Source organism: Maridesulfovibrio sp., from assembly GCF_963677005.1.
Taxonomy (GTDB): Bacteria; Desulfobacterota; Desulfovibrionia; order Desulfovibrionales; family Desulfovibrionaceae; genus Maridesulfovibrio.
The window spans coordinates 2,238,872-2,295,732 of the sequence record NZ_OY781616.1 but is presented as its reverse complement, the minus strand read 5'-3'; the positions used below and the strand labels follow the sequence as shown (position 1 = coordinate 2,295,732).

Annotated in this window: 54 protein-coding genes (2 of these 54 running past the window's edge); 7 read left to right on the top strand and 47 right to left on the bottom strand. The window is 53.2% G+C overall.

Features of this window, described 5'->3' with window-relative positions; translation table 11 throughout:
- On the bottom strand, positions 1-1,465 hold the 5' portion of the coding sequence (locus tag ACKU4E_RS10210; RefSeq protein ID WP_320170971.1) for a heavy metal translocating P-type ATPase. The gene continues 1,022 nt to the left of window position 1, outside the view; 1,465 of the gene's 2,487 nt are visible here — the first part of the coding sequence; it begins with the start codon at positions 1,463-1,465; its stop codon lies beyond the left edge, outside the window.
- A 132-nt stretch (positions 1,466-1,597) separates the two neighbouring features.
- Here ACKU4E_RS10210 and pyrR point away from each other — a divergent pair, with 132 nt between their 5' ends.
- The 3 genes from pyrR to ACKU4E_RS10195 are packed head-to-tail and all read left to right on the top strand — an operon-like array spanning position 1,598 to position 3,324.
- Positions 1,598-2,134 carry a bifunctional pyr operon transcriptional regulator/uracil phosphoribosyltransferase PyrR gene (gene pyrR / locus ACKU4E_RS10205; protein WP_320170970.1) on the top strand — a complete coding sequence of 179 codons (537 nt, stop codon included), beginning with the start codon at positions 1,598-1,600 and terminating at the stop codon, positions 2,132-2,134.
- 39 nt (positions 2,135-2,173) lie between these two features.
- Positions 2,174-2,731, top strand: coding sequence for a homoserine kinase (gene thrB / locus ACKU4E_RS10200; RefSeq protein WP_320170969.1), 558 nt, complete (start codon positions 2,174-2,176; stop codon positions 2,729-2,731).
- The gene (locus ACKU4E_RS10195) at positions 2,728-3,324 is read left to right on the top strand and encodes a hypothetical protein (protein WP_320170968.1); all 597 of its coding nucleotides are present in this window, start codon (positions 2,728-2,730) and stop codon (positions 3,322-3,324) included. The genes thrB and ACKU4E_RS10195 overlap by 4 nt, the downstream gene beginning before the upstream one ends.
- Before the next feature lie 12 nt (positions 3,325-3,336).
- Here the strand turns inward: ACKU4E_RS10195 and ACKU4E_RS10190 are convergent, their stop codons facing one another.
- On the bottom strand, positions 3,337-4,188 hold the full coding sequence (locus tag ACKU4E_RS10190; protein ID WP_320170967.1) for a WcbI family polysaccharide biosynthesis putative acetyltransferase: 852 nt from the start codon (positions 4,186-4,188) through the stop codon (positions 3,337-3,339).
- 76 nt (positions 4,189-4,264) lie between these two features.
- Here ACKU4E_RS10190 and cobT point away from each other — a divergent pair, with 76 nt between their 5' ends.
- Together cobT and selD are read left to right on the top strand one after the other, a co-directional pair.
- Complete coding sequence (cobT, locus tag ACKU4E_RS10185; protein WP_320170966.1) at positions 4,265-5,344, top strand: nicotinate-nucleotide--dimethylbenzimidazole phosphoribosyltransferase; 1,080 nt, start codon at positions 4,265-4,267, stop codon at positions 5,342-5,344.
- Between the two features lie 280 nt (positions 5,345-5,624).
- A complete protein-coding gene (selD, locus tag ACKU4E_RS10180; protein WP_320170965.1) occupies positions 5,625-6,665 on the top strand; it encodes a selenide, water dikinase SelD in 1,041 nt (346 codons plus the stop codon).
- A gap of 177 nt (positions 6,666-6,842) precedes the next feature.
- Here the strand turns inward: selD and ACKU4E_RS10175 are convergent, their stop codons facing one another.
- The 24 genes from ACKU4E_RS10175 to ACKU4E_RS10060 form a co-directional block, all read right to left on the bottom strand.
- Complete coding sequence (locus ACKU4E_RS10175) at positions 6,843-7,067, bottom strand: hypothetical protein (protein ID WP_320170964.1); 225 nt, start codon at positions 7,065-7,067, stop codon at positions 6,843-6,845.
- A gap of 189 nt (positions 7,068-7,256) precedes the next feature.
- Positions 7,257-7,532 (bottom strand): helix-hairpin-helix domain-containing protein, encoded by a 276-nt coding sequence (locus ACKU4E_RS10170; RefSeq protein WP_320170963.1) that lies wholly within the window; start codon positions 7,530-7,532, stop codon positions 7,257-7,259.
- Entirely contained in the window at positions 7,519-8,445 is a 927-nt protein-coding gene (hemC, locus tag ACKU4E_RS10165) for a hydroxymethylbilane synthase (protein ID WP_320170962.1), read from the bottom strand. Before hemC ends, ACKU4E_RS10170 begins: the two co-directional genes overlap by 14 nt.
- Before the next feature lie 32 nt (positions 8,446-8,477).
- A complete protein-coding gene (locus ACKU4E_RS10160) occupies positions 8,478-8,723 on the bottom strand; it encodes a zinc ribbon domain-containing protein (protein ID WP_320170961.1) in 246 nt (81 codons plus the stop codon).
- 378 nt (positions 8,724-9,101) lie between these two features.
- Positions 9,102-11,618, bottom strand: a complete 2,517-nt coding sequence (gene lon / locus ACKU4E_RS10155; RefSeq protein ID WP_320170960.1) for an endopeptidase La — start codon at positions 11,616-11,618, stop codon at positions 9,102-9,104.
- A 129-nt stretch (positions 11,619-11,747) separates the two neighbouring features.
- Positions 11,748-12,020: an acylphosphatase gene (locus tag ACKU4E_RS10150; protein ID WP_320170959.1), complete on the bottom strand. Its 273-nt coding sequence runs from the start codon at positions 12,018-12,020 to the stop codon at positions 11,748-11,750.
- A gap of 30 nt (positions 12,021-12,050) precedes the next feature.
- Positions 12,051-12,728, bottom strand: a complete 678-nt coding sequence (gene radC / locus ACKU4E_RS10145; protein ID WP_320170958.1) for a DNA repair protein RadC — start codon at positions 12,726-12,728, stop codon at positions 12,051-12,053.
- A 288-nt stretch (positions 12,729-13,016) separates the two neighbouring features.
- The gene (gene holA, locus ACKU4E_RS10140; RefSeq protein WP_320170957.1) at positions 13,017-14,006 is read right to left on the bottom strand and encodes a DNA polymerase III subunit delta; all 990 of its coding nucleotides are present in this window, start codon (positions 14,004-14,006) and stop codon (positions 13,017-13,019) included.
- A gap of 38 nt (positions 14,007-14,044) precedes the next feature.
- Positions 14,045-14,551, bottom strand: coding sequence for an LPS assembly lipoprotein LptE (lptE, locus tag ACKU4E_RS10135; protein ID WP_320170956.1), 507 nt, complete (start codon positions 14,549-14,551; stop codon positions 14,045-14,047).
- Between the two features lie 214 nt (positions 14,552-14,765).
- Positions 14,766-17,261, bottom strand: a complete 2,496-nt coding sequence (gene leuS / locus ACKU4E_RS10130; protein WP_320170955.1) for a leucine--tRNA ligase — start codon at positions 17,259-17,261, stop codon at positions 14,766-14,768.
- 192 nt (positions 17,262-17,453) lie between these two features.
- On the bottom strand, positions 17,454-17,915 hold the full coding sequence (nusB, locus tag ACKU4E_RS10125) for a transcription antitermination factor NusB (RefSeq protein ID WP_320170954.1): 462 nt from the start codon (positions 17,913-17,915) through the stop codon (positions 17,454-17,456).
- Positions 17,916-18,087: 172 nt separating this feature from the next.
- The gene (gene ribE, locus ACKU4E_RS10120; protein ID WP_320170953.1) at positions 18,088-18,558 is read right to left on the bottom strand and encodes a 6,7-dimethyl-8-ribityllumazine synthase; all 471 of its coding nucleotides are present in this window, start codon (positions 18,556-18,558) and stop codon (positions 18,088-18,090) included.
- Between the two features lie 13 nt (positions 18,559-18,571).
- On the bottom strand, positions 18,572-19,789 hold the full coding sequence (locus tag ACKU4E_RS10115; RefSeq protein ID WP_320170952.1) for a bifunctional 3,4-dihydroxy-2-butanone-4-phosphate synthase/GTP cyclohydrolase II: 1,218 nt from the start codon (positions 19,787-19,789) through the stop codon (positions 18,572-18,574).
- A gap of 356 nt (positions 19,790-20,145) precedes the next feature.
- Positions 20,146-20,802: a riboflavin synthase gene (locus ACKU4E_RS10110; protein WP_320170951.1), complete on the bottom strand. Its 657-nt coding sequence runs from the start codon at positions 20,800-20,802 to the stop codon at positions 20,146-20,148.
- Positions 20,803-20,805: 3 nt separating this feature from the next.
- Positions 20,806-21,906 carry a bifunctional diaminohydroxyphosphoribosylaminopyrimidine deaminase/5-amino-6-(5-phosphoribosylamino)uracil reductase RibD gene (gene ribD / locus ACKU4E_RS10105; protein WP_407944127.1) on the bottom strand — a complete coding sequence of 367 codons (1,101 nt, stop codon included), beginning with the start codon at positions 21,904-21,906 and terminating at the stop codon, positions 20,806-20,808.
- A gap of 16 nt (positions 21,907-21,922) precedes the next feature.
- Positions 21,923-22,378, bottom strand: a complete 456-nt coding sequence (locus ACKU4E_RS10100; protein ID WP_320170949.1) for a cytidine/deoxycytidylate deaminase family protein — start codon at positions 22,376-22,378, stop codon at positions 21,923-21,925.
- 146 nt (positions 22,379-22,524) lie between these two features.
- On the bottom strand, positions 22,525-23,763 hold the full coding sequence (glyA, locus tag ACKU4E_RS10095) for a serine hydroxymethyltransferase (protein WP_320170948.1): 1,239 nt from the start codon (positions 23,761-23,763) through the stop codon (positions 22,525-22,527).
- Between the two features lie 225 nt (positions 23,764-23,988).
- Entirely contained in the window at positions 23,989-25,227 is a 1,239-nt protein-coding gene (gene fabF, locus ACKU4E_RS10090) for a beta-ketoacyl-ACP synthase II (RefSeq protein ID WP_320170947.1), read from the bottom strand.
- A 123-nt stretch (positions 25,228-25,350) separates the two neighbouring features.
- On the bottom strand, positions 25,351-25,581 hold the full coding sequence (locus ACKU4E_RS10085) for an acyl carrier protein (RefSeq protein ID WP_320170946.1): 231 nt from the start codon (positions 25,579-25,581) through the stop codon (positions 25,351-25,353).
- Positions 25,582-25,615: 34 nt separating this feature from the next.
- A complete protein-coding gene (gene fabG, locus ACKU4E_RS10080) occupies positions 25,616-26,359 on the bottom strand; it encodes a 3-oxoacyl-[acyl-carrier-protein] reductase (RefSeq protein ID WP_320170945.1) in 744 nt (247 codons plus the stop codon).
- Positions 26,360-26,545: 186 nt separating this feature from the next.
- On the bottom strand, positions 26,546-27,532 hold the full coding sequence (locus ACKU4E_RS10075; RefSeq protein WP_320170944.1) for a beta-ketoacyl-ACP synthase III: 987 nt from the start codon (positions 27,530-27,532) through the stop codon (positions 26,546-26,548).
- Between the two features lie 90 nt (positions 27,533-27,622).
- Positions 27,623-28,648 carry a phosphate acyltransferase PlsX gene (plsX, locus tag ACKU4E_RS10070; protein ID WP_320170943.1) on the bottom strand — a complete coding sequence of 342 codons (1,026 nt, stop codon included), beginning with the start codon at positions 28,646-28,648 and terminating at the stop codon, positions 27,623-27,625.
- Positions 28,641-28,820, bottom strand: a complete 180-nt coding sequence (gene rpmF, locus ACKU4E_RS10065; protein WP_320170942.1) for a 50S ribosomal protein L32 — start codon at positions 28,818-28,820, stop codon at positions 28,641-28,643. The genes plsX and rpmF overlap by 8 nt, the downstream gene beginning before the upstream one ends.
- Positions 28,821-28,871: 51 nt before the next feature.
- On the bottom strand, positions 28,872-29,390 hold the full coding sequence (locus tag ACKU4E_RS10060) for a DUF177 domain-containing protein (protein ID WP_320170941.1): 519 nt from the start codon (positions 29,388-29,390) through the stop codon (positions 28,872-28,874).
- Positions 29,391-29,573: 183 nt separating this feature from the next.
- On the opposite strand from ACKU4E_RS10060, the gene rpmB reads away from it, so the two are divergent.
- A complete protein-coding gene (rpmB, locus tag ACKU4E_RS10055) occupies positions 29,574-29,780 on the top strand; it encodes a 50S ribosomal protein L28 (RefSeq protein ID WP_320170940.1) in 207 nt (68 codons plus the stop codon).
- 96 nt (positions 29,781-29,876) lie between these two features.
- Here the strand turns inward: rpmB and ACKU4E_RS10050 are convergent, their stop codons facing one another.
- The 4 genes from ACKU4E_RS10050 to ACKU4E_RS10035 form a co-directional block, all read right to left on the bottom strand.
- On the bottom strand, positions 29,877-30,239 hold the full coding sequence (locus ACKU4E_RS10050; RefSeq protein ID WP_320170939.1) for an STAS/SEC14 domain-containing protein: 363 nt from the start codon (positions 30,237-30,239) through the stop codon (positions 29,877-29,879).
- A gap of 198 nt (positions 30,240-30,437) precedes the next feature.
- The gene (locus ACKU4E_RS10045; protein WP_320170938.1) at positions 30,438-32,366 is read right to left on the bottom strand and encodes a TRAP transporter permease; all 1,929 of its coding nucleotides are present in this window, start codon (positions 32,364-32,366) and stop codon (positions 30,438-30,440) included.
- 294 nt (positions 32,367-32,660) lie between these two features.
- Positions 32,661-33,650 (bottom strand): TAXI family TRAP transporter solute-binding subunit, encoded by a 990-nt coding sequence (locus ACKU4E_RS10040; RefSeq protein WP_320170937.1) that lies wholly within the window; start codon positions 33,648-33,650, stop codon positions 32,661-32,663.
- Between the two features lie 639 nt (positions 33,651-34,289).
- Entirely contained in the window at positions 34,290-35,960 is a 1,671-nt protein-coding gene (locus tag ACKU4E_RS10035; protein ID WP_320170936.1) for a gamma-glutamyltransferase family protein, read from the bottom strand.
- 259 nt (positions 35,961-36,219) lie between these two features.
- Between ACKU4E_RS10035 and ACKU4E_RS10030 the strand changes: the two genes are divergently transcribed.
- Positions 36,220-36,897 (top strand): transporter substrate-binding domain-containing protein, encoded by a 678-nt coding sequence (locus ACKU4E_RS10030; RefSeq protein ID WP_320170935.1) that lies wholly within the window; start codon positions 36,220-36,222, stop codon positions 36,895-36,897.
- 180 nt (positions 36,898-37,077) lie between these two features.
- Here the strand turns inward: ACKU4E_RS10030 and gltX are convergent, their stop codons facing one another.
- The 17 genes from gltX to murG form a co-directional block, all read right to left on the bottom strand.
- Complete coding sequence (gene gltX / locus ACKU4E_RS10025) at positions 37,078-38,472, bottom strand: glutamate--tRNA ligase (protein WP_320170934.1); 1,395 nt, start codon at positions 38,470-38,472, stop codon at positions 37,078-37,080.
- 316 nt (positions 38,473-38,788) lie between these two features.
- Complete coding sequence (locus tag ACKU4E_RS10020) at positions 38,789-39,013, bottom strand: NifU family protein (protein WP_320170933.1); 225 nt, start codon at positions 39,011-39,013, stop codon at positions 38,789-38,791.
- A gap of 194 nt (positions 39,014-39,207) precedes the next feature.
- Positions 39,208-40,062 (bottom strand): glycine betaine ABC transporter substrate-binding protein, encoded by an 855-nt coding sequence (locus ACKU4E_RS10015; protein WP_320170932.1) that lies wholly within the window; start codon positions 40,060-40,062, stop codon positions 39,208-39,210.
- 20 nt (positions 40,063-40,082) lie between these two features.
- The gene (locus ACKU4E_RS10010) at positions 40,083-40,925 is read right to left on the bottom strand and encodes a proline/glycine betaine ABC transporter permease (protein WP_320170931.1); all 843 of its coding nucleotides are present in this window, start codon (positions 40,923-40,925) and stop codon (positions 40,083-40,085) included.
- The gene (locus tag ACKU4E_RS10005; RefSeq protein ID WP_320170930.1) at positions 40,922-42,118 is read right to left on the bottom strand and encodes a glycine betaine/L-proline ABC transporter ATP-binding protein; all 1,197 of its coding nucleotides are present in this window, start codon (positions 42,116-42,118) and stop codon (positions 40,922-40,924) included. Before ACKU4E_RS10005 ends, ACKU4E_RS10010 begins: the two co-directional genes overlap by 4 nt.
- A 767-nt stretch (positions 42,119-42,885) precedes the next feature.
- On the bottom strand, positions 42,886-44,289 hold the full coding sequence (locus tag ACKU4E_RS10000) for a sigma-54 dependent transcriptional regulator (protein WP_320170929.1): 1,404 nt from the start codon (positions 44,287-44,289) through the stop codon (positions 42,886-42,888).
- A 3-nt stretch (positions 44,290-44,292) separates the two neighbouring features.
- Positions 44,293-46,038 (bottom strand): ATP-binding protein, encoded by a 1,746-nt coding sequence (locus ACKU4E_RS09995; RefSeq protein WP_320170928.1) that lies wholly within the window; start codon positions 46,036-46,038, stop codon positions 44,293-44,295.
- A gap of 21 nt (positions 46,039-46,059) precedes the next feature.
- Positions 46,060-46,920 (bottom strand): DUF4405 domain-containing protein, encoded by an 861-nt coding sequence (locus tag ACKU4E_RS09990; protein WP_320170927.1) that lies wholly within the window; start codon positions 46,918-46,920, stop codon positions 46,060-46,062.
- Between the two features lie 148 nt (positions 46,921-47,068).
- Positions 47,069-47,569, bottom strand: coding sequence for a periplasmic heavy metal sensor (locus tag ACKU4E_RS09985; RefSeq protein ID WP_320170926.1), 501 nt, complete (start codon positions 47,567-47,569; stop codon positions 47,069-47,071).
- Between the two features lie 405 nt (positions 47,570-47,974).
- Positions 47,975-48,487, bottom strand: coding sequence for a Spy/CpxP family protein refolding chaperone (locus ACKU4E_RS09980; RefSeq protein WP_320170925.1), 513 nt, complete (start codon positions 48,485-48,487; stop codon positions 47,975-47,977).
- Between the two features lie 395 nt (positions 48,488-48,882).
- Entirely contained in the window at positions 48,883-50,574 is a 1,692-nt protein-coding gene (locus ACKU4E_RS09975; RefSeq protein ID WP_320170924.1) for a radical SAM protein, read from the bottom strand.
- Positions 50,575-50,636: 62 nt separating this feature from the next.
- Entirely contained in the window at positions 50,637-51,914 is a 1,278-nt protein-coding gene (gene ftsZ / locus ACKU4E_RS09970; RefSeq protein ID WP_320172632.1) for a cell division protein FtsZ, read from the bottom strand.
- A 94-nt stretch (positions 51,915-52,008) separates the two neighbouring features.
- Positions 52,009-53,238 carry a cell division protein FtsA gene (gene ftsA, locus ACKU4E_RS09965; protein WP_320170923.1) on the bottom strand — a complete coding sequence of 410 codons (1,230 nt, stop codon included), beginning with the start codon at positions 53,236-53,238 and terminating at the stop codon, positions 52,009-52,011.
- 41 nt (positions 53,239-53,279) lie between these two features.
- Positions 53,280-54,146, bottom strand: a complete 867-nt coding sequence (locus tag ACKU4E_RS09960) for an FtsQ-type POTRA domain-containing protein (protein WP_320170922.1) — start codon at positions 54,144-54,146, stop codon at positions 53,280-53,282.
- Positions 54,143-55,015, bottom strand: a complete 873-nt coding sequence (gene murB / locus ACKU4E_RS09955; RefSeq protein WP_320170921.1) for a UDP-N-acetylmuramate dehydrogenase — start codon at positions 55,013-55,015, stop codon at positions 54,143-54,145. The genes ACKU4E_RS09960 and murB overlap by 4 nt, the downstream gene beginning before the upstream one ends.
- Before the next feature lie 3 nt (positions 55,016-55,018).
- Entirely contained in the window at positions 55,019-56,437 is a 1,419-nt protein-coding gene (gene murC / locus ACKU4E_RS09950) for a UDP-N-acetylmuramate--L-alanine ligase (protein WP_320172631.1), read from the bottom strand.
- Between the two features lie 53 nt (positions 56,438-56,490).
- A protein-coding gene (gene murG, locus ACKU4E_RS09945) for an undecaprenyldiphospho-muramoylpentapeptide beta-N-acetylglucosaminyltransferase (protein ID WP_320172630.1) crosses the window boundary here: on the bottom strand, positions 56,491-56,861 show its final stretch. It continues 712 nt past the right edge of the window; 371 of the gene's 1,083 nt are visible here — the last part of the coding sequence; its start codon lies off the right edge, out of view; its stop codon occupies positions 56,491-56,493.

Here is a 56,861-nt window from a genome sequence, read left to right as displayed (position 1 = left end):
GGGCTCCGCGTCCGGTCCCGACCATGATGGCCGTCGGCGTGGCCAGTCCCATGGCGCAGGGGCAGGCAATGACCATGACACTGATGAAAATGCGCAGTGCGAAGGAAAACGGTTCATCGCTCAGGAAAAACCAGCCAAGCGCAGCGACTATGCCTGCGGCCATTACAGCGGGGACAAAATAAAAGCTGACCGTATCGGCAAGGCTTGAAATAGGGGCCTTGGACCCCTGCGCCTCCTGAACCAGTCTGATTATGCGGGAAAGGACCGTGTTTTCTCCTACATTGACCACCCGAACCTTCAGCGCTCCTCCCCCGGTATTGACCGTTCCCCCGGCCACATCATCGCCTTTTGATTTGGATACGGGCATGCTTTCGCCGGTGAGCATGGATTCATCCACCTCAGAGTGCCCCTCGCTTACTTTGCCGTCGGCTGCTATGCGGTCACCGGGGCGTACCAGAATAGTATCTCCGGGACCGATCTCTTCCACCGGGGTCGAAATCTGTTCTCCATCAAGCAGCAGGATGGCCTGGGCCGGAGTAAGGTCCATGAGCTTCTCAATGGCTTCGGATGTGCGGGATTTGGCCCGGGCTTCCTGAAATTTGCCCAGCGAGATAAGAGCGATGATAGTAGCTGCCGATTCGAAATACAGGTCCATGGCCTTGGCCTGCGGGTTGATGCCCAGAAGGATTTCGATCAGATTCCATAGTGAATAGATGAAAGCGGCGGAAGTTCCCACGGCTATAAGGGAATCCATGTTAGGCGCACCGCGCAGCAGGTTGGGAAAGCCGTGCAGATAGAAATCCCGTCCGAACCACAGAACCGGCAGGGTCAGGGCCAGTTGGATCAGAGCGAACCCGGCGGGGGATGTATGCGGGTTAATCACTGCGGGCAGGGGCATTCCGACCATATGACCCATGGTTATGATCAGCAGGGGAACTGTGAAGGCCAGCGCATACAGAAGGTTTCCCTTTTTAACCTCCAGCATCTGCTCGTTAGCGGCCTTGCGGTCATCAAAGGCTTTCTTGGCGTTACCGGAGGTCTGGACTTCCCCGGATTCAAAACCTACATCACTGATTATTTTGCGTATTTCTCTAAGCGATGTTTTGCTTGAATCAAATTTGATAGTTGCGGTTTCCGAGGCCAGACTTACCCCGGCAAGCATGATTCCGTCCTGTGCATTCAGAACCCTTTCCAGGCGCGAAGAGCAGGCCGAGCAGGTCATGCCGGAAATCGGCAGCGTGAGTTCCGACCCCTGCGCTTTTTCCTCGGCCCCGAATCCGGCCATCTGCACCGTGGCGATTATCTCTGCGGTTGTGGTCTTTTCAGGGTCGAATCCGACATTCAGGGTTTCGGCCGCCAGATTTATCGCAGCCTTTTCCACCCCGTCCATATTGCCGATTACTCTCTCCAGACGAGCAGAACAGGCGGAGCAGGTCATGCCGATTATATCGAATTTTGCGTCCATTGGTGTATCCTTGTCTTACGGGAGCTTGCATTGCCCGGTTACATTTTTTATAGCTACTTCCGGCAGGAAGCCTCTGGCGAGATATGAACAGTTTTGAGAATAAGAATCAACCTCTTTTAGGAGCGGTTTGCAATGCAGGAACAGAAGATCATCCTTACGGCAAAGGACATGGCCCGTACGCTGGACCGTCTGGCTTCGGAGATAACCGAGCGCAGGGGGGATGATGAGCATCTTGTTATCATCGGCATTCAGCGTCGCGGCGCCGACCTTGCCCAGCGTTTGAAGGAGATTCTTGATGAACGTCTGGGCAGAAAGATACCTTTGGGTAAACTTGATATCAACCTTTACCGTGACGACTGGACCAACCTTACCCGTCAGCCGAGCATCAACTGCACAGAAATTCCGTTCGATATTGAATCCGCGTCCGTGATTCTTGTGGATGATGTTCTTTTTTCCGGGCGCACGGTACGCGCTGCGCTTGAGGCTGTTCTTGATTTCGGCCGTCCCCGCAGAGTGGAACTGCTGGTGCTGGTCGACCGCGGACATCGGGAACTGCCAATCCGGGCTGATTATGTCGGCAAGGAAGTGAAGACGTTTGAAAATCAGCATGTAAACGTGCTGGTCAGCGAGCGGGACGAGAAAGACAAGGTTGTAATAATCCAGGCATAGCCGGTTAGTACTTCCGGTGCTGACGGAGACGAAATTTATATGGAAGAATGGAATTCTGAATTTTCCGAAGGGTGCTCGGTTATCCTCATAGGCATGGCCGGAGCAGGAAAATCTACCCTTGCGCCGCTTCTGGCCGAAAAGCTTGGGTGGGGGCATATTGATACAGATCTGGTGGTGGAAGCCTATTACGGGCGCCCGTTGCAGGATATTGTCGACCTGCTTGGCGTACCTGATTTCCGCAAGGCTGAAGATTATATCCTTTCCAGTCTGGGCGTGGTCCGCACGGTTGTTTCCACCGGGGGCAGCGTGGTCTACGGCCCTGCGGCCATGGAAAGGATGAAGAGCCTCGGCCCGGTAATATTTTTGCGCATCGACAAGGAAACCTGCCTTGCACGGGTCGGTGGCGGGGTCGGTCGCGGACTGGCCCGGATGCCCGGTCAGACCATAGAAGATTTATTTATGGAACGCATGCCGCTTTATGAAAAGTATGCTGATTTTGTTGTGGATACGGACAGGTTTACTCCGGAGGAATGCGCCGGGCAGGTCCACCGCTGGCTGAAATCAAAAGAAGGGAAAATTCCTGAGGATATGAGATGAAGAAAATGACCAGACAGGCCGTGTTCCGTAAACTGGACGCTCTTTACGACCGCATGGCTTCGGCCTATGCGGAAACCTCCGCCAAGATCGGTCTTTCATGTGAAGGATGTGAAGACAACTGCTGCACCAGTTACTTTCAGCACCATACTTATGTAGAGTGGCTGTACCTCTGGCAGGGACTCGACAAACTGCCCGAAGCCAAACGCAGGGAATACATAGAACGCTCCGAAGATTACGTCCGTAATGCCAAAGCCATGCTTGAAAGCGGAATGCGCCCGAAGATAATGTGTCCCCTGAATGATAACGGACTTTGCGGCGTGTATAAACACCGTCTCATGATCTGTCGCATGCACGGGGTGGTCAATACCCTGCTCCAGCCCAATGGGCGCCGCCTTTCGTTCCCCGGCTGTTTCAAGTGTCAGGAACTGACCTCAGGCATGGAGAATGTCCCGGTCATCGACAGGACCCCACTCTACAGAGAGCTGGTCGGGCTTGAAATGGGACTGCTTGGAAACAAGATACGCACTCTGCCGAAAGTTGATTTCACCCTGGCGGAAATGATTGTAATGGGGCCGCCTGATCTGAACCGTTAGCCGGAGATCTTATCAGTCTGTGCTTCGGCAGGATTCTCTTTCAGCAGCCGCACATAGAAATCCTATGAAATCCGTGATGCCTTCAAGGCGGCATTTGATGTATCGTATTACGTATTCTTCCAATGTAAGATCAGCCCCGTAAACATGATACCTGTCTTCGCGACCGCCGAATTCCAGTCCAAGGTGTTCGGCTACCTGCGGATGAATGGGCAGTTCGAAGTCCGGGAATGTCTGCGGGAACCGGTCGGATGTTTCGCTCTCCAGCCGGGGCAGGCCGATCATTTCAAGGATGCTGTCGGCCGTGTGAATCATAAGTTCGCGGCGCGGATGGTTTACGGTATTGAAGAGTCGTTTCTGCCTGAATAGCGAATGGATAAGGTCCACATATTTGATCGGCGTGAACGTCTCCTTATGTTTTTCGTGGGCTTCGGATTCGGCTGTGAGTTCCTTGAAGTTGTAGATTCTGTCCAGCCTGGTGTTGAGGTAGAGATGAAGAATCTGCGATTCCGTGAGTTCCCGTTCAATGAGGGATTCAAGAAAAATATCCCGATAGTCGAATCCGGGGGTATTGGTCCACAGGGGCCAGTAGGTTTTGAAGAACATGGAAGGAAAAGCTATGGACCGCGCCGAGGATTTCAGCCTTGAACACAGCGAACCTGAACCGAGTGTTCCCCAGTTTTCACCCAGATACTGGTAGAGGAAAAGGTCGCAGCCTGCGAGCAGTTCATCCGGGATAGGTTCCCGCAGGTAGTTGGTGAAGCGTTTTATTTCGTATCGGCTTTTGAAGTCGGGGCTGAGCAGCAGCAGTTCTTCCAGCGGTTCGCCCTGACAATTGGCGTGGATCAGACATGTTTTCTTTTTCATTTCAGCTGTCGGTTTAACATACACGGCCACCGGTTCTCAACACATTCCGGCTGATGGGCCGTTTCGGGATATCTATATGGTTGATTTTACAAGAGAGAATCTGGTCCGTTTCACAAAACGGATTCAGGAAGCGGACAGTGAACTTGAAGTCGCGGCCCGCGCGCATCTGGACAATCTCACCAAGCCGCTGGGCAGCCTTGGCCGGCTTGAGGATCTGGCGGTGAAAATGTTTGTGGCTTCCGGCGGATGCGCACCGCAGGCTGATCCCGCACGCATTTATACTATCGCCGGTGACCATGGGGTGAATGCGGAAAACGTGAGTTTTTTTCCGCAGGAAGTCACCCGGCAGATGGTGGAAAATTTTCTGGCCGGCGGAGCCGGTATAAATGTGCTGGCACAGACGGCCGGGGTGGACCTTGTGGTTGTCGATGCCGGATGCATCGGTGGAGATTTCCCGGAGCACCCGCAGCTTATTCAGCGCAGAATAGGTTGCGGAACCGGAAATATCGCCAAAGGTCCGGCCATGAATGAAGAGGACTGCCTGCGGGCTGTCTTCATGGGAATCGGATTAGCGGACGAGGCGTATGAACAGGGCATAAAAACTCTGGGAACCGGGGAGATGGGGGTTTCAAACACCACGCCGTCCACCGCGCTTTACTGCGCCTATTTCGGCCTTGATCCGGCAGACATAACCGGTCCGGGAGGTGGAATAGACGCCGCCGGAGTCATCCGCAAGACCGGGGTGGTCCGTTCGGCTCTGCAGGCCAATTCCGAGGCTGTAGGGGGCGGTGATCCTCTGAGTATACTGGCCGCATTGGGAGGATATGAAATTGCCGCACTGGCAGGTCTTATCCTCGGCGGGGCGGCAAACCGCCAGATCGTCTGCATCGATGGTTTCATCTCTACCGCCGCGTATGCCGCAGCGTCCCTGATATGTCCGGCTGTGGGCGGATACTGCGTCCTTTCGCATGCTTCTGCGGAGCCGGGCTACGCAAAGGTAGTGGAAGCGCTTGGCCGCAGACCGCTGCTGCATCTCGGCCTTCGATTGGGTGAAGGTTCCGGAGCAGCTCTTTCCGTTTTTATGCTTCGTGCTGCCGCGAATATATACAATCAGATGGCGACATTTTCAGACGCAGGGGTTGCTTCCAGCTGCTGATCAGTCATATTGTAAATTAGACAATGTTTTTTACAGATTGCAAATATGGCTATTGCCTTAGCTACGCAAGACTTTGTATTTTAGTGACTACTTTCAATGCAGTAACTTTAAATTATAAAGGATTCCAAAGGGGATTATCCCCTTTGGCTGCCAGCGGCGAAATCAGTCTATTAAAAGCGCGCAGCACATCAAATTAAGTTTAAAAATTATCAGGCCGTTCCAAGACTCGTCCGTAGTGGGCGAGACCGGATTGCCTGCCCATACCCCCAAGGAGTCAGCCATGCCAAGTGAATTGGTCAAGACTGTGAAAGCTGCCGGTTGAGCTGCCAAGATCGCTCCGGGGGACCTGGAGCAGGTACTGCACGGTCTGGCAGTTGAAGACGAGCGCCTTCTTACCGGTATCGGCGGCAATGAGGATTCCGCCATTGTTTCGTTCCCGGCCGGCAAGGCACTGGTTCAGACTGTGGATTTCTTCACTCCGGTGGTCAACAATCCGTACTGGTTCGGCCAGATTGCCGCTGCCAACTCCCTTTCGGACGTTTACGCCATGGGAGGGGAACCGTGGACCGTGATGAATATCGTCTGTTATCCCATGAAAACCATGGGACCGGAAATACTGCGCGAAATTTTAAAGGGCGGAATGGACAAGACCCGCGAGGCCGGTGCCGTGCTGGCCGGAGGTCACAGCGTTGAGGACGATGAAATCAAGTACGGTCTTTCCGTTACCGGCATGGTCGACCCTGACGGTTTTGCGTCCAACAAGGGCCTTCGCGCGGGAGATCATCTGCTTTTGACCAAGCCGCTGGGAACCGGTGTTCTGGCAACAGCCCTCAAGGCGGATTGGGACGGAGCAGAGAAATTTGAACGTGATGTATACAAATGGGCCTCCCGGCTGAACAAAGGCGGCGGGAAGGTAATCCGTGAACTCGGAATCAAGGGTGCTACGGACATAACCGGATTCGGACTTGGCGGGCATGTGCTTGAAATGGCCGAGGCTTCGGGGGTTGCCGTGGAGTTGTGGCTGGACAGCGTCCCGTTTATGGACGATGTAATTGATCTTGCTTCAATGGGTATGATTCCTGCGGGAAGCTTTGCCAACCGGCAGTACTGCAGCAAACAGGTCCATGCTGCCGGGAGCGCCGATCCGATAATGACCGACCTTGTTTTTGACGCGCAGACTTCAGGCGGGTTGATCCTCGCCGTTTCCGAAGAGCAGCTTGATCAGGCCGTGGATATGCTGCTTGAGCAGGGCGACCTTGCCGCACACGTAGGACAGGTGCTGCCTTACGCCGAAGCGGAGGCGCGGTTGCGTATTCGCTGACAGGGATTAATTGTTCTGCCTGTATTTCAGGAAATGAGCTTTGAAGAAGGAATGCTGTATGACCGGGTACTGCTCGGGGAAATTTCTTCAGGAGCACCAAAGGGAAAACCTTGTTCAAGTTTCCCCTTTGGCTCACGGATGGAAAGCAAAACGTGATGGCAAAACAAATTTACGTATTTATGCGGAACCGTGGCTTGTGGTTACAGCCTGAATGAGCTCCGCATTGGCGTTGTAAATCGGTGAAGATTCAATCCTGACAAGCTCCCGGTGCATGGAAGGGTCTCCATACGCCTTGCGGTGCAGTCTCTTGCGCTGAAGAGTCTTCATGGTGTTGGCGAAGTTTTCATCATCCCTTATAGGCGGGGCCTGTGAAACCTTGGACAGTTCGTTGCCGTTTGTCATTTTATACCTCCTTCCCTGGAAGATAAAATTAATGTTTGCTTGTTGTAGATTCCCGTTTAACTTTCATATCGGAAGTTTTTCAGCGAACTTTATGGTTCTTAATAAAAAGAATGAGTCTGCGGGCAAAAAAAAGGTCTGAATCATTTCAAATGATCCAGACCTTTTTTTGCAAATTTTATAAGACAGTTATCAATCCTGTCTGTCCTTCCAGCTCCACCACTTTTCCAGTTCCGGGTCGCGGTCTTCGGTGTTTACACAGTAGACCACGCATCTGAAGACATACAGCATGCAGCGATCCACATGCTGTCCGGCCAGTTCTTCAAGCCGGGCGTACATTTCTTCCGGGTCCTGATCGCGCATATCATCAAGGGACCGGTAGCCAAGGTCCCACAGGTCTCCGGCAATGGATTTACCCACGCCGGGCAGAGTCCGGAACGATTTCAGGATTTGCTCAGATTTTTTCATAAACCCGGTCGAGGATTTCTCTGGCTCCGGCTTTCAGCACATCCTCAGCAAGACTTTGGCCTATGTCCCAGGCCTCGTCAGCCGGGCCGGTCTTTTCCAGACGTATGGGGCTTGAGCCGTCCACATCAGCGACAAAACCGGTCAGAGTGATGCTTTTACCTTCAAGCCGGGACCATGCAGCAATGGGAACCTGGCAGCCGCCGTCAAGGCCGGTGAGAAATCCGCGTTCGGCATGTACCTGCCGGGCTGTGTTTTCATCGTGGATGAACTGCAGGATGTCCTGTATTTCGGTGTCCTCAATGCGATACTCTATCCCAAGCGCTCCCTGAGCAACTGCAGGCAGGAAGGACGGCGGAGCAAGAACTTCACTCTTGGGTGCGGACAGACCGAGTCTGTTGAGTCCGGCAGTGGCGACCACAATGGCGTCGAATTCACCGTCAAGAAGTTTGCGCACGCGGGTGTCGAGGTTGCCGCGCAGGGATTCGATCTTGAGATCGGGCCGCAGGGTTAGCAGCTGAGACTGACGGCGCAGGCTGCTTGTTCCCACTACTGCCCCGGCAGGCAGATCGCTCAGGGAATCGTATTTAACGGAAAGCAGCGTGTCCGTATCCGCTTCGCGGGGAGGAATTACGCCCACTTCAAGGCCCTCAGGCAGTTCCGTGGGTACGTCCTTCATGCTGTGCACGGCCAGATCGGCCCTCTTTTCCAGCAGGGCTTCTTCTATTTCCTTTACGAAAAGCCCCTTGCCTCCGACTTTGGCCAGAGGAACATCAAGAATCTTGTCCCCTTTGGTCTTGATCTTGAGCAACTGGACATCTATGCCGGGGTATTCTTCACGGAGAAGATCTGAAATATGTTCGGCCTGCCAGAGTGCGAGCTTGCTGCCGCGGGTAGCAATAGTGATTTTTCTCATTGGTCCGTCGTTTGGCTTAATATTTATACTGATTAACCGCAGGAAGCGCAGTTGCCGCCGCTGCATCCGGCACATGAACTGCCTGATGAAGATGATGAGGAAGTTCCTGCATCACCGAAATCGGCAGCGCTTCCGCCGGATTTTATCTTGCATGCAGACATAAGTTTGGCGGTGTTGGCGGATTTGCATTCGGGGCAGGGGGGACACTCGTCGCGATTGAAGACCAGTTCCTCGAATTCCTTGCCGCAGTCAGCACATTTGTATTCGAAAATAGGCATTTATATCCACTCCGTGCTTTTGAAATTATTGTTCGCGAAAGATTGCATAGCCCAAAACTCCGGGCGGGGCAATCTCTGGCCTACATATAAGTCCGGTTGCCTGAATGGCAAGGCGTAAAAAAATACCCATCATCATAGCTCGGCAAATCTTGTGATTCAAGTAGCGGTTTTCAGAGCTTCAGCCTTAAACTGTTAGGGAATCCAAAGGGGATTATCTTCTTTGGCCGCCGGGGGCGAAATCAAGTTATCAAAGGCGCGAAGCGCATCAAATTCAATGTGCTAAATGCGTTTTTGCGGAGTTAAGGAAATAGGCACGTAAAAAAGAAAGCGCGGTAGACCGTTACGGTCTGCCGCGCTGCTGTTGCAATTTCAGGTCGGCTATTTTGCCTTGGCAATGGGCCAGATTTCGTCAATGCGTTCAATCGGGGTAATCTCGATCTTGTTGCGCAGTTCGTCCGGAATGTCCTCAAGGTCTTTGACATTGCGGGCCGGGATAAGTACGCGCTTCATGCCCAGAGAGACGGCTGCGAGGATTTTTTCCTTTATTCCGCCAACCGGCAGAACCCTGCCCCGCAGGGATATTTCCCCGGTCATGGCCAGTTCCGGATCCGCAGGAATTCCGGTAAGCGCCGAAACCAGCGCGGTAACAAGGGTGACACCGGCCGAAGGACCGTCCTTGGGGGTGGCCCCGTCCGGAACATGGATATGGAGGTCCTGCTCCTCGTGGAAGTTCGGGCTGATTCCGTACTCCTCGGCATGCTTGCGGGCAAAGGAGACTGCGGCCTGTGCCGATTCCTTCATAACATCACCCAACTGGCCGGTGAGCAGCTGTTTTCCCTTACCGGGAACAGCTGAAACCTCCACGTGCAGCACTGATCCTCCCACAGGTGTCCAGGCCAGTCCCAATGCGACTCCGGCGGGGAGTTCGTATTCCTTCTCATCTTCGAGGAATTTGGGAATACCAAGGTACTTGTGAAGGTTGTCGCCGGTGACCTCGAACGGTCCCTTTTCACCTTCGGCCTTTTTACGGGCCAGTTTTCGGCAGACCGAACCCACTTCCCGCTCAAGGTTGCGCAGCCCGGCCTCGCGAGTGTATTCCTTGATTATTTTGGAAACGACCTCGTCCGGCATGATCATTTCCTTTTCTTTCAGCCCGTTTTCCGTGCACTGGCGGCCGAGAATGTATTTCTTGGCGATATTTATCTTGTCATGCTCGGTGTAGCCCGGAATCCTGATCACTTCCATACGGTCCAGCAGCGGTCTGGGGATGGAATCCAGCACGTTTGCGGTGCAGATGAACATTACCTTGGAAAGATCGAAGGGAACGTTCAGATAATGATCGGTAAAGGAGTTGTTCTGTTCCGGGTCCAGCACTTCAAGCAGGGCGGATGAAGGATCGCCCCGGAAGTCCGACCCGAGCTTGTCTATTTCGTCAAGCATGATGACCGGGTTGCGGGTTCCGCACTGTTTTATGGCCTGAATGATACGTCCGGGCATCGAGCCTATGTAGGTTCTGCGGTGCCCGCGTATTTCAGCTTCATCGCGCATGCCGCCGAGCGACATGCGGTGGAATTTCCGCTTGAGGCTGCGGGCTATGGACCGTCCGAGCGAGGTTTTACCTACACCCGGAGGGCCTACGAAACAGAGGATAGGTCCTTTCATGGAGGGATTCAGCTTGCGCACGCTCAGGTATTCGAGAATGCGTTCCTTGACCTTTTCAAGGTCGTAGTGATCCTCATCAAGAATTTTCTTGGCCTCGATAATATCAAGCCTGTCGCGGGACTGCTTCGACCACGGCAATTCAATCATCCAGTCCAGATAGGTGCGTATGACCGTTGCTTCGGATGATTCCGGGTGCATGGCTTCAAGGCGGCGGAGCTGTTTTTCCGTTTCCTTGCGCACTTCCTTGGGCATTTTCGCCTTGGCGATGGCGTCACGAAGTTCTTCGGCCTCTTCGGCTTCGTCTGCCGATTCGCCGAGTTCCCGCTTGATGGCCTTGAGCTGTTCCCGCAGGTAGAAATCTTTCTGCGCCTTGTCCATACCTTCTTTGGCCATGGACTGAATCTTGTTCTGCATGGAGGCGACTTCAACTTCCTGCGTGAGCTGGGTGTTGACCAGAGTCAGCCTTTCCACCGGCTTTTCGCATTCAAGGATGGACTGGGCCGCAGCAACCTTCATGCGCAGGTTGGAGGCTATCAGGTCCGCAAGCCTGCCCGGATCGTCAACGTTGTTGAGAACGCTCATGATGTCCGTGGATGAAATGCCGCGCAGAGACAGTATTTTTTCGCTCTGTTCACGCGAAGAGCGTACCAGTGCTTCCTGCGTGGAGTCGAGTTCCTGTATCTGGGGTTCGTCAATGGTTTCTATTTCCGCGATATGAAACGGATCGGAGCTGATGAATCTCTTGACCTTCGCTCTGGAAACGCCCTGTACAAGCACCTTCAGACGGCCATCGGGCATTTTGAGCATGCGCATGACCATGCAGACAGTCCCGGTCTGGTAGAGGTCCTCGTGTTCGGGATTGTCCACGGACTCATCTTTCTGGGTCAGTATCATCACATAGCGGTCGCCGGTCATGGCCGCTTCAACCGCGTGTACCGATTTTTCCCGTCCCACAAACAGCGGCAGAATCATGTAGTTGAAGACCACGATATCACGCACTGCCAGAACAGGCAGAGTATTCGGTATATCCACCTGTCCGTCTTCGGTGATAAGATGGTCGTCCAGCAGGTCTGCGGCGTCATGCAGCACATTGAGCGGGGAAACCGGAGGCTTGTTCAGCCCCTGATCGTTCCCGCTGCTGCTCTCGTTTTTCCTGGCAGCAGGTTTTTCAGCCTTCTGCCTGTTTTTTCTGCTGAGTTTCAGAGCCTTGAGTGGTGATTTCTTTTTCTTCAAGGGAAAAATCCTTTAGGTCAAAGTGGTTTTCTGTTCCGGTATATGAAAAAAACGGTTTTATCCGGCCCCGGTCAATATGGACCGGAACCGGAAATGTTGATATTTATCGGATTAAGACTTTCAACAGTCTTAACGTATTGCAAATTCCTTGTGCTCGGTATCGTAATCGATCCATTCACACTTAAGGTCGCTGACCTGCGAAAGAGGCGGACCTACAAGGAGTCTGGTGCGCATTTCGGCGATCTTTGTTTCATCGCCCTGCAGCAGCACCTCCTTCTTGCCGTTATCCAGGTTGCGGACCCAGCCTGCCAGTCCCAGAGACGCAGCCTGATCGTTCACCCATGCATTGAAAAAAACTCCCTGAACCTTGCCGGTAACAACACAATGATAGCTTCTGATCATGGGAACCTCCTTGAAGTTTTGAGGCGTTCATTACAAGCGTCCCTTTTCCCTGAAGCTGTAGAAACCGTCCACAGTCACAATAACGTGATCCAGAAGGCGGATACCCATGTCCTGGCACAGCGTGGCGATATCCATTGTTATCATCATATCCTCCTGCGAAGGAGCCGGGTTTCCTCCCGGATGGTTGTGGGCCACGGCAATTCCGGAGGCATTGTGTCGCAGGGCCAATGCCACTACTTCCCTTGGGTATACTGCAGTTTTGTCCACTGTACCTTCTGACATCCTGCTCCAGTATATCACTTTGTTGCCGTTGTTGACCAGTGCAATCCAGAATTCTTCCCTGCTCAGGTTCCCGATGCGGGCCATGGCAGCTTTCCTGATTGCTTCCGGGTCGGAAAGAGTTTCTCCAGCCCGGACCGGTTCCTCGGCCATTCTGGTCCAGAATTCACGCAGCAGCGTGAAAAAGGCCAAAACCCCCGGACCTATTCCGTCCATTTCCTCAAGCTGTGACTGCGGTGCCCTGAAAACTCCGCCCAATGAACCGAATCTGGCGAGCAGATCCTTGGCAATCGGCTTTGTATCCCGACGCAGAAGCGTCTGACCGAGCAGCAACTCAAGTATTTCATAGTCAGCCATTGCCGACGCGTCCTTGCAGAGGCGCTCCTTCAGGCGTTGGCGATGACCGTGGAAATGAGGCTTATCCTTCATAATAAATAGTAAGTCCGCTTTGGCAAGTAGTACAGTTCCGGAACCTTTTTCGGCTGCGTAAAATTTAATCCCGCCCACTTGTCCTCACGGACAGTGTCTGGAAGAAATAAACATTATGTCTCGGCAAGGCAATATGGAGTTACATGAATCAGTGCTTTTTTAGATAAAAAAACATGGTTTTCATGTAAAAAGGCTGCTTTTTCATAAAAAGTACGTTTTGAAACAGGGGATGCTCGGAGTGTCCGGGGCAGGGCCGGCGGAGACATTCAATAAGCTATGCAGAATAGTTCAGGACCGGCGTCTGGCTCTTCCTGCCGGAGCGAAAAGGGAGGTAAGGGAGGCCACAAGGAGTTCCAGAGCCTGTTCAGGACGGCGCTGACCGGTCTTGATGCCGAGTTCCGCTTCAAGGACCATGTCGAACATCCTTGCTATCCGTGCGGGTCCGAGCCTGCGCGCAAGCTCCTGTTTCTGCCTTTTAACAAACGGGGGGAGCCTTACGGCGGATTCCTCGCCATGGAGAATCATCCACAGGGCACGGGCTTCTCTGGTCAGCGAGGCGGTCAGCATGAAGATCATGGAATCCTTTTCGCTGTGATTGGTCAGCACCCGGCGCCAGATTTCCACCGGGTCTCCTCCTTCGGACATGGAGCGCATGAACTGGAAAAAATCCATCTCGTCACTGTGCACGACAAGGTCCACGTGTTCCATGCTCAGTTTACGTTCCGGTCCGGCAGCAAGGTCCAGTTTGTCCAACTCAAGTCTGGCGGCACGGGCGTCCTTTGGAAGGGCTTTGGCAAGAGCCTGCAACACTTGCTTATCAACTGCGATTCCGTTCTCGACTGCCCATTTGCCAACAAATCCGGAAATGGTTTTTTCATCCAGACCGGCGGACTGCCAGGTCCATTTTTTCTTATCCGCAAATTTCCAGCATTTTCGTTTTTTGAGCACTGCCGGAACCGGCGGTCCCTTGCGTTCCCATTTGCCTTCCAGGCACATGATGAGGAACGAGGAGCCGGCTAGGGCGGCAATGGTCTTGTCCAGACTGTCCCAGACTGCGGCCTTGAGCGAATGGGCTCTTCGCAGGATGATGATCTTGTCGGAACCGAAAAGGGTCTGCAGGGTCAGGTCGCCCCAGAACTGCCGGGGAAATTCCTCGTCAGCCCAGTAAACCTTTTTTTCATAGTCCTGTGCATGGAATTGTTCCTGCAGTTCCTTTATGCGGGCGTGCAGAAGCTCCGCATCAGGGCAGATCAGAAACATGTATCCGGGTCTGGACATAATTTTCCGGTTTTTATCCGTGTGTGCTGGATGCCCAGCTAATATGCCTGGGACATCCTGTCCACGAGTTTGCGGACCAGAAGTTCAGTGACAAGCTCGTTGGCGGCGTCTTCCTGACCGGAATAGTAGGACTCGGTCACTTCTACCGGACCGGAATTCCAGATCATGGTCCCGTCGGCGGCATCAGTCACTTTCATCTGGACCTTGAGGCTCTTGTCGTATTTGAGGGTGGCATCGTTGTCGCCGAGGATGCGGCTGCCTGATGAGATGCTGATGATTTTGATGCTTATCAGCGCTTCGGCCTTGGAGCGGTCTGCCCATACAAGCTGCCCGCGTCTGATGATTTCATCATGCAGCATGGAGCGTATTTTGGGTTCCAGCCAGCGTTCCAGTGTCGGGTTTTCAACCTTGGCAACTGCGATTTCGTGGAACTTTTCTCCCAATCTGTTCGGCGCGGAGGCAGAGTTGTGATAGCCGCAGGCAGTGATGCAGAAAAGCAGGCAAAGCAAAAATAACAGTCTTTTGATGTAAGCAGTCATGACCATTGTTGATATCCTCACTGGTTGCGGGTCCGTATCAGTTCTGTCTGTTCCGGGAGAACTTCTTGGGTCCGGTTCCGAAAAGCGGTGCCGTTCCGGACTTTATTTTATTCTCCCGTGTCCGGAGTACTATTCTCTGGACACGGGAGACTATTTATTTCTTCCGGCCGTTCGGGGAGCACTTAATCCCGCCCCGTGCAGCCTTAACTGATCCGGTTGATCAGTTTGCGACAATGTTGATCAGCTTGCCGGGAACAACGATTACTTTTCTGACGATTTTTCCTTCGATATGCTTGGTAACATTTTCATGGGAAAGTGCTGTCTTTTCGATTTCTTCCTTGCCTGCCGCAGCCGGAACGGAAAGCTTGCCGCGCATTTTACCGTTGACCTGAATGATGATCAGCAGTTCGTCCGTGACCATTGCGGATTCATCGAACTCCGGCCATGGAACTTCGGCGATGCAGCCCTTGTATCCGAGAGCGGACCAGAGTTCCTCGCAGATGTGCGGGGCAATGGGCGAAAGAACGGTAAGTACGGTACTGAAAGCCGAGGACATGGCGAATTTTCCTTCTTCGGATTCGATGAGCTTGTCCTTGAGGGAGTATATTTCATTGACCAGTTCCATTGTGGCGGCGATCACCGTGTTGAACTGGAACTTGTTTTCCATGTCGCGGCTGGCGCGTTTTACTGTTTCGTGTTCCTTGAGGCGCAGTTTTTTGGCCTCTGCGGGCAGTTCGGCTGCCGGTTTGGCGCATGCGCCTACAGGAGCGAGGCTGCCGTCGAGTTCTTCGGCAAGTCTCCATATTCTGTTCAGGAAGCGGAATGCCCCTTCAATACCCTGATCGGACCACTCAAGGTCCTTTTCAGGCGGGGAGGCGAAAAGAATGAAGAGTCTGGTGGCATCTGCCCCGTATCTTCCGATCATGGCGTTGGGATCGACCACGTTGCCTTTGGACTTGGACATCTTGGAGCCTTCCTTGAGCACCATTCCCTGAGTGAGCAGGTTCTTGAACGGCTCGCCTACTTTGGTGTAGCCTTCATCGCGCAGCAGTTTGGTAAAGAAGCGTGCGTAGAGCAGGTGCAGGATGGCATGCTCGATTCCGCCGATGTACTGGTCCACAGGGCTCCAGTATTCAAGAGATTTGCTGTCAAAGGGGGCGTCCTCGTTGCGTGCCGAGGTAAAACGCATGAAATACCATGAAGATTCCACGAAGGTATCCATAGTGTCGGTTTCACGATGGGCGGGCTTGCCGCACTTTGGACAGGGCACGTTCATGAACGATTCCATCTGCGGAAGCGGGGAACGTCCGTCCTCGTTCATGACAGCGTCTTCGGGCAGAACTACCGGAAGGTCTTTTTCCGGTACAGGAACGATTCCGCACTCGTCGCAATAGATCACCGGGATGGGAGCACCCCAGAAACGCTGGCGGGAGATGTTCCAGTCGCGCAGACGGTAATTGATGGCCTTTTTGCCTTTTCCAGATTTGCCGAGAAATTCGACAATGGCAGATTTTGCATCTTCGTTAGGCATATTGTCGAATTCGCCGGAATTGACCAGAAATCCGGGGTCGGTATAAGCCTCGGTCATTGCGGACGCATCCAGAGTCACGTCTTTGGGCTGGATGACCACCTGCTTGGGCAGTCCGTACTTGGTTGCGAATTCGAAGTCGCGCTGGTCATGTGCGGGAACGGCCATTACAGCGCCGGTTCCGTAGCCCATGAGCACGAAGTTTGCCACGTAAATGGGCATTTTGGCCCCGGTAAGGGGGTTGGTGCAGTAAGCACCGGTAAAGATGCCTTCTTTTTCGAGGTCATCGGCAGCGCGCTGGAAACGGTCCATGTTGGTGACCTTGTGCACAAACTGGCGAACAGATTCGGCTTCGGCGTATCCCTCGATGAGTTTTTCCACCATGGGATGTTCTGCGGCCAGAGACATGAAGGTCGCGCCGAAAAGGGTGTCCGGACGGGTGGTGAAAACGCTTATGGTTTCATCGGAGCCGTCAACTTCAAAGTCGAGTTCCGCACCGATGGATTTGCCGATCCAGTTGCGCTGCATGGTGATAACCCTTTCGGGCCAGTCGCCTTCAAGCTCGTTCAGGCTTTCGAGCAGCTCTTCGGCATAGGCGGTGATGCGCAGGAACCACTGGGACAGTTCTTTCTGCTGCACCTGAGTGTCGCAACGCCAGCACAGGCCGTCTTCCACCTGTTCGTTTGCCAGAACCGTATGACAGGTTTCACACCAGTTGACCGGTGATTTTTTTCTGTAAAGGAGTCCCTTTTCGAGAAATTTCAGGAAAAATTTCTGTTCCCATTCATAGTAGCTGGGATGGCAGGTAGCCAGCTCGCGGCGCCAGTCGTACGAATAGCCGAGACGCTTGAGCTGGGTGCGCATGTCGTCAATATTGGCGTAGGTCCATTCGGCCGGATGGGTCTTGTTTTTTATGGCCGCGTTTTCTGCAGGAAGACCGAAAGCGTCCCAGCCCATGGGGTGAAGCACGTTGAAGCCTTTCATCCTTTTGTAGCGAGCAACAACATCACCGATGGAATAGTTGCGCACGTGGCCCATATGGATTTTTCCGGACGGGTAGGGGAACATTTCCAGCACATAATATTTGGGCCGGGACTCGTCCGCCTCCACATTGAAGGCACCCTGCTTGGTCCATTCCTTCTGCCATTTGTCTTCAATCAATTCTGGTTCGTATTTCCCGAAGCCCATTATAAAAATCCTTGCGTTTGCTTAATGTTCGAGCGCGGAAGGTCCGAAGCTGCCTCCGGAGAATCCTGTTCACCCGGGCTGTTCTGTGGAATTTAAGAGACTTAAGCAAGTCCCCGCATATCCGGATATTTAACTATGCTGAAATGCATCGCGTTTTGTAAAAAACACGATGCATTTGAAAATCAGTTGAAACTAGAAGTTCTTGGTAATCTTGAACTTGCCGGTATCAATATCGCGGGCTACCGCGTCCAGAATACCGTTGATGAAGTTTCGCGAATTTCCGTCGCCGAACTTCTTGGCCAGTTCAATGCCTTCGTTTATGCCGACTTTCAGTGGAATATCAGGCTTGTGCATCAGTTCGAAAACAGCCAGCCGCAGGATGGCGAGTTCGACTTTTGCGATTCTTTCTATTTTCCAGTGTTTGGAATAACTGCCGATAACCTCGTCAAGTCCGTCAAGGGCATTCCAGATGCCCAGCAGTAATTCACGTGCATACAGAATCAGATCTTCGTCCGTTTCCCGTAGTACTGCCGGACTCTGGTTGTAGATCCGTTCACAGGTCCAGCCGCCGTGCGGAGGGACAAAACTCAAGCCGTAAAGAACCTGAAAGGCTAGAACACGGCCTTTTCTGCGTAAACCTTTTGTCTGGGACATTCTTAATCACACCCTTGCGTTTACAAAGAACTCAAGTAATTTCGAAACGCAAGATACATCTAAATGGTTATTAAAACAACAATGGCAAATACGTTTTCCCGCCCCGGATAACGAGCAAAGCCCCCGGCACTGAGCCGGAGGCTGATCATGATCAATTCTGGCGGAACGAGAGCTAGATCTGTTCCAGTACGCGAACGGTTTCCAGCATGGCGGAGGCGGCTTCAACGCCTTTGTTGCCTGCCTTGGAACCGGCACGTTCAATGGCCTGCTCAATGGTGTTGCAGGTCAGCAGACCGAAACCGATGGGCAGTCCGGAATCAAGGCTGATCTGGGCAACGCCCTTTGCACACTCGTTGCAGACGAAATCGAAATGGGGAGTTGCTCCGCGGATGACCGCACCGAGTACCACAATGCCGTCGTATTCGCCTTTGGCAGCCAGTTTTTTGGTTACCACGGGAATTTCGAATGCACCGGGGACTTTGACCAGGGTCAGGTTTTCCTTGCTGCAGCCGTGGCGCAGGAGGTAGTCCATTGCACCGCCGATGAGCCTGTCCACGATGAAATCGTTGAAACGGGCGGAAATCAGGGCGATCTTCAGGTCTTTGCAGTCTAGCTGGCCTTCAATAGTCTTGATGTGATACATGGTGCATCTCCCTTTATTTTTTATCTTCAAGATGGTCGAGCATATGTCCCATCTTGTCTTTTTTGGTCTTGAGATAGTCGAAGTTCATTTCACAGGCATCCATTTCAATGGGCACGCGCTCGGTGACTTCAAGGCCGTATCCTTCAAGGCCGACAATCTTTTTGGGATTGTTGGTCATAAGTCTCATCTTGGAGATGCCGAGCTGGACCAGAATCTGTGCTCCGGTGCCGTATTCGCGCAGGTCGGGCTTGAATCCGAGTCTCTCGTTGGCTTCAACCGTGTCGCATCCGAGGTCCTGCAGGTGGTAGGCCTTGATCTTGTTGCCGAGTCCGATTCCGCGTCCTTCCTGACGCATATAGAGCAGTACTCCGGCGCCTTCGTTGCGGATCATGCACATGGCGGAGGACAGCTGGTCGCCGCAGTCGCAGCGCATGGAGCCGAATACATCACCGGTGAGACACTCGGAATGCACCCGGACCAGAATCGGCTCATGAGGCTTGATTTCGCCCATGGTCAGGGCGATGTGGGTACGGTTGTCTTCGCTGGAATGAAATGCGGAAGCCTTGAAATCGCCCCAGCGGGTGGGGAGTTCGGCATCGGCCACACGGGTTACGGTATGGCTGCCGAATTTCATGCGGTATTTGATCAGTGCTTCAGTGGAGCAGATCCTGAGGTTGTGTTTCTTGGCGTATTCCTTGAGGTCGGGAAGGCGGGCCATTGTGCCGTCATCCTTCATTATTTCGCAGATTACTCCGGCAGGCTTGAGACCTGCCAGCCGTGCGAGGTCAACGCTTCCTTCGGTCTGTCCGGCACGCACCAGAACTCCGCCGTCCTTGGCGCGAAGGGGGAAAATGTGTCCGGGAGTGACAATCTCTTCTGGCTGTACTCCGTCGCGGACTGCGGCGAGGATTGTGGTTGCGCGGTCCTGTGCGGAAATCCCGGTGGTAACACCGTCACGGGCTTCAATGGAGACCGTGAAGTTGGTGCCGAACTTGGACCCGTTGCTCTGGGCCATGAGCGGCAGCTTAAGGTTGTCCACCATCTCACCTGACATAGCCAGGCAGATGAGTCCCCTGCCGTAAGTGGCCATGAAGTTGATGATTTCCGGGGTGACTTTTTCAGCGGCGCAGACAAGGTCGCCTTCGTTCTCGCGGTCTTCGTCATCTACCATGATGACCATGCGGCCTTCGCGGAGATCCTCGATAGCTTCTTCGATAGTGCAGAAAGGCATAGTGTTATCCTCATGCTCCGACAGGCGGAGAGCTTTTTTATTTCACTGTCCGGCGTTACGGACAGGACTGTCTTCTTACCCTAAAAAACGAAAAGGGTGAAATATGTTTTTTTCTCGTAAATATATTCTTTTATTTAAACATGTTGTAAACAAAATTCAACACAGACCCGAATGATGGTCATTGGGTAACACTGATTGCTTTTTTTGATGCGCTTCGCTCTTTTGATTATTTGTTTTCGTCTCTGACGGCCAAAGGGAATAATTTCCTTTGGAAACACAAATAGTTTAAGGGTGTTATTTTGAAAAGCTTATCAAAATATGGATTTAATCAGCGTTTTCTCCGGTCTCCTCAGGAATTAGAATCCGTGTTCGCGCAGGAAGTCCAATGTAATGGAATTCTCTTTTTTTTCCTCAACCTTTTGTCCGGTCCATGGCGCAACCATTCGTTCAACATATTTACCGATAACGTCCGTCTCAATATTCACCGCGTACCCCGGAGTCCACAGGGAAATTGTGGTCTGCATCTGCGTTTCCGGGATGATGTTCACTTCAAGGAAGTCCGTTCCGCAGCGGTTTATGGTAAGACTGATGCCGTCCAGCGCAACCGAGCCTTTGGCGACAACGTATTTTCCCTGATCCGCAGGAAACGAGATGCGGTACAGGCGAGATTCTCCTGCCGGGGACACGGATTCGACCTTGCCCATGCAGTCCACGTGCCCGGACACGATGTGCCCGCCCAGCCTGTCGCCGAGAGCGAGCGCGCGCTCGTAGTTGACGGTTGAACCTGCCTTCAGATTTCCCAGATTGGTGACCGACATGGTTTCGCTGCTGGCGTAGCAGGTGAACCATGTGTCGCCGAATGTTTCCACCGTCAGGCAGGAGCCGTTTATTGCTATGGATTCGCCTTTTACATAATCCCCGATTCCGGGAGCCGAAACCGTGAAACGGGTTTCACTGCCCAGATTCTCGGCTCGTTCGATATTTCCTTTGCCCTGAATTATTCCGGTGAACATGTGTTACTGTCCTTCGGGTTTGAAAACTATTTTTAAGTCCCGGCCGCTCTGCTGCACCCTGCTGATGCGCATCTCCGTGGCATCGCGGATAAGTTTCCTGTCGGAACCGGCGAAGTTTGGTCTGCCAAGGACATTGCCCAGAATACGCGGGGCCTGATACATGACGAATTCATCAACAAGGCCCTGCTCAATCAGCGAAAGAGCCAACCGGCCTCCGCCTTCACACAGGGTCCGCAGCACTCCATGCTTTTTTCTGAGCATGGTGAATCCCGGTTCAAGTATAAGTCCTTTTTCGCCTTCGGGAAGGGGTACTATTTCGATTCCCCTGTTTTTAAGCTCGGAGGCAGTCTTAGTAGCGGCCTCTGTTTCATTGGTCCAGAAAATTGTTTCAGCAGCACGTGCTGATGTGAGCGTGAATCCGTCCGGTTCTTCGGGCAGGGAGTTGGTGACCACCACTGCCTTGGGCTGAACATATCCTTCCGGCAGAGGATCAAGACGGCAGGTCAGCGAAGGGTTGTCCTCACGCAGGGTGTTGCCGCCGACAATCACAGCCCCGGCTATGGAGCGCAGATGCTGCACATCCGCAAATGATTCCGGGCAGGAGACAGCTTCCTGTTCGCCCGTGGCCCCGGCGATCCTGCCGTCTATGGTGCAGGCCAGCTTCAGGATGGAGTAGGGCCGTTCGCTGAACTGCCAGCACAGAAAGTCGGAAATGAGATCCCGGCACTGCTCTTCCAGTACGCCGGATTCAACCTTGACGCCTTTGGACTGCAGATATTCCAGACCCCCGGCCGCCTTGGGGTTGGGGTCCCGTGTTCCAACCACAATATGCTTGATCCCGGCTTCCAGTATGCCTTCGGTACAGGGCGGAGTCTTGCCGTAGTGGTTGCAGGGCTCAAGGGTTACGAACATGGTGCATTCGGTCATGTTCACGCCTTTGCTGCGGGCGTCGGCAATGCATTCCCTTTCCGCGTGCAGACCGCCGCAGTACCGGTGGTATCCTTCGGCCACGATATGGCCGTCCAATACCATTACCGCTCCGACACAGGGGTTCGGAGCCGTGCGGTCGCGGCCCCGCAAGGCCAGTTCCACCGCACGGGACATGAAGGTTTCGTAGAAACTAAGAGTCGGGTGAAAGAAGTGCAAACCTGACTCCGGCTTCTTTGAGCATCTGTTCTGAAAGTTCGTCCGGGTAGCTTTCGGAATAGTATATTGCCGTAATCCCGGTATTGATGAGCATCTTGGTGCAGATCAGGCAGGGCTGAGTGGTGCAGTATATTTCGGCCCCGTGCAGAGAGACTCCGTGCAGCGCGCCCTGTATGATGACGTTCTGCTCGGCGTGCAGTCCTCGGCAGAGCTCGTGACGCTGGCCGGAGGGAACACCGAGGGTCTCGCGTATGCAGCCCACATCGGCGCAATGGGCCGTATCCGAGGGCGGACCGTTGTATCCGGTGGCAAGAATGCGTTTATCCTTGACCGCAACAGCACCCACCTTGCGTCTGGTGCAGGTGGACCTTTCGGCGACGAGATGTGCTATACCCATGAAATATTCGGGCCATGGAAGTCTGTTATCCATGAAATGCTCCCTGCTTTCGAAGCTGAAGCGGACCCGGTAAAACCGGGTCCGCTGTTATGTCAAAGTGCATGAGTCCTGACGGACTGTCTTATCACTCATTTCCCGTATGCACGGGAAAATGGAAGAGATCCGGACGTGCAGTTGAATTAATATGCGAACAGAGGGTATTCTTTCGCGAAGTCGGCAACTTCCTTGCTGATCTGGGCAAGTCTGGTTTCGTTGCCTACGGAGTCGATGGCGGCGGTTATCCAGCCGGCGACTTTTTCCATTTCCTTTTCCTTCATTCCGCGGGTGGTCAGAGCCGGGGTTCCGATACGGACTCCGGAAGTGACGAACGGGGAGCGGGTTTCAAAAGGAATGGTGTTCTTGTTTACGGTAATACCTGCTTCGTCAAGGGCGTGTTCGGCATCCTTGCCGGTGATGTCCTTGTTGGTGAGGTCAACCATCATCAGGTGGTTGTCTGTTCCGCCGGAAACCAGTTCGAAACCTGCGTTCATGAGGTTGTCGGCCAGTGCTGCAGCGTTGGCGACCACCTGTTTCTGATATTCGACGTATGACGGCTTGAGAGCTTCACCGAATGCAACTGCTTTGGCGGCGATTACGTGCATGAGGGGACCGCCCTGAATTCCTGGGAAAATATTCGAGTTCAGGGATTTTCCGTATTCTTCGGAAGAAAGGATCATACCGCCTCTGGGACCGCGCAGGGTCTTGTGGGTGGTAGTGGTGGTGTAGTGTGCGTGTTCGATGCAGGAGGGGTGTATTCCTGCTGCGATGAGACCTGCGATGTGGGCCATGTCCACCATCAGCACTGCGCCGACTTCATCGGCGATCTGCCGGAAACGGGCGAAGTCGATGATGCGGGGGTATGCGCTTGCGCCCGCAATGATCATCTTGGGCTTGCATTCCTTGGCGATCTCAAGAACGGTGTCGTAGTTGATGGTCTTGGTCTCGGGGTCAACACCGTAGAATTTGATGTCGAAGAGCTTGCCGGAGAAGTTTACCGGAGAGCCGTGGGTAAGGTGTCCGCCGTGGGAGAGGTCCATGCCGAGCACGGTATCGCCGGGTTTGAGTGCGGCGAAGTATACGGCCATGTTTGCCTGGGAACCGGAGTGGGGCTGTACGTTGACGTATTCGCAGCCGAAAATCTGTTTTGCGCGGTCACGTGCAAGGTCTTCTGCGAGGTCCACGAATTCGCATCCGCCGTAGTAACGCTTTCCGGGATAGCCTTCGGCGTACTTGTGGGTCATTACGCTGCCCATAGCCTGACGGACCGCTGTGGAGGTGAAGTTCTCCGAGGCGATGAGTTCAAGCTTGGTCATCTGGCGGGTGACTTCCTTGCCGATAGCCGCGGCCACAGCCGGGTCTTTCATCATCAGTTCTTCCATGACAAGCTCCAGTTAAATTTTTAAGATTTTGAAATTTTGGCCCGCACAGACTGTCGCGCAGGATTTTACCTGGTCTGGAGGGGCGTTGGAATCCCTTTCTGCTTCAACCCGATATTTGAATTATTCCGGCCGGAAAGTTGTTTTCCGGGGACCGGTAATAACCGTTTCCGCGAGAGGGAATAAGGCCTTCGACCGGTTCGCCGAAGGCCTTTTTTGCATTCTGAATTAATCTTCGAATTTTTTAAACAGCATACAGGCGTTGGTACCGCCGAAGCCGAAGGAGTTGCTGAGGGCGTATTTTGCCTGCTTCTCGCGGGTTCCTTCTTTTCCGTAATCCAGATCGCAATCGGGATCGGGATTAATCTGGTTGATTGTACCGGGAATGAGACCTGTTTCAAGTGTTTTTACCGCAAAAACAGCTTCCATGCCGCCGGCACCGCCGAGCAGGTGCCCGGTCTGTCCCTTGTTGGCGGCAATTGCTATATTGGAAGCGTGGTCGCCGAAGACTTTCTTGATGGCCCTGGTTTCACAGAGGTCGTTCAGCTTGGTGGAGGTTCCGTGCGCGTTTATGTGATCGATGTCTGCGGGACTGATCTTTGCTTCACGGATTGCAGCCTGCATAGCCAGGGACATGCCTTCGCCGTCTTCCATGGGGGCGGTCATGTGGTAGGCATCTCCGGAAGCTCCGAAACCGACCACTTCGGCCAGTATATCGGCTCCGCGGGCTTTGGCGTGATCCAGGGATTCAAGCAGGAGCAGGCCGCAGCCTTCACCCATGACAAAACCGTCGCGTTCGCCGTCAAACGGGCGGGACGCGGTCTGGGGATCGTCGTTTCTGGTGGAGAGAGCCTTCATGGCGGTGAAACCGGCAAAACCCAGCGGAGTGATGGTCGATTCGGCACCGCCGCAGATCATGACATCGGCACGTCCGAGCATGATGTCGGTATAGGCCGAGCCGATGGCGTGGGTACCGGATGCGCAGGCGGTACACAGACACATGTTCGGTCCCTGTGCGCCGGCGAAGATCGAAACCTGTCCGGAAGCCATGTTGCCGATGATGATGGGGATGAAAAACGGGGTGATTTTCTTGGGCCCGGATTTCTCCAGCTTGCTGTGCTGTGTTTCGATGGTCTGAAGGCCGCCCAGGCCTACGCCGATGATGACTCCTGCGCGTTTTCTTTCCTCGCCTTCAAGCTTAAGTCCGGTGGACTCCATGAGCATCTGGTTGGTCGCCACAGCGAACTGGGTGAACCTTTCCATGCGTTTGGCCTGCTTGGCGGGAATGTATTCTTTAGGATCGAAGCCTTTGACTTCGCCTGCAATGCGGGAGGTGAATTCGCTGGCATCAAAAGCGGTCACTTCACCGATTCCGCATTTGCCCTCAAGGAGGTTGTTCCAGCTGGTATCTACATCGTTACCTATGGGGGTGATGGCGGAGACGCCTGTTACTACTACCCTGTTCATGTAATGGAACCTGTAAGATAAGTTTGGGTTATTCCGATCCGGAGCTTAAAGAAAAGAAGCGCCTTACGCCCGTGTGGGAGCAGTAAGGCGCTCTTTTAAAATCCGTGAATCGGAGACTCAGCTCTACTGCTTGCTTTCAACAAAAGCGATAGCGTCCTTAACTTTCAGAATCTTCTGAGCATCTTCGTCTTCGATTTCAACGTCGAACTCTTCTTCCATAGCCATGATGAGTTCGGTGAGATCAAGAGAGTCGGCTCCGAGATCTTCAACGAAGGAAGCTTCTTCTTTAACTTCGTCTTCGGAAACGCCAAGCTGGTCTACGATAATTGCTTTTACTTTTTCAGCTGCGGACATAGTCCCCTCCAAATCATTATTTTTAGTTTTTTTTCTACATGTACATCCCGCCGTTAACGGCGAGAGTCTGTCCAGTGATATAACCGGAGTCTTCCGACGCAAGGAAGGACACCGCATTTGCTATATCTTCGGATTTACCGAGTTTTTTCAGTGGAATTGTTTCCATCATCTGCGCTACGACTTTTTCGGGAAGTTCGGCGGTCATATCTGTTTCTATGAACCCCGGCGCCACTGCGTTTACAGTGACTCCCCGTGATGCAAGTTCAACGGCGCTTGCCTTGGTGAGGCCGATCAGCCCCGCCTTGGCGGAAACATAGTTTGCCTGCCCGGCATTGCCGGCCTGGGCCACTACGGAAGAAATGTTGATTATCCTGCCGTAACGCTGCTTCATCATGATTTTGCCGGCTTCGCGCAGGCAGGTGAAAGCTCCGGTTAGGTTGATGTCAATAACCCTGTCCCAGTCCTCATCCTTCATACGCACAAGCAATCCGTCTTTGGTTATCCCGGCATTGTTTACCAGAACATCCAGTTTGACTCGGCCCTTGATTTCGTCTTTGAAGAAAGCTGCAACAGCTTCACGGTCGGAAGAATCAAGCTTGAATGAGCGGGCCTTTCCGCCTGCAGCTTCAATTTCAGCGCAGACTCTTTCGGCTCCGTCGGGGCGGCTTACATAGGTGATGATCACTTCAAAGCCGTCTTTGGCAAGCCTTTTTGCACAGGCTTCGCCTATTCCTCTGGAACCGCCCGTCACAAGGGCGGTACTTGGCAGTTCACTCATTTATTTTCCTCAATGTTAAATTTAACCAGTCATGCGTCTCATAGCCTAAAGCGGCTTTGACTGCAAATCTAATCTAAAATTATTATTCCTAAACATGCATGCGCGTTTGCTTTGTTCCTGTATTTCCTTTCATACAACGTAGTTGTGACTGTTGTGTGAAAGATTGCCGCATGTCTGTAAAAGGCTTTAAAACTGTATCAGCGACGATCCCCAGGTGAGACCACCGCCGAAAGTTGCCAGCAGAACAAGATCTCCGTCCTTGATAAAACCGCTTTCCCTTGCATCGGCAAGCCCGATGGGGATGGATGCGGCGGAAGTGTTGCCGAATTTATCCACGTTCACGAAAACCTTTTCACGCGGAACACCGAGTTTTTTGCCTACCGCCTCTATTATGCGCAGGTTGGCCTGGTGGGGCAGCAGCACATCCACATCCTCGGCGGTCAGGTTGTGGCGTTTGAGAATTTCATTGGATATAGCGGTCATGGATCGAACCGCATGCTTGTATACTTCACGTCCCTGCATCTTGATGAAATATTCATCCCCGACAGTATCACCCATTTTATAGGGAAAAGACGATCCGGAGCCCTGAACAGTCAGGTTCATGCTGGGGCCGCCATCGGATGAAAGGAGTGTGTCGATGACTTTGCCCGGTTCGCTGTCGTTGCCGGCGGTGAGCACAGCCGCACCTGCTCCGTCTCCGAAAAGAACGCAGGTGGAGCGGTCTTCCCAGTTTACGCGGCTGGTAAGGACTTCAGCTCCGCAGACGAGTATTTTGGCATCGGGGTGAAGATTGATGAGAGCTCTGGCCACCTCAAGGGCATATACGAAACCGGAACAGGCTGCGGAAAGATCCATGGCAACCCTGTTTTTCAGGCCCATACGCTCCATCAGCTGGCAGGCTGTGGACGGAATAAGCATATCGCCGGTGAAGGTCCCCACGAGTATATGGGTAAGTTCTTCGGCTTCCATTTCAGCGTTGGCAAGAGCTTTTACCGCGGCATTGTAAGTAAGATCCAGACAGGTCTCGTCTTCAACAACATGGCGTTGTTTGATCCCTGTCCGTGTGGTTATCCATTCGTCGTTTGTATCAACGAATTTTTCAAGGTCTTTATTGCTGTAACATAGCTCCGGGACATAGAAACCCAGGCCTCTGATGTGTGAGAATGTACTCATTATGCCATTCCTGTTTTGGGATGGAAAATGGAACAGGCAGCCGGGCCCGTTCCGAGAGCGGGAGAGACTGGCTGCTTTTATAAAAGCGCGCTAGAGTTCCGGCGCTGTGATTTCCTTGTGGGCGGCCAGCCCTTCCCGGAGGTGGGCCACAGCATCATTTTTGACAAAGCGGGCAGCCATTTCTATGGCCCGTTCAACCGCTCTGGAGTCGGCTTTGCCGTGGCAGACGAGGACAATTCCCTTAAGCCCCAGCACCGGGGCTCCTCCGTACTCCGACTTGTCTACCAGACGACCGAATCTTTTAAAAGCCTTCATTGCGAGCATGGCCCCCAATTTGGAGACGATGTCACGCTTGAGCTCACCCTTGAGGAGATTGCCCAGGCTGTTGGCCAGTCCTTCTGAAAGTTTGAGTGCTACGTTGCCGACAAATCCGTCACATACAGCGACGTCCACATCTCCGGTGAAAATATCGCGGCCTTCAATGTTGCCCACGAAGTTCAGGGAAGAATTCCTGAGCATTTCGTAGGTGGTCTTGACCAGCGAGTTGCCTTTTCCTTCTTCCTCCCCGATAGTCAAAAGACCTATGCGGGGATTGTCGTAGCCAAGGACATCGCGGGCCAGAACATCGGCCATGAGGCCGAACTGAAAGAGGTGTTCGGGCTTGGAGTCGACATTTGCGCCGACATCAATGAGAACCATGGGGTTTTTCTCGGTCGGGAGAATTCCGGCCATTCCCGGTCTCAATACACCCTGAATCCTGCCGATGGTGAACATGCCGCAGGCAACGGTTGCTCCTGAGTTGCCTGCGCTGACAACTCCGTCCGCCTTGCCTTCCTTGACCAGTCTGCAGGCGACCTGAATCGAGGAATCCTTTTTGCGGCGCATGGCATCGGCGGGCTTGTCTTCCATGGTGACAACCTGCGAGGCATGAACAATGTCAATAGTACATGATCCGGTATCGAGCTTTTCAAGCTCGGACCGGATCATGTACTCGTCACCAACCAGAATAACGGGGAGACCCTTCCTGGCCGCAGAGACCGCAGCCGGAACGATAACCCCGAGACCGTAGTCGCCGCCCATGGCGTCAACGGCAATGCGGGGGATTATGCTAGGCATCTTCGGAAGTAATTACCTGGCGACCTTTGTAGGTACCGCAAGAAGAGCATGCTCTGTGAGGGAGGATGGGCTCACCGCACTCGCAGTATACTACGTTGGGGGTTTCTACATGGTCGTGGGAACGACGCATATTCTTGCGGGATTTGGAAGTTTTCTTTTTCGGCTGTGCCATGACTAGTCTCCTAAAGAGTGATTTTTAAACCGATCCCTTACAGACCGGAATTTAGTTCTTTATCTTAAGATTGCGGAAAACCGCAAGCCTTGGATCGCCCTCGTCCTTTTTGCATTCGCAGCCGCCCTTGTTAAGGTCGGCTCCGCACTTGTCGCAAAGTCCCTTGCAGTCCTTTCTGCAAAGCGGCTTCACCGGCAGTGCCATAACGAAATACTCCCAGAGAAGGGCTCCGATATTGAGTTTCAAGCCGTCCTTTGTCCGGACCACCAGGGAATCATCTTCTCCTGCTGCTTCGGCGACCTGCTCGAATTCCTCGAATTCGGTGGAAATTTCATGCCTGTAGTCCGCCGTGCACCTGTCGCATGCAATTGTCACGGAACCGGTGGTACGGCCCCGGACCAGGCATCCGTCTCCCTGGGGGAGTACGTAGACTTCGGAAACAAGAGGAGCGCCCTCGCGGACCTCCATATTGTAGTTTTTCCAGGCCTTAACCCAGAAATCCTGGTCCTCGAAAACGAATTCCTGACCCTCTTCGGGGACATCGTTTAATGTAATCCAGATTTCAGACATATTTTTCCTCGCGGAAGGGTTTCCTATATGAGTTTTTTTTCTTCTGTCAAGGAAAAAGAGCTTGCATTTTCCAGAGCGAGCGTTTAAATGATACCTCTTTTGTTCGTCCGGAGTGATTTTCCTTGCGGTGATTCACGCTTTCCGGCAACCTAGAAAAAGTGACTACCATCAAGGAGGTTCAACATGTCCCAGGTATGCGATATATGCGGTAAAGGCCCTCAGACCGGCAACAACGTTTCCCATGCCCACAACAAGTCCAAAAGACGCTTCATGCCCAACCTGCAGAAAGTGCGCACTCAGCTGCCCAGCGGTGAAGTAAAAAGCATCAAGGCTTGTACCCGCTGCATCCGCTCCGGTGCTGTTGTAAAGCCCGTAGCAAATAAGAAATAAGCTGGGTTATACCCCTTTTTTCGCACGATTCGTTCGTGGAAAAAGCCCCGTCCGCATTTTTCGGTCGGGGCTTTTTTTTGTCCCGTCAAATTTTTATTATTCGGCTACCCACTCCAGAGCCCGGTCTAAATCTTCTGCCTGGTACGTTTTTACTTCTCCCTTCATCATGGATGCGCCCAGCCGTGTACCCCATTCCACCCATTTGGGGCCTCCGACGACTGCAAGCCGCTCAAAGTCGTTGCGGTGGGCAAAGCCGAAAGAAGCGTCTTCCCACATGGCTTTAAGCTCCCATCCTTCAAAGTTTTCATCCATATAAAGAAGACATCTGCATGTGCCATTCTTCTCTATGATGTCTTTCAGGGCGGGAATCCATATTTCGCTGTAATCCGTTCCGGAGAGCATACCGGAAGCCTTTACCGCCAGCATGGTTCCTTTGCTTTCAGGCATTATTTCAATCATTGCAACCTCCGTGAAAAATATTAGTCAGAAGTTCTGCCTAGTAATACCACAGGGGAGTCAATATTGGGAAGTTTCAAAATTGAAACTTTTGAGTCTTCGTTTTTCCCGTCTGTGGATCACCAAACAAAGCCCCCCTGTTCTGTGCAGAACAGGGGGGCGTGATCTATCCGTCATTGGTTACGTGACCGACTATAAGTGTCAGGCCGTTTCCAGCGCCTCTTTTTTTACTGTGGCACGTTCGCGCATGACCATGATCACCAGCAGCACCGCACCGGCTGCATGCAGGCGCATATCCGGCCAGAGCAGCATTACGGCTGTTCCTGCGTATAACAAACGCTGAATTTTGTTCAGAGCATGTGTGTTGAACCCTTCAAAGAATACTGCGAAGCAGAACAGACCGGCTGTGGCCGTCACAACGGTTTCGGCCACCTGCCACCATGGGCCTTCAAAGAGGATGGGCGTATAGCAGAACAGGAGCGGAATGATGTACAGCCCCTTGGCTATCTTCCATGACTCAAATCCTGTCTCAAGCGGCTTGGAGCCGGATATGCCCGAGGCGCTGTAAGCCGCCAGACAGACCGGCGGAGTAACGTTGGCATCCTGCGAGTACCAGAAGATGAGCATGTGGGCAGCCAGAAGGCTTGTGCCGAGCATCTGCATGGCCGGAGCAGCCAGGACCGCAAGAACAATGTAGGAAGCGGTTACAGGCAGTCCCATGCCCAAAATGAGGGATGCCAGAGCTACCATAATGATGGTGAGCATCAGGCTGTTTCCTGCGACCATGGTGATCAGCATGGAGAATTTGATTCCCATACCGACCATCAGAACCACCCCGACTACTATGCCGGAACAGAGCAGGATTACACCGGTGGTAACCATGTTCTGCCCGCCGGATGCCAGAGCGTCCATGATGTCGCGTAAGGACATGCGGGTTTTGGGATTGATCCAACTGGCGACTACGATGGCCACGATACCGCCGCAGGCCGAAAATGTGGGAGTATACCCCACCATCAGCAATCCCATGAGTACACCGATGGGGAGGAAAAAGTTCCATCCGTGTTTCAGCACTTCGCCTATCTTGGGGATATCTTTCTCTGGAATCGGTTTGATGCCCATCTTTTTGGCCCTGAGATGGACGAAAAAGGCCACGCTCACAAAATACATTATGGCCGGGATGAAGGCCACCGCGACAATGGTCAGGTATGGAATCTGAGTCCACTGGCTCATGATGAATGCGCCGGCTCCCATGATCGGGGGCATGAGCTGACCGCCCGTGGAGGCAGCAGCTTCAACAGCTCCGGCAAATTTGCTGGAAAAGCCGGTCTTTTTCATCATGGGAATGGTTATGGAGCCGGTCCCGACTGTGTTTGCAACAGCACTTCCGGACACGGAGCCCATGAAACCGGAGGCGAAAACGGCCATTTTTGCCGGGCCGCCTATTGTTCTGCCCATGGTGGCCAGAGCAAGGTTGATGATGAATTCACCTGCGCCGGATTTGATCAGGAATGAAGCGAAGAGCACGAACAGGAATACGAACGTACTGGAGATTGTCGCGATGGTTCCGAAGATACCATCCGGAGCGAAATACATGCGGTAGAGCATCCGTTCTACGGTAACACCCGGAAAGTTCCAAAGTCCGCTTAAGTAGCTTCCTCCGCCCAGGCCGTAGGTCAGGAATATTATGGAAAGTATGGGAATAAGCAGTCCGGTTGTTCGTCTGGTTATTTCCATCAGGAGGATTATCGCCAGCCCTGCGGCAATTAGGTCCGCCATGACCGGCACTTCATTGCGCATGTGCAGGGCGTCCTCGAAAAATACCAGATACAGCCCTACGCAGAAGGCCAGAATCGCCAGGAAGTAGTCAACGGGCAGGCATTGCCTGGCGTGTCTTTTCAGCATCGGGTACTGCAGGAACCCGATGAAGAGCATGAAGGAATAGTGAACGGCGTTTCGCTGTATTTCAGGCATGATTCCTATGGTGTTTACCCATAGGTGGAAAAGCGAACAGATTATTCCTGTCACATATAGCAGTGTAGCGGTGCGCCCCTCGAATACGCGCTTGATGGCGAGGGTTTCTCCGCCCGAATCTTTTTTTACTGCCGGCTTTTGGGATGTGCTGTCGGCCATTGTAGAATCCTTACGAAATGAATTAAATGTGCTTTTGCTCTCAGCCCTGTTCTTTTACCGTGTCTGTCTGCGGCATTTTCAGGGGCGAATACTATACGATGAATTTTGCGGTAGTCCCGCCCGACAACCTTTCCGGTTTCTGCTGGAAACGTTGCACCGGTTTATTGTGGATCAGATGTTTTTACTGCCGGGCTTTCTCTGCTTCCGTCTGCCGGAAATGGGGATGCCTGAAAAGTAACTGTGTAATCTATGGTTGCGGCGGCGGAAGGTTCCGCCGCCGCACTTATTGCTGACTTATTTTATGATGCCGACTTCGCGGTAGTACTTAACGGCACCGGGATGAAGCGGAGCAGGCAGGCCTGCGGTAGCGCGTTCAAGAGACATGGCCTTGGTGGCCTTGTGGATGTTGTTGAGGAACGGCAGGTTCTCGTAGATGGTTTTGGTTATCTTGTAGACAACATCTTCGGGAAGATCTGCGCGGCAGGCCAGGAAGTTCGGCTGGGCGATGGTCCTGATGTCCTTTTTCTGGGAAGGATATGTTCCGGCCGGGATCACGAATCTGTTCCAGATGGGGTATTCCTTCTGGATTTCGGCAAGCTGCTCGTCAGTGAACTCAAGAACGCTTACATCGTCAGAGCCCATCTGTGCGTAAAGCTGTGTGATGGCAGCAGCCGGGGGACCGGCCGGGATATTGGCACCGACGATTCTTCCGTCCATCATTGCCTGGGCGGAGGGTGTGTAGCCGAGGTATTCAAGGATGAGATCCTTGTCCGGGTCCACTCCCATCAGCTTCAGCAGGGTACGGCCTGAGCCTTCGGTTCCGCTTCCGCGTTTACCTATGGAGAATTTTTTATGCAGGCCTTTGAGGTCCTGAATGGTTCCAGTTTTGATGTATTTGTTCAGCAGGGGGAAATGTTCTACGTTTTCCCAAAGCATGCTGATGGATTTGAATCCGGTGAACGGCTTTCCTTCATACGGGCCTTCGCCTTTATAAGCGTTCAGGCCGTACAGAGCCTGCAGAATGGCCAGGTCAGCTTCCTTGTTTTTGAGCATCTGGATGTTTTCGCCGGATCCTGCGGAGTTGATCGCAGTGGCGGAGATTCCGTCCTGGCCGGCCAGCTTGATGCTGATCAGTGTTCCGATAGCTACGCCTACGGGGTAGAAGGTTCCCCCGGTTGTTGCAGTCGCGATGATCAGGCTTTTGTCACTGGCCTGGGAAGGCGCTGCGAAAAATGTAAGGCAGAGCATGCAGCTCAGAACCATGCATGAAAATTTGTTAAACATTTTTCCTCCGTTGTTGCTTGTTGGGCACGGGTGGGTGCTTGAGATAACAGGCCGATACTATGCCGTCTGCAGCTTATGTGCGACAAGATGAATCAGGGAAACTCTTTCATGAACGTCATTGCTGTTCACATCGGTTTACCGGATGGGAATTTCCCTGATCTTCTCCCCGAGTGCCGGACATGCTGCACTTAGACTCAACGTTCACTGAGATGTTCGTTGGGAGTCTGATGGAGTATGGGAACATTGGATTGTCAGGAGGGTATAGTATAAAACACCAGAAAAATCCAGTAGTGGGTCCGGATGTACTTTGCGGTGTTCTGCGTTGTTTTTTGTGTGTATATTATACAGTTGTGCGGTCACTGTAATGCAGTGGCTGGGCTTAAGTCTTTAGTTGTAGTCTGTTATCTATTTATGGCCGCAGTTTAAAATTTTTATGAAGACGCTCGGCATAACCGTTTCGCAGGCATGTGTCAGAACTGTTTTGGCTTATTGTGCGTATGTTTTTACGTATAGCGCATCTGTGGGCGGCATAAATTAAAATACGCCCAAAAGCGGGCGCTCACTGTTATTTTTGGTGGACTGATTTTGTTTCGGTTTGATAAATCAGAATAATATTGCCTGGCGAGTATCATTGCATTGTCAACACAGCCCAGCACTATAGCCGTCAGAGCGTGGATCACAGCCTGCGCAGAGAGTTTTGTTTTGCGGATCACGAACAATTATTTGCCCTCTTCCGAATATCGTTCGGTCGTAGCCGTTTCTGATCTCAACTTCGTGTCCCATTTCAGTCAGCCCGGCGATTGTTTCCCGGGGTAATCCTTCTTCAAGGCAGACATGCCCGGCCGGTTCACCCGGTTCAATGCAGAACCTCAGTCTATTCAACGCTTCCTGCGGATCAACCCCGTCATCCAGCATGGCCGAGACTACCTGCAGATGTCCCTGCGGCTGCATGAATCCGCCCATGACACCGAAGACCGAATGCAGCGATCCGTCAGTGCGGGTGATGATGCCGGGAATGATTGTGTGGTAGCTGCGCCGTCCTCCGGACAGTACATTCGGGTGGGCCGGATCAAGTGAAAAGTTGTGGCCCCTGTTCTGCAGGGAGAAACCCAGTCCTTCAGGGGCTATCCCGGTTCCGAAGCCCATGTAATTGGAATTAACCATGGAGCAGCCGTTGCCGTCCTTGTCCACTACGCAGAAGTGGACTGTATCGGAAGTCGCGGCAGGAATTCCGGATTTTGATGCGGGGTTGGCCCGGTCCGGGAAGATGAGACCCGCCCGCTTTGATCCGTATTCCGGGGCAAGCAGTTCTTCCACCGGAGCATGGTAGTGTTCCGGGTCGGCCACATGCTGTCTGGCATCTGCGAACCCCAGCCGCATGGCTTCTATGAGATAGTGCATCCTTTGGGCAGAGTACGGTTCGCCAAGCTCCGCCACATCTATCCCCGCCAGCGTGTTCATTGCGAGCAGGGCGGCCAGTCCCTGACCGTTGGGAGGGCATTCATGAATTCTGTATCCCCGGTAGTCAGTGCTGATTGAGTCCTGAAACAGGCTGCAATGGGTCGCCATGTCCTCTTCGCGAAGGAACCCTCCGTTTTCACGCACGGCTTTTACTATTTGGCGGGCAATTTTTCCGGAGTAGAAAAGTTTCTTGGCTTCATCCGGAGTCTGTTCCGCCAGTTTTGCCATGGTCATGCCGAGGGCTCGGTTGATCATCACCTCTCCGCAGCGCGGAGCCCTCCCGTCAAGGAGAAGGGATTCCCCGCCGGGGCTGTGTTTGAGGACCTGTTCCGCACCGGCTTTCCAAAGTTCCGCAGTAACTGGGCTGACCGGAAAACCCTGCATGGCGTAGCGGATGGCCGGGGTAAGGATTTGCGCAAGATCAAGTGTTCCGTGCCTGTCGACAAGGTCCGCCCAGAGTCCGAATGCGCCGGGAACATTGACGGTCATGGCGTGACGCATCGGCAGGCTCCCAGCTATTCCCATGGAGAGAACTTTCTCAAGCGAGATGTCCATTGCGGATTTGCCTGAGCCGTTCAGGGCCGATACTTTGCTGCTGCCGGTATCGTAATAAAGCGCAAACGCATCACCGCCCAGTCCTGTGCTGCACGGCTCCACAACTGCCAGGGCTGCGGCCACTGCGATTGCTGCGTCAGCAGCGTTGCCGCCTGCCCGCAGGATTTCCAGACCGGCCTGTGTAGCCAAGGGCTGGCTGGAGGAAACCATCCCTCGGGTGGCGAATACCGGAGAGCGGCGGGAGTTGAATGTGAAACCCGGCTGCGTGAATCTGTTGATTTCAAATGGCGGCATAAATGACTCCGTGAATGTTCTGAATTAAGTTGGCATGTTATGTGTAGTTGCGGATAAATTGCAAGCAGTGATTACACGTTTTGTCTTGTTGAATTCAGGAGTCAACGGGACATTCGCAAGGTGTTAGTGTTTAAAGAATAATTGTATTTTCAAAATATACCGGGTAGCCTGCCTCATGAGCAACAGGGCCGTTTGTATACTTTTGGCAGCCTTTTTAGTTTGCTGTGCTTCCCCGACTTTTGCTGCCGGTCTTAGAGTCATGACCTGTGAACTCCCTCCTTTCAGTTATTCTTCAAGCAATGGAACCTCCTCAGGATTCGCGGTAGAGCTTGTCCGGTTAATGGAAGAAAGGATCGGTGGTGAAGAATCAAATATATTATTTTATCCTTGGCCCCGGGCCTACAGGAAGATGCAGACCGGAAGCGGTGATGTGCTGTTCCCCATGGCCATAACGCCGGAACGGGCCACAAAGTTCAAGTTTGTCGGTCCTATTTATTGGGATGAAATTTATTTTTACAGCAGAAAGGGGAGTAATATAAAACTGACCTGTACTGGTGATGCCAGAAAAGTCCGCCGGATAGGCGTTACAAAAAATGGTTTCATTCATGTCAGCCTGCAGAAGATGGGCTTTACAAATCTGGAGCCCGGTCCTTCCCGAAAATGCGATTTTCTGAAGCTTGTCCGCGGGAGAGTGGACCTCGTCCCAATGGGGGAAAAGGCCATATCACAATTTATGCATTTGAACAGCGACCTCAATCCGGCAGATTATGAGCGGGTTGGGCCACCGGTAACTTTTGTTTCCATTTATATAGCATTTGCCACAACTGTGCCGGATGGAGTAGTTGCCCGGTGGCAGGCTGCCTTTGATTCCCTGAAACAGGATGGGACATGGCTTAAGCTCAAGGACAAATACTTTCCACAGGAAGCTGTTGAATAAAAAGATCAATGGACCACAAAAAACTCCGCATACCTGATCGGTGTGCGGAGTTTTTTATTTGATATTTTTTTTAGTTTCTGCGGGAAGCAAGGATTATATCCGATCCCGGTTCACCGGCAGTATCAAGGTCTGCCCGATGGTCAATCTGGTAGAATCTTCAAGCTGTCCAAGTCCCGGTAATCAGACCAGCGATAAAGCCCTTTCCAGGCGGGCAACGGTTTCCTCTTTGCCCATGACAAGCATAAGATCATAGAGTCCGCCGGGGGACTGGGTGCGGCCGCACAGGGCCAGACGTACTGGCTGTCCGATGGCCTTGAATTTGAGTCCTTTTTCTTCCAGGTAGCCTTTGCATACAGCTTCAAGGGAATCATGGCTGAACTCTGCGTCCGCTGCTATGAGTGCGGTAAGTTCCTTCAGAATTTCAATTGCTTCGGGGGTGAAAACCTTGGTCACTGCGGCCTGGTCATATTCCATATTTGCTGCAGTGGTGAGGAAAAAGTCACTCATTTCGGCCATTTCCCTGTAATTCCCGGCACGCGGCTGGAGCAGGGGGATGATCTTTTCCAGATAAGCGTCTTCCGCGGCAGTGTCTTCCGGCAGGAAGGAACGCATGCCCTCAATCAGTTCCGCGGGGGCCTTGGACTTGATGTATTCGCTGTTAAGCCAGTCGAGCTTTTTCGTATCGAATACGGAAGGGGAGTTGCCGAGACTGTCGGTGTTGAAAAGCTTGATAAGCTCATCACGGGAGAAAATTTCCTGGTCGCCGTGAGACCAGCCCAGCCGTACCAGATAGTTGACCACGGCTTCGGGCAGGTAGCCCATTTTTTCATATTCCATGACCGAGAGGGCACCGTGACGCTTGGAAAGCTTTTTCTTGTCGGGGCCGAGGATCATGGGAACGTGGCCGAAATTCGGGATGTCCCATCCAAGGGCCTGATACAGCAGTATCTGGCGCGGGGTATTGTTGACGTGGTCGTCACCGCGCAGCACATCGGTAACACCCATGGTGTGGTCATCCACCACAACGGCGAGGTTGTAGGTAGGAGAACCGTCCGAGCGGCGCAGAATCATGTCGTCCATTTCGGCATTTTCGATGCTGATGGGGCCCTTGATCATGTCGGTAAAGGAGGTGCGTCCATCAAGAGGCGCCTTGAAGCGTACGACCCTGTTTTCACCGGGGCCGAGATTTTTTTCACGGCAGGAACCGTCATATTTGGGTTTACGTTTTTCCTGCATGGCTTTTTCGCGCATGGCGTCAACCTGTTCCGGGGTGCAGTCGCACCAGTAGGCCTTGCCTTCTTCAAGCAGCCTGTCGATGTACCCGTTGTAAATATCAAATCTATCGCTCTGGTAGACAGGTTCCCCGGACCAGTCCATGCCCAGCCATTTCATGGAGGCCAGGATGGCGTCCGTATACTCCTGAGTGGAACGCTGGCGGTCGGTGTCTTCTATGCGCAGGACGAATTCTCCGCCGTTGTGTCTGGCCAGCAGCCATGCGAAAAGGGCAGTACGGGCTCCGCCGATATGCAGGTGCCCGGTGGGGCTCGGAGCGAAGCGGGTTACGGTTTTTGCCATGATGGTTTCTCCTGAAATATAATTTGCCGCATGTTCCTGTTTACCGGCAGCTTGCCGAAGGTTTCCGGCCATGTCGTATAATGACTGGAATAAACATGTGGTTGTTTTTCTGTTTGAGCCGGGAAAAGAATAGGGTAAAAATCCCTGTTCCCCAAGGGACGATCCTGTCCGGCGGGGCGAAAATTTATCTGTCCGCTGGGCCGGAAGCAAAAAAATCCGCCTTGGATGGCGGTTTTCGGTGCTGAACCCGACTGGTTCTGGAGTGCTCTCGGCTATACGCCTCCGGCCGGGACCGGCAGCCCCGGCCGGATAATTTTTATTCGGCGGGCTCCACGCCTTTCAGTTCAGGTATCTCCTTGAGCAACGTGCGTTCAATGGCGTTTCTCAGAGTGATCTGGGACATGGGGCAGCCCTTGCATGCGCCCTGCATGCGGACTTTGGCTATGCCTTTGTCAGTTACCTCAACGAGTTCAACGTTGCCGCCGTCGGCCTGCAATAAGGGCCTGACTTTTTCCAGTGCGGCTTCGACTTTGTCGTACATGGTAAATCCTCCATTTGGTATGCAGGCTCAAGTACGACCTTTAGGCACCGTTGTCAAACCTGCCCGGCAGGTTGCCCGGGACAATTTGTCACACGATTACAGTCGTATTATTCCAAATCTGTTTTTCCCGGCAGAATAAAAAATAAAAACCCCGCCACAGGAGCAGCGGGGTTTTTATTTTCATACAAGGAGTCTTATTTGAGCCAGGAGTCTACCTGCGCCTTGTTTTCCCTGATGAAACGTTTTGCGTTTTCATAAGGATCGGCTCCCTTTTCCTGGTTCCAGGCCATGACCATCTGGAGCTGGCCGGCGTCTTTCCAGGCGAATTTGTCGAGGAAGCTGTATACCTTGGGCATATCCTTCTTGAGACCTTTGCGGACAACCGTGTTTATGGTTTCTTCCTCGCCGAGAATCTTCTTGGGGTCCTTGAGATATTTGAGGTCCCAGCGGCCGAACATCCAGTGCGGTGACCATGCGGTGACCACGACCCATTTGTTGTTTTTAATGGCATCGTTGAGGGCTGCGGTCATTGTTGCGCCGGAACCTTCCATGAGTTCAAATTTGTCCAGGCCGTATGCTGCCATTGCGTCTTCGGAGAGTTTCATCAGCCCGGCACCGGGGTCAATTCCGATGATTTTTCCATCGAATTTGTCGGCATACTTGTTCAGGTCGGCAATGGAATCAACCGTAACATACGCGGGAACAGCCCAGCCCAGTTTGGCGCCGGATACTATCGGGCCGAGGTTTACAACGTCTTTCTGGACCCGTTTCAGGTAATCCGCATGCGTAACCGGCAGCCACGCGGTAGCCATTCCGTCCACATCGCCGGTGCCGACGGCCTGCCACATGGCCGCGGCAGCCACTGGGATGATCTCGCATTCGTAACCCATGCGCTCTTCCAGAACAGCCTTGATGACGTTGGTAGTGGCTGTTGCGCAGTCCCATTCCACATATGCCAGTTTGACCTTTTTCTTGTCTCCGGCAAAGGAAGGTACGGCAAAAGCCGCGACAAGCAGGGCAGCAAGGATAAGGGTGAAAAGTCTTTTCATTGGAGTCTCCCGTTTGTTTTTTAGTTCCGGCCTGTTTTGCCGGAGCCTATTTTCTGTAATACGCGGTCCATGATCATGGCCACGATGACAATGCCAATTCCGGCCTCGAATCCCTTGCCCATCTGCAAACGCTGAATCGCTTTCCAGACCTCTCCGCCAAGCCCTTTGGCTCCGATCATGGCGGCGATAACAACCATGGAAAGGGCCAGCATGACGGTCTGGTTTACTCCGGCCATAATGGTCGGGGTGGCGATGGGCAGTTCAAGTTTGACCAGTCTCTGCCAGCGTGTTGAGCCGAAAGCCTCGGCGCACTCCACCAGTTCTTCCGGAACCTGTTTTATGCCTAGACAGGTCAGCCGGATGGCTGGAGGCATGGCAAAGATTATTGTTGAAAATATGGCCGCCACCTTTCCAAGCCCGAAAAAGGGAATAGCCGGGATAAGGTAGACAAAGGCGGGCATGGTCTGCATCACGTCCAGCACAGGCATGACCGTTTTGTGGACATAACGGTTCATGGCCGCCAGTATGCCGACCGGAATGCCGATCATGAGTGCCAGAAGGGTTGAGACAATGACCAGAGAGATGGTGCTGACAGTGGCTTTCCAAAGCCCCATGTTCCAGATGAGCAGCAGTCCGGCCATGGAGAAAATCGCAGTGCGCTTGCTTTTTGCCAGCCGCCATGTCAGCAGGCCGATCAGTATGATGAGCAGCCACGGCGGGCATGCTTTCATTGCCGTTTCAATTATATCCAGCCCGGATTCCAGCACTGCCGAGAAAGCCTTGGTGGCAAAGGAACAGTGATCCACCAGAAAATTGATTCCGGTTTCTATGGCGTCCCCTACGGGAATTCTTGGTATTATCATTCGTTGTCGCCTCCTCTTTCCGCCAGGGCTCCGATAAGTGCTCCCCTGACGATTACCCCTTTGAGTTTGTCGGTTTCATCTATGACCGGCAGAGGTGCAATGCGGTCCTGCATGATATTGAAGAGTTCCTGCGCCGGAGTATCCGGGTTCACGGACTGGTATTCAGTGCGCATGACGGTTCTCAAATCCTTGCCGCCGTTCTCCACGAGACCGGCGCATTCCGCTGCGCTTACTATTCCTATCAGCCGATGGTGCTCGTTGAGCACGAACAGGCTGGAGATATTGTTTTTGCGCATTTTTCTAAGCGCTGCTCTAGGTCCGTCGGTCTTGATGTATGCTACGGCCTCGGTTTTTTTCATTACCGATTCGGCGGTAAGTACCTTGGTGATGTCCACATCCTCCACGAATCGGCGCACGTAATCATCTGCCGGTTCGGTCAGAATTTCTTCCGGAGTCCCGGTCTGCACTATTTCACCGTTTTTCATGAGGACTATGCGGTCTCCGATTTTGAGAGCTTCATCCAGATCATGGCTGATGAAGACAATGGTCTTCTGCATTCTTTCCTGCAGATTGATCAGTTCGTCCTGCATGTCGCGCCGTATCAGCGGGTCGAGGGCGCTGAACGCTTCGTCCATCAACAGTATGTCCGGGTCAAGGGCAAGGGCTCTGGCCAGACCTACCCTCTGCTGCATGCCGCCGGAAAGCTGTGCCGGATATGAATCCGCCCAGCCGCCCAGCCCTACAAGCTCAAGCGCTTCCATTGCTTTTTGTTTCCGTTCTGACGGGTCCACGTTTCCTATTTCCAGGCCGTATTCCGTGTTCTTGAGCACGGTGCGGTGGGGGAACAGGGCGAAATTCTGGAAAACCATGCCCAGCTTTTCCAGTCTGACCTTGCGCAACTCTTCCTTCCCGATGCGGGAAATATCCTGACCGTCAATGAAGATCTTGCCTCCGGTAGGCTCGATCAGCCTGTTTATGCAGCGCACCAGCGTGGACTTCCCGCTTCCCGAGAGGCCCATGACCACCACGATTTCTCCTTCGTCAACAGAGAACGAAGCATTGTTTACCCCGACACCATGCCGGGTTTTTTTCATGATTTCTTCTTTGGTTGCCCCTTTTTCAAGCATGGGAATAATTTTTTTGGGGGTAGGGCCGAAAATTTTGTATAGATTTTCAACGCGGATTTTTTCCATAAACTCTCCGTTTATTAAAACTAAACACGGTCCTCGTGTTTTCTTAGCTGTGGTGAAAACTAATTGCCGGATCTGACAGCAGGCGAGGAAGAGAGCAGGACTGGGATTTTTTCCGGTGCGGAATCGGGGTTGACTTCCAATGTGTCGGAAACTGTCATAATAATGTAGTAGTGTGCTTCTGAATGCATTTTTCTATGCAGTTTGTTAGTGTTACAGTGTTCTTTAATGATACTTGCAGGAAATGCAGTTTTTACAATGAAAAAAAACAGTGTCTATATTTCTGGTTTTTCCAAAGCAAAAACTTGTTTTTGACCGTTGTCGGTAAGCGGTCAAAAACGAGTTTGATGTTTGCGCTTTGTGTTTTAGAATTATATGTCAGAAGTTTTTAGGGTAGATAAAATCTATTGTTGTGTCAAATAAGATTGAAAAATTTTTGAATATACTGAAATTTTTCTTATTCATCAACGAATTGAAATATAATCATGACAAAAATATATCATGCTGAGCGATCGCCCCGTATCAGAGATAACAGGTGATAATAGCGGCTGGTATGACGGAGGATTCAGGGCAGGATAAAATTTTGTCCGGAAAGAAAACAAGGCCGGGAAGCAGCCTGCTTCAGGCCTTGAAAAATTGCTGGTAAAGTACTGTGTGCAGCGTTGATGCAAAAAAGCATGAAACTAACGTATGTCTATCTACGCATCGTTCCATGCCTTTGCCTGCGCCGTGCATCCGGCACAATCTTAACTGTCTGATTTTTCTTGTGGTCAGCGGCGGGTCAGGCCGTATTTCTTGAGTTTGTATTGCAGGGTCCGGCGGCTGATTCCAAGTGCGTCGGCAGTACGTTCACGGTGGTGCTGATTGGCTTCCAGCGCGGCGATAAGAGCCTGACGTTCGGCATCATCCAGTGAGGCCGGACCAGGGCCGGGAACTGATGAAATTTTATCTTCGGTTTCCTGAGCTGGTTCTGTGTCCGGCTTTGCTGCGGTGGCCGGAACATGGTTGCGGACCTGCGGCGGCAGGAGTTCCGGTCCCAGAATTTCACTGCGGCTCAGTATAATCGCCCGTTCAAGCACGTTTTCCAGTTCGCGCACATTGCCCGGCCAGTCGTAGCGGGCCAGACAGTCCAGAAATGCCGGACTTACGGAGCGGACTTTCTTGTTGTTCTTGCGGCCGAGCTTTTCAAGCAGATGAGCCGCAAGCGCGGGAAGGTCGCCTATCCTTTCGCGCAGGGGGGGGATGCGGATTTCAAGCACGCTCAACCGGTAGTATAGGTCTTCGCGGAAATTTCCTTGTTCCACTTCCTTTTTCAGGTCGCGGTTGGTGGCGGCGATTATGCGCACGTCTGTTTCCACCGGAGAGACACTGCCCAGCGGTTCCACAACTTTTTCCTGTAGTGCCCGCAGTATCTTGGCCTGAAGCACAGGGTCCATTTCACCGATCTCGTCCAGAAACAGTGTTCCGCCGGAAGCCAGCTGAAACCGGCCCGGCTTGTTGGTGTTGGCTCCTGTAAAGGCCCCTTTAACGTAACCGAAAAGTTCGCTTTCAAGCAGGTCTGCCGGGAGAGCCGCACAGTTGACCTTGATCAGCGGTTTGTCGGCTCTCAGGCTGGCCCGGTGCAGTCCTTCGGCCACCAGTTCCTTTCCTGTTCCGGATTCTCCAAGCACAAGGATTGTGGCTTCGGAAGGCCCGGCCTGTTCAATGAGTTCCTTGACATTGCGCATGCCCCGTGTGCTGCCGATCATTTCTCCGCCGACACCGGCTGCTGATTTCAACCGCTCATTTTCATCAATCAGCCTTGAGTAGTCCAGAGCCTTGTTCATTACCGCTTTCAGTTCCTCGTTGTCGGCTGGCTTGGTCAGGTAGTCGAAGGCCCCCTGTTTCATGGCCACAACAGCAGAGTTGACGTTCCCGTACGCGGTCAGCATTATGACCGGGAGTCCCGGAAAAATCGTGTTCAGTTCTTTGAGCAGGGCCATGCCGTCCATGCCGTCCATGCGCATGTCGATCAACGCGGCATTGAGTTCCAGTCCGGTCACCATTTCAAGTGCCTGTTCTCCGGAGGCCGCTTCGTGCACTGTCCAGCCGTCACCTTCCAGCACGGCCCGTATCAGCATGCGCAGTGGCGGTTCGTCATCCACAATGAGTGCTGTTTTGGTGTTGTCGCTCATAAATTATTCCTCACTGCGGGGATTGGGAAAAAATAGTTTCACGCAGGTTCCGGTTCTGGGTTCCGAGTTGTCGTGTCCTGAAATGGTCACGCGGCCGCTGTGTCCTCGCATGATAGTGTTGACTATGGCCAGTCCCAGCCCTGTTCCCTTGGGTTTGTCCGTGAAGAACGGCTCAAGTGCGTGCTTGCGGATTTCTTCGGGCATTCCCGGTCCGTTGTCGCAGATGTTTATCCAGACTCCGTTTCCGCTTTCCTTTGCGCTTATGGATATCAGTCCCTCATCCTGCGGCACGGCGTCAAGGCTGTTTACCAGAAGATTCAGCATAACCTGCCTTATTCCGTCAGGATCGGCGTAGACCGTGTCCGTTTCCAGTCCGGTGTCAATCTCGGCTCCCTTGTGTTCAAGGTCAAAGCCCATGAGGGTCTGCATGGAGTCGCAGAGATCCTTCAGGTCCAGCTGTTCCGGTTTAAGGTCGTGCGGTCTGGACAGGTAGAGCAGGTCCGTGACGACCCTGTTCAGCCGGTCGGCTTCCTGCAGCATGGTGGTGGCGTATGTTCCGTAGGGCGGTTCGTCATGAAACCTGTCGGCAAAAAGCTGTGCGAACCCGCGCAGCGAGCTCAGTGGGTTGCGGATTTCATGGGCCACTCCGGCAGCCAGAGAGCCTATCGAGGCCAGTCTTCTGGCTTCGTAGAGGTCTTCCTCCAGATCTGCGATATCGGTCCGGTCACGGATTATGATCATGGTCCGTTTTTCGTCCATGCTTTCGAAATATGGGAAAAAAATGAATTCCAGACTTTTCCCGCTCAGTAGAGCATGTTCCCAGATCACGTTGTCCCGGCGGAACTTCTGCAGACTTTCATATGAAAAATCGTTCCAGTTCATTCCGACCAGAGCTTTATCCGCCGGACTGTCCAGCAGTTTATGGGCCGAACCGTTGGCGGCAAGTATGGTTCCGCCGGTGGACAGGGTGAGCAGGCCGTCCGGCATGTTGTCCAGCAGGTTTGCCTGAAAGCTTTCGAGTCTGGTCAGTTTGCTGCCCTGTTCCCTGCGCTGGAAATAAGCCACGGCCAGCAGCCAGAGCACGAACCCGGCCAGAAATATGTATCCGGTCTGGAGCAGGGCCGCACGGCGGTACTGTTTGAACTGGCGCAGATGTTTTTCGGCATTGAGTCCCAGAAGCAGGTAGGTGGTCTGGCTTTGCGGCGGCAGCATCCTGTACTGGGAATGTCCGTAGATGCGCAGCAGCATGGGCTGGCCTATTGTTCCGTAAAGCAGGGCCGGTCTGTTGCCTATCATGACCGGGGTGCTGGATTCACGCATGGAGTCGATCATCCCGAACAGCCCGACCGGAGGGTCGAATTTAATGTCGTCCTGTTCCACCACCAGCAGCGGCTTCATGTCCGGACCGTAAAGGGCGATGTAGAGCAGATCGCCCTGTGCAACCATTTCCTTGAACAGTTCCCGGGCTTCAGGAAGCAATGCCTCCGGCATGCGCCTGTTGCGCATTCCGGGACCGCCGGGGCCACCCGGACCTCCGGGACGGCGCATTCTTCTTGCTCCCTCTACCAACTGGATATCCAGCCCCCTTGCTATGGAGCGGGCCGAAAGCAGCATGTGCTCGAAAACTGTCTGGTGCATCTGGCGCAGGTTGTGCCAGGTAAGGTAAAGGCTCCCGGCCCCGAGGAGTACCAGGGCCAGGAGAGCCAGTGTAAGAGGCAGTTTATGCGATTTTCTTAAGCTTAATTCCATTTAAACGGCTTGGTTACATCTTTAAGGGTTGAGCAGCGCTCCGATCTCGCGCGGAGAACTCAGACCCAGCATTCCGGCAATTTCTCGAATGGTGGTGGACTTGTCAACCACGGCCCCCTTTTCTCTCAGTATTCCCAAGGCCGTATCAAGATCGAGGTTGTTCCGGCTGCAGTACATTTCAAGGGACATGCGCCCGATTCCGGAACCTCCGCCGGTTACGCCAGCGCTTCCGCTTTTCATGGTGGAGCCGGGTTCATGGGCAGGAACAGCCGCTTCCACCGCCTCGGGCTGATCTTTGAGCATTATTGCATGGAGTTCTTTAGGTGTAATCCCGGCCTTTCCTGCAATGGAAATTATCGTTTCACCCGGAGAAGCGAGTTTGACCCCCGCATTCTTGAGCGACTCTGCGGCCTTTTGCACATCCAGCCCGGTTCTTTTGCAGAAAACCGCCAGTGAACTGAGTTCCGCGTGTCCGTATGGCGGGGCACCGTATTTAAGTTCTCCGTTCATTTTGATGCTGCTTGAAAATTCCAGAACCTGCCGCATGGGCGGCAGACCCGCAAGGGCCCCGACGGCAACGAACAGGGTAATGGCAAGGCTTATGAAAAAAGCCGGTGATGAAAAGTTGGCTGCTCCGGCCTTCTTCCTGAGGTAGGCGATAATCGGTTTCCAGTTCAGCCAGATGTGCAGGATGGAGGCTGCGAGGAAAAGTACCCCGGTGCAGATATGTATGTCGCCCCACTGGTCTTTGCTCAGACCCAGCAGGGTCCAGTCTGCCCAGTAGGCCACCCGTCCATGCGGAACTATGTATAGGACTATGCTGGTTATGGTCAGTACGATGATGGAAAAAAAACTGGTAAGTGAGGTGATTTTTCTGAACATGCGCTTCTCCTTGTCTTTTGTTCCGAGCATACTAACCCATGTCGTCCTGCATTTGGAATATTTTTCATTAAAAAAGGAGGACCGGTCAAGTCCTCCTTTTTTCCCGTTTTCCTGTAAATTAGGTATGATCAACGTTTTTTGTTATAGGTCAGGAACCCTGCCCGGGGCAGTTGCCACCGGGACATCCGGCAGGATTGTTACCGTAGTTCCCTCCACCGCCGGGACATCCGCCCCCGCGATAGTTACCGCAGCCTCTTCCGCCACCCTGGCCCATTGCAGGGAAGGTGAGGCCGGTTTCCTTTTCAAGTTCTTCGGCCATCTTCTTATGTTCTGCATAGACCTTCGCCTTGATCTCTCCAAGTTCCTTGACCAGAGCATGGATTGAATCCTTGTCGGCCTTGCCGGAGTCTACCAGAGCATTCAGTTCAGTCCGCTTTGCCCATTGCTGGTTGCGAAGAGTCTGAAAAGTGTCTTCGTACTTTTTGAAGATGCTCTGAACCTGCTGCTGTTTTTCAGGTGTCAGTTGATTGTAGGCTGCCCAGTTGCCGTTGTGGTATCCGGCAAGGCGGTAGCCGTTTCGTGCCATGGCTACGGAAGCCGTCGCCAGAATCAGCACGAGTATCATCGGGACCAGTGCTTTTTTCTTCATATGATCTCCTGATGCGGTTGAATGTTGTTGCCCTCTCGTTGATTACCTTTACATGAAGTGTGCCAAAGCATGTTTTTGCGTTATTTCAAAGTGTTATCTAAACATAGTGAAATATAAACGATGGTAAGTGCAAAGAATATGTGCAGGTTGCTGCACAAAAAGTGCGGACGATTCTGTAGCAAGTGCAGACTTACACCGCGATTTCGAATGCCCGTAAATTAATGGCATTCGGAAAATGTAATTAAGTTTGCCGGCCCGGCATGCTGATCTGGGGCCATATCCGATGATGCTGAATTCTGATTATTGAGCCAAATAGGAAAGGGCCGGAAGAACTCCGAGTTCTTCCGGCCCCAGTCCAGTTGCATTTCAGTTACGCAGGGGAGTGATGCTTTTTATGAAGGGTGGTTAAAAGTTGTAGTTAGGACAGCCGGGTCCGGGAAAGTTCTGATTATGCCTTCCCATACCTCTGCCGCCGAAACCGGACCTGCCATTATCCATACCGTATCCGCCGCCGCCGAATGCGGGCATGGCAATACCCGATATCTGCTCAATCTCGCCGGATAGTTGCTTGCGAAGATTGTATTGCTTGGTCTTGAGGTCGGACATCTCCTTGACCAGCGTTGTGATATCCTTTTTTTCCGCCTTACCGGAAGCTACAAGGGCTCTCAGTTCAGTCCTTTTGGCCCACATCTGGTTTCTGTTGGACTCGAACTTGTCCTCGTATTTCTGGAAAACAGCCTTTACTTCCTTCTGTTTTTCAGGGGTGAGCTGTTCGAAAGGCTGCCAGAAAGGCTGCATGCAAGGCTGTCCGGGGCCGCCGTTTCCGAAGCCCCCGTTAAAAGCCGGGCGGGCCATAGCTGTTCCGGCCAGAGCCAGAACCATTATCAGTACAGCAGGAATCACGATTTGCTTTTTCATAATTACTCCTTTTGTTGTAAAAACTGTGCCCTCTCGTTTTTTGTATAAGCATACGGTGTGCCAAATGATATAAACTAATAATAACAAATAGATACGTAATATTGTAGCCGGATATGAGTATAGATAAAGATGCAATATTTTGCGCACGTCTGCACAAGTGCTGCACAAATTATCTTTATAATCTGATAAGAAAACTCAATGTTTCAAATCATGGGAGCTCATTATCGAATAAAGCTGGCCGCCGATATGCTGAATATGTCTGTTTCAGGTAAGAATGCAGCCATGCATGTCTGCATGGGGTCTGCACAAGATGTTGCACAAATGGGGGAAGGGCTGAACTTATATGAAGGGGTACAGAGAACAGGGGACAGAATAAGGAAGAAGTGCGGTTGAAATCAGCCTTCCTCAAGCCACTGGAACATGCCGCATGATTTGCACGCAGCGCATCCCTGCGGTGGGCAGACCGGGCTCCTTACACCTTCCTGAAATCTTTTCCACTCGCGCAGGAGGTAGGATTTTTTGATGCCGCAGTCGATGAAATCCCAGGGCAGTTCAGCTTCTTCGCCAAACGGGCGGTCAATGAATCTGTAAGGGTCGCCTTCATAGTATTTGAAAGCCTTTTTCCACCCGCCATGCTCGGCAGCTATGGATATGAATTCCGCAAGTGATTTATCACCCCTGGCCAGTATACCCTGCAGGCGGGCCTGAAAAGGGGAGTCTCCGGAAAATGCGATTCCCTTGTATTTCTTTGTCAGCCCCTTGATTGCGCCCAGAACTTCCTTGAGTTCCGACTCCGAGGGCATGGCAGCCCATTGCAGGGGAGTCCAGGGTTTCGGAACAAGGCAGCTTGCGCCCAGGGTTATGCGCATGAACTGTTTTTTCTTTTTGCCCTGTCCGCGGCTTCTTGCTTCGTCCACCTTCTGGAGCATGTCGGCGAACTCCTCGTAGTCCTCGGAAGTCTCGCCCGGCCAGCCTACTATAATATATACGCGGAGGTGATTGACTCCCTTGGCGGCGCACAGTTCCACAGCACGCAGGAAATCGTCTTCCTCCAGATTCTTGCTGGCGGCATCGCGCAGGCGTTTGCTGGCTCCTTCCAGAGCCAGTGTCACCGTGCGCACTCCGGCTGCGCGCAGGATATCCAGAAGTTCTTCGGTAAGCCCGTCGGCGCGGACTGATGAAAGGGAAAATTTTGTTTTTCGGGCCTTGAGCCATTCAATATATGGAATCAGGTCCGGCCAGTCCGTAAGGGCTGTTCCGACCAGTCCCACTTTGGGAGGATCGGCCAGTTCCACAATTGTTTTGAGCTGTTCGATGGATGCGTGGCGTGGCGGACGGTAAACATAACCGGCGGCGCAGAAGCGGCAGCCGTATGGACAGCCCCGGTTTACCTCGACCAGAAACATGTCCTTGAAAACCGCGTCCGGACTTGTGAAGCAGGAGTATGCCGGTTCGGTCAGCAGGGGAACCCCGTTTTCTCTTTCCGGCAGACCCGGCGCAAGCACTGCCCTGCGTACTCTGCCCGATGTCATTCCGGGGACATAGACCCCGTTGCGGTCTTTGATCGAATCAAGAAATTCTTTTTTGCTGCCCCCGTTGAAGATGTGCTTTTTCAGTTCAATGCACAGTTCCTTCAATCCTGCCTCGGCCTCTCCTGTCCAGAACAGGTCGAAGAAGGGAGCTATCGGCTCCGGATTCAGAAACGCTACCGGACCTCCGCCCATGACCAGCGGGAAGTCCGGGCGTTCCGCCGCGAGAGGCGGAACACCCGAGTCTTTCAGCATCCTTACCGGGTGGAGATACTCCTCCTCGAAATTGATGCTGAAGCCGATCAGGGGAAACCTGGACAGCTCCTTGTCGCTGTCCTCTGAAACAGACGGTTTTCCAGGGTCGCCGAGGAAAAATCTTTCGACGGCAAGTTCAGGGTCCGGGGCTAGCAGTCTGTAAACCGCCTGCCAGCCCAGAGTCGACAGTGCCGCACCCTTCCTTCCGGGAAAGACCAGTGCTGTGGGCAGACGTCCACCGGTCTCATCCGGAGATGGTTCTTCCTGGCCGTAATAGAAGAAATTGTCTTTTACCACGGCCATTATGCGGTTCCGGACCTGTTTATCCGTACTGTTCCATTTCTATCAGTCATGCGCAGTCAGGACTAGTCGGCCTGTTTGCGGATGAAAGTCGGTACCTCGAAATCGTCATCATCATGGAAGATGAATTCTTCGCCGGAGTTGGCTGCAGCCTGTTTGGGCTGGCGCTGAACGTTTTCCTGGCTTCCGGATGCTTCTGTCGGTTTATTTGCTCCGTGACGCAGGTATGCGGGAATGGAACGGTCTTCCTCTGCATGTGAGCTGCCGAGCTGGTGTATGGAGGTCACAGTCTCTTTCTGTCTGGGAGCCATCCCGCGCGGGGTTATGGTAGCAGCACGCTGCGGCTGGGGCTGTGCGTCCATTGTCGGGGCAACAGCCTGATCGTGCGCGTTTTCAATTCCGGTTGCGATTACGGTGATGCGCATTTCATCGCCCACTTCGGGGTCGAAAACGGTCCCGAAGAATATCTGTGCGTCTTCGTGGGCTTCTTCGTGTACAATGTTTGCCGCTTCGCTGACTTCGTCGATGGTCATGTCCGGGGAGCAGGTGATGTTGATGAGTACGCCTTTGGCACCTTCAATGGAAACGTCTTCAAGCAGCGGGCTGGTGATGGCCTTCATGGCTGCTTCGCGTGCCCTGTTTTCACCGCGGGCTATGCCGGTACCCATGAGTGCGAGTCCGGAGTTGGACATAACCGCCTGGACGTCGGCAAAGTCGAGGTTGATCAGGCCGTGTACGGTGATCAGGTCTGCGATGCCTTTTACGCCGTAGTAGAGTACTTCATCGGCCTTTTTGAGCATTTCGGAGAATGCGGCTTTTTTGGCTGCGAGCTGGAGCAGACGGTCGTTGGGAATGGTGATGATAGCGTCAACAACACTCTTGAGTTCCTCAATTCCCTTTTCCGCCTGCAGGAGTCTGCGCTTGCCTTCGAAATAAAAAGGTTTGGTGACGACTGCAACAGTAAGTGCTCCGGCTTCCTTGGCTATGCCTGCGATGACCGGTGCGGCGCCTGTTCCGGTTCCGCCGCCCATACCGGCGGTTACGAATACCATATCGCTGTCGCTGACCAGTTCACGAATAACTTCCTGCGATTCAAGAGCTGCGTTTTTACCCACATCCGGGTTTGCGCCTGCTCCGAGACCTTTGGTGAGTTTGTCGCCGAGCTGGATTTTGTATTCCGCCAGAGACTTGCTGATGTCCTGTGCATCGGTGTTGGCGGCGATGAAACGCACGCCTGTAAGAGCGGACTGGATCATGTTGTTGATAGCGTTACCGCCGCCACCTCCGCAGCCGATAACCTTGATCCTGGCCTGACCGTCACCTTCGATTTCCATGTAATCCATCATCATTTCAGTTTCCCCTGTTTTTACAATCCTAGTGGTTTGATTCTTCCCGGCTGATCGACCCGGGAAAGCCATCACCGCACCGGCCTTACAATCAGGCTATGTCGGTGAACCATTTGCGCATCCTGCCCAGAATGCGGTTGAAAACGTTTTCGTCGCGGATGCGGAAAACCTGCTCGGAGCCGCCTTCCTTTTCCGCGCCGTACATGAGCAGCCCTACCGCGGTAGCGAATTTGGGGCTGTTTACAACATCTTTGAGTCCACCGATGCCCGCGGGATAACCGATGCGGACCGGCAGGTCGAAAATCTGTTCCGCAAGTTCCTGCATTCCGTCCACAAGCGAGGTTCCGCCTGTGAGCACAACGCCGGCAGCGATCATGTTCTTGTATCCGCTGCGCACCAGTTCCTGATCAACCAGGGCCAGTATTTCCTCGCAACGCGGTTCGCATATTTCCGCAAGCACCCGTTTGGACATCTTGCGGTGGTCGCGGCCGCCGACGGAAGGAACTTCAATTGTCTCGTCCGTGGTAACAAGGTCGGTAAGCGCGGTTCCGTATTTAACCTTGATCTGCTCGGCGGAGCCCATTGGGGTTCTCAGGCCGAAAGCGATATCGTTGGTCAGATTGTTTCCGCCCAGTGCGATGACCGAGGTGTGCTTGATGGAGTCGTTGGCGAAAATAGCCAGATCGGTGGTTCCCCCGCCGATATCCACAATGGCGACTCCGATTTCCCTTTCCTCTTCGGAAAGGACAGCCTTGCTGGAAGCCAATGATTCGAGAACGATGTCCGAAACGTCGAGGCCCGAGCGGTGGCAGGAGCGGATGATGTTCTGGGCCGAAGTAACCGCTCCGGTAACGATGTGCACCTTGACTTCAAGACGCACGCCCGCCATGCCCAGAGGATCTGCGATGCCCCGCTGATCATCCACGATGTATTCCTGCGGCAGGGTGTGGATCACTTCCCTGTCCAGCGGTATGGCCACTGCTTTGGCCGCATCGATAACCCTGTCCACATCCTTCTGGGTCACTTCACCGCCCTTAACGGCAATGACCCCGTGGCTGTTGAACCCCTTGATGTGGCTGCCGGCGATTCCGGCGTAAACGGAGCGGATTTCGCATCCGGCCATCAGTTCGGCTTCTTCAAGAGCCTTTTTGATGGACTGCACCGTCTGCTCGATATTGACGACCACTCCCTTGCGCAGTCCTGTGGATGGGGCGGTGCCGATGCCGACAATGTCTACCCCGTCCGCAGTCGGTTCCCCTACCACTGCGCAGATCTTTGTGGTGCCCACATCGAGGCCGACGATCAGATCAGACTTGGACATAATTTTTTCTCCTCATCACCTTGATAGATTGGGGATATTGCCTATTGCGGCGATCCATTTCCCGGAGTGCGTTTTTCAACCCAGACTCTGCCGTTTCCGGTGGATATGGCCGCCACATCCCTGAACTCTCCCCTGTTTTTGAGGTCATTCCAGACTGTGTTCAGGTGTGAAAGCTGTTCTTGCCAGTTGTCCAGCCCCAACAGGACCTTCAGATTGAGGCTGTCCATAAAAATTTCCATCCTGTTGCCGCCCTTGATGTCTATCCAGGCGATCTGTCCGGCGTCGAAGGGCAGTTCCCTTCTCCCCAGCCTGCCCATGAATTCAGGCAGGATGGCCGCCTTGTCCATGGCATCGGAGTCAATGTTCAGATACGGCAGGGAAGTGAATTTCCCCGGAGCAACCGGTGCAATCAGTCCGCCCCTGCTGTCGCAGTAGTAGAGCTTGTCGTCCTGCCGGACCATGAAGCTCGGGACCTTTTCATGCACTATGATGTGCAGCTTGCCCGGAAGCTGTCTTTTCACGGTTGCCGAGTCTATCCACAGGTTGCCGCTCAGCCTGTTTTCAACTTCGCCTATGTTGACGTCCAGGCTGTTCCTGTTCAGGTTCACATCCGCGATGGACAGGATTTCTCCGTAAGTCAGCCTGTGGTTGCCGCTGACCTTGATGTCCTGCAGCGAAAAATAAGGGTGCGTGGTCATCCAGCGGTACCCGGCCAGGCAGCCCAGTCCCACTACGGCGAGCACAAGCAGACAGGCACCGGAAATGCACACCTTGCGCATAACGGTCAGCATGATATCCGCAGCCGAGAAAGACGCGCTTCTGCTCTTTTTGGCCTTGTTCTTGGCTTTCCGGGCTTTTCCCGTTTTGCTCAGGGTCAGTCTGGTTTTCTTTATACCGGCAACACTCATGGCAGAATTATAACCTCCGGATTTAAAGTTATTCCCGACCTTTCGGCTACGGTTTCGCGAGCCAGATCCATAAGCTCCAACGCCTGGGCTGCGTTTCCGCCCCCCGTGTTGACCAGAAAATTTGCATGCATTTCCGAAAAAGCCATTCCGCCCAGCCTGCGTCCCCGGAATCCGGCTTCATCAAGCAGCTTGCCGGCGCTGAATCCTTCCGGATTTTTAAAGACGCACCCGGCGGATTTTTCGGTGACCGGTTGTGTGGCCTTCTTTTTCGAGAAAGTTTCTTTTACCGCAGTCCGAACTTTTTCCTCACTTGATGGGAAGAGCCTGAGTTCCGCTTCCCATACCAGAGTGAATTCTCCGGTACGGGCATCAAAGTGCCGGTATCCCCAGTCCATTTCAGATGCGTTTTTCCAGAAAAGCCCCTTGCCCGGAGTCCAGAGCCGGACCCGTTTTACAGTGCCGGATATCTCCGTTCCATATGAACCGGCGTTCATTGCGATTGCGCCGCCGACGGAACCGGGAATTCCGGCCAGACCTTCCATTCCGGAAAGGCCCATTTTGATCAGCACGGAAAGGAGTCCGGGCAGCCTGATGTCTGCCGGAGTCCGCACGATGTTTTCAGAGACCGTGACCCCGGCCCTTCTTGACCGGCGGATCTGAATCAGCGCCAGATTGAGCTCTCCGTCTCCGGCAAGCATGTTGCTTCCTTCACCTATGGCAATGACTTCCGGTCCTTCCTTTTCTATAAAGCGGGCCAGTTCATCCAGTCCGTTTTCATCTCCTACTCTGGCAAGCACGCGGGCTTTTCCCCCTATGCCGAGAGAGGTGAGTGCGGACATGTCCGGTTTATGAAGCAGTTCGAGGCTCATGTCTTATCCGTTGAACGGTGTGCAGCCGTCGCTGATTTTGCAGTCGCAACCCTGTTCTTCAAGGTAGCTCAGGTAGTTTTCGCCGATTTTATATATTGATCCCGCACCCTGGGTGATAAACAGGTCGCCCGGTTTGAGGATGTTGGGCAGTTCGTTTTCCAGCACTTCGAAGTCCGGGTAAAAACGGACTTTGGTGGAGCTGACCTGACGGATGCCCTGTGCCAGCGACATGCCGTTCACACCCGGAATCGGTGATTCCGAAGCTGGGTATATTTCGGTCAGCAGCAGTTCATCGCACTTTTCAAAGGTTTTGCAGAACTCCCCGAACAGCGCCTGTGTTCTGGTGAACCGGTGCGGCTGGAAGGCCACGACCAGTCTGCGGTTGGGAAAGCACGATTTAGCCGTTTCAATAGTGGCCATGATTTCTGCAGGATGGTGTCCGTAGTCGTCCACCACCAGCACTCCCTTGCATTCGCCTTTCTTTTCGAAACGGCGCCCGACACCCATGAAATTCGATAGCCCGGAAAGAATGGCCTGACGGTCCAGCCCTGCTTCAAGGGCCACGCCGATGGCTCCAAGCGCGTTGAGCACATTGTGCTTGCCCGGCTGTGCCAGAGAGACTTCCCCGAGCAGTTCGTCATCCAGAAATACTTTGAACAGGGAACGGACTTCGCAGGAGAGTATTTCCGCCCGCAACCGGTTTTCCTTACCCAGCCCGTAGGTCATGCACGGTCTTTTGATGGTCGGCAGCAGTCTTTTCACTCCGGGATCATCACCGCAGACCACGTTCATTCCGTAAAAGGGAATTCCGTTCATGAACGTGCGAAAGGATTCGTCAATGGCGTCCTGATCGGCGTAGAAATCCATATGGTCCCTGTCCACGTTCGTCACCACGGTAATGATCGGGGACAGGCAGAGGAAGGAGCCGTCAGATTCATCTGCTTCAGCAATCAGGTACTGGCCGTCGCCAAGGCGGGCGTTGCTGCCGAAGGTGTTCAGCCTTCCGCCGATGATGACCGTTGGATCGAGCCCGGCTTCCGTGAAAATTGTTGCCAGCAGCGAGGTTGTAGTCGTTTTTCCATGGGTTCCGGCCACGGCTATGCCGGTGCGCAGCCGCATGAGTTCGGCCAGCATTTCCGCTCTGGGAATGACCGGGATACCCAGTTCGCGGGCGCGGACGAGTTCCGGGTTGTCGTTGGATATGGCTGTGGATTTGACCACCACATCAGCATTGCTGACATTGTCTGCTCCATGGCCGATGTATACCTGCGCACCCATTTTGAGCAGCCGCTTGACCGGTGCTCCGGCAGCAAGGTCTGAACCGGTCACGGTAAAGCCCATGTTGATCAGCACCTCGGCAATGCCGCTCATTCCCGAGCCGCCGATTCCGATCATATGAATGTTGCCCACTCTGCTGCGCATAATGGGACAGGCCGCATCCGTTACCAGGGGTACACTCGGTCCTTCAGCTGCAATCATGCCTTACCTCTCACTCTTCTCGTGCAAATAATACTTTCAATGCCGTCCGCTATGGCGGAGGCCGCGTCAGGCCGGGCAAAGGACAGGGCTTTTTCCCCCATGCTTTTCAAGCCGTCCTGATCGGAAATCAGTTCAATTATCGTTTCGGCCAGTTTGTTCCCGTCGAGGTCTTTCTGGGGGATCAGAACTGCCGCTCCTGTTTCTGCCAGACTGGCGGCGTTGCCGGTCTGGTGGTCATGGGTGGCCTGCGGAAAGGGGATGAATACTGCCGGTTTTCCCGCTGCCGCCACCTCGAATACAGTGGAGGCTCCGGCCCGGCAGACCACAAGCTGCGCCCGTGAATATGCCGCCGCCATGTCGTGAATGA

Bases quoted from the DNA above. Each gene is read 5' to 3' on its own strand.
- ACKU4E_RS09995 (WP_320170928.1), bottom strand. From the start codon at position 46,038: ATGGAATTAAGCTTAAGAAAATCGCATAAACTGCCTCTTACACTGGCT.
- ribE (WP_320170953.1), bottom strand. From the start codon at position 18,558: ATGTATCACATCAAGACTATTGAAGGCCAGCTAGACTGCAAAGACCTG.
- plsX (WP_320170943.1), bottom strand. From the start codon at position 28,648: ATGCCTAGCATAATCCCCCGCATTGCCGTTGACGCCATGGGCGGCGAC.
- rpmF (WP_320170942.1), bottom strand. From the start codon at position 28,820: ATGGCACAGCCGAAAAAGAAAACTTCCAAATCCCGCAAGAATATGCGT.
- ftsA (WP_320170923.1), bottom strand. From the start codon at position 53,238: ATGTCCAAGTCTGATCTGATCGTCGGCCTCGATGTGGGCACCACAAAG.
- hemC (WP_320170962.1), bottom strand. From the start codon at position 8,445: ATGAGAAAAATCACTATTGCTACCCGCGGCAGCAAGCTCGCACTCTGG.
- murC (WP_320172631.1), bottom strand. From the start codon at position 56,437: ATGCGCAGCAGAGTGGGCAACATTCATATGATCGGAATCGGCGGCTCG.
- ACKU4E_RS10035 (WP_320170936.1), bottom strand. From the start codon at position 35,960: ATGCCGCCATTTGAAATCAACAGATTCACGCAGCCGGGTTTCACATTC.
- lptE (WP_320170956.1), bottom strand. From the start codon at position 14,551: ATGGTCATGACTGCTTACATCAAAAGACTGTTATTTTTGCTTTGCCTG.
- ACKU4E_RS10050 (WP_320170939.1), bottom strand. From the start codon at position 30,239: ATGATTGAAATAATGCCTGAAAGCAAAGGAACCATGCTGGCGGTAAAG.
- ACKU4E_RS10075 (WP_320170944.1), bottom strand. From the start codon at position 27,532: ATGAGTACATTCTCACACATCAGAGGCCTGGGTTTCTATGTCCCGGAG.
- ftsZ (WP_320172632.1), bottom strand. From the start codon at position 51,914: ATGGATTACATGGAAATCGAAGGTGACGGTCAGGCCAGGATCAAGGTT.
- ACKU4E_RS10060 (WP_320170941.1), bottom strand. From the start codon at position 29,390: ATGTCTGAAATCTGGATTACATTAAACGATGTCCCCGAAGAGGGTCAG.
- ACKU4E_RS10100 (WP_320170949.1), bottom strand. From the start codon at position 22,378: ATGGATAACAGACTTCCATGGCCCGAATATTTCATGGGTATAGCACAT.
- holA (WP_320170957.1), bottom strand. From the start codon at position 14,006: ATGTCCAGACCCGGATACATGTTTCTGATCTGCCCTGATGCGGAGCTT.
- ACKU4E_RS10045 (WP_320170938.1), bottom strand. From the start codon at position 32,366: ATGGCCGACAGCACATCCCAAAAGCCGGCAGTAAAAAAAGATTCGGGC.
- rpmB (WP_320170940.1), top strand. From the start codon at position 29,574: ATGTCCCAGGTATGCGATATATGCGGTAAAGGCCCTCAGACCGGCAAC.
- ACKU4E_RS09990 (WP_320170927.1), bottom strand. From the start codon at position 46,920: ATGTTCAGAAAAATCACCTCACTTACCAGTTTTTTTTCCATCATCGTA.
- fabF (WP_320170947.1), bottom strand. From the start codon at position 25,227: ATGAACAGGGTAGTAGTAACAGGCGTCTCCGCCATCACCCCCATAGGT.
- ACKU4E_RS10085 (WP_320170946.1), bottom strand. From the start codon at position 25,581: ATGTCCGCAGCTGAAAAAGTAAAAGCAATTATCGTAGACCAGCTTGGC.
- ACKU4E_RS10020 (WP_320170933.1), bottom strand. From the start codon at position 39,013: ATGTACGACAAAGTCGAAGCCGCACTGGAAAAAGTCAGGCCCTTATTG.
- ribD (WP_407944127.1), bottom strand. From the start codon at position 21,906: ATGTCCCGTGCGGTGGAACTGGCCTTGCGGGGCCGCGACCGCACGGCT.
- ACKU4E_RS10110 (WP_320170951.1), bottom strand. From the start codon at position 20,802: ATGTTCACCGGAATAATTCAGGGCAAAGGAAATATCGAACGAGCCGAG.
- ACKU4E_RS10175 (WP_320170964.1), bottom strand. From the start codon at position 7,067: ATGACAAACGGCAACGAACTGTCCAAGGTTTCACAGGCCCCGCCTATA.
- ACKU4E_RS10015 (WP_320170932.1), bottom strand. From the start codon at position 40,062: ATGAAAAGACTTTTCACCCTTATCCTTGCTGCCCTGCTTGTCGCGGCT.
- cobT (WP_320170966.1), top strand. From the start codon at position 4,265: ATGGTTGATTTTACAAGAGAGAATCTGGTCCGTTTCACAAAACGGATT.
- ACKU4E_RS10010 (WP_320170931.1), bottom strand. From the start codon at position 40,925: ATGATAATACCAAGAATTCCCGTAGGGGACGCCATAGAAACCGGAATC.
- ACKU4E_RS09985 (WP_320170926.1), bottom strand. From the start codon at position 47,569: ATGAAGAAAAAAGCACTGGTCCCGATGATACTCGTGCTGATTCTGGCG.
- ACKU4E_RS10170 (WP_320170963.1), bottom strand. From the start codon at position 7,532: ATGAAAAAATCTGAGCAAATCCTGAAATCGTTCCGGACTCTGCCCGGC.
- thrB (WP_320170969.1), top strand. From the start codon at position 2,174: ATGGAAGAATGGAATTCTGAATTTTCCGAAGGGTGCTCGGTTATCCTC.
- ACKU4E_RS10160 (WP_320170961.1), bottom strand. From the start codon at position 8,723: ATGCCTATTTTCGAATACAAATGTGCTGACTGCGGCAAGGAATTCGAG.
- murB (WP_320170921.1), bottom strand. From the start codon at position 55,015: ATGAGCCTCGAACTGCTTCATAAACCGGACATGTCCGCACTCACCTCT.
- ACKU4E_RS10030 (WP_320170935.1), top strand. From the start codon at position 36,220: ATGACCTGTGAACTCCCTCCTTTCAGTTATTCTTCAAGCAATGGAACC.
- ACKU4E_RS10115 (WP_320170952.1), bottom strand. From the start codon at position 19,789: ATGCCTTTCTGCACTATCGAAGAAGCTATCGAGGATCTCCGCGAAGGC.
- radC (WP_320170958.1), bottom strand. From the start codon at position 12,728: ATGAAGGATAAGCCTCATTTCCACGGTCATCGCCAACGCCTGAAGGAG.
- ACKU4E_RS10040 (WP_320170937.1), bottom strand. From the start codon at position 33,650: ATGTTTAACAAATTTTCATGCATGGTTCTGAGCTGCATGCTCTGCCTT.
- ACKU4E_RS10005 (WP_320170930.1), bottom strand. From the start codon at position 42,118: ATGGAAAAAATCCGCGTTGAAAATCTATACAAAATTTTCGGCCCTACC.
- ACKU4E_RS10190 (WP_320170967.1), bottom strand. From the start codon at position 4,188: ATGAAAAAGAAAACATGTCTGATCCACGCCAATTGTCAGGGCGAACCG.
- ACKU4E_RS09975 (WP_320170924.1), bottom strand. From the start codon at position 50,574: ATGGCCGTGGTAAAAGACAATTTCTTCTATTACGGCCAGGAAGAACCA.
- ACKU4E_RS09960 (WP_320170922.1), bottom strand. From the start codon at position 54,146: ATGAGTGTTGCCGGTATAAAGAAAACCAGACTGACCCTGAGCAAAACG.
- pyrR (WP_320170970.1), top strand. From the start codon at position 1,598: ATGCAGGAACAGAAGATCATCCTTACGGCAAAGGACATGGCCCGTACG.
- leuS (WP_320170955.1), bottom strand. From the start codon at position 17,261: ATGGGCTTCGGGAAATACGAACCAGAATTGATTGAAGACAAATGGCAG.
- nusB (WP_320170954.1), bottom strand. From the start codon at position 17,915: ATGTCCCAGACAAAAGGTTTACGCAGAAAAGGCCGTGTTCTAGCCTTT.
- ACKU4E_RS10195 (WP_320170968.1), top strand. From the start codon at position 2,728: ATGAAGAAAATGACCAGACAGGCCGTGTTCCGTAAACTGGACGCTCTT.
- ACKU4E_RS10150 (WP_320170959.1), bottom strand. From the start codon at position 12,020: ATGATCAGAAGCTATCATTGTGTTGTTACCGGCAAGGTTCAGGGAGTT.
- gltX (WP_320170934.1), bottom strand. From the start codon at position 38,472: ATGGCAAAAACCGTAACCCGCTTCGCTCCGAGCCCCACCGGGCACCTG.
- glyA (WP_320170948.1), bottom strand. From the start codon at position 23,763: ATGGAAGAACTGATGATGAAAGACCCGGCTGTGGCCGCGGCTATCGGC.
- fabG (WP_320170945.1), bottom strand. From the start codon at position 26,359: ATGAGTGAACTGCCAAGTACCGCCCTTGTGACGGGCGGTTCCAGAGGA.
- ACKU4E_RS10000 (WP_320170929.1), bottom strand. From the start codon at position 44,289: ATGAGCGACAACACCAAAACAGCACTCATTGTGGATGACGAACCGCCA.
- ACKU4E_RS09980 (WP_320170925.1), bottom strand. From the start codon at position 48,487: ATGAAAAAGCAAATCGTGATTCCTGCTGTACTGATAATGGTTCTGGCT.